Below are 57,671 nucleotides of genomic sequence, written 5' to 3' on the forward strand. Positions count from 1 at the left end.
AAAGTTACCGTTTGATCTCCTTGAGTATAGGTAGGACGGGTTACTGTACCATCCGCCGATACAAATCCAGTAGCGTTACTGGACCAACTGATGGTTGTTCCATTTTGTCCAGCAGTTTTTAAAACGACATTATTGGTAACAGAATTAGCGTCATCCTGTCCGTTATACCCAATCTCCAACCCAGCCTTATCCAACCCAACCGCTTCTGAATCGCTCATTGGCAGTTTTGGAAGTTTAAGAGTGAACGACTTCGTATCAACTGCGCCATTTTTCGAAATGGTGGCCGTTAAAGATACGGTTTGGTCTCCTTGGGAATAAGTAGGACGGGTTACCTTTCCATCCGATCCTACAAATCCAGAAGCATTACTGGACCAACTGATGGTTGTTCCATTTTGGCCAGTAGTTTTTAAAAGCACATCTTTTGTGACGGAGTTAGCGTTGTCTTGTCCGCTATACCCAATTGCCAACTCAGCCTTATCCAATCCAACCGCTTCGGAATCGCTCATTGGCAGTTTTGGTAGCTTAAGAGTGAACAGTTTCGTTTCAACTGCACCATTTTTCGTAATGGTTGCCGTTAAAGTTACCGTTTGATCTCCTTGGGCGTAGGTAGGTCGGGTTACTGTACCATCGGCCGCTACAAATCCAGGTGAGCTGCTTGACCAACTGATGGTTGTTCCGTTAGGTCCTGCAGTTTTTAATAGTAGATTGTGTGTTACGTTTGTAGCGTGATCGTTCGCTTGATAGCCAATATCTAATGTTTGCTTATCTAAATGAACGGCATCTGCATCGGTTAATCCAAGAGCTTTAACTAGTACAGTGAATGCTTTTGTATCGGTTGCTCCATTTTTATCAATCGTGGCTGTTAGGGTGATGGAAGCATCCCCTTGGCCAGATGTCGGGCGAGTGACAGTCCCGTTCTCCTTAATGATGGACGGATTGCTTGAAGTCCAGGTAATCTTCGAAGTCGGTCCAGTGACACCTGTGTTAGGGAGTTCTATATCTTGTGTGACATGGGTTTCGTCATCCCCATTTGCAAAAATAATCGCAAGCCCCGTTTTGTCAGCTAAAAGGGATTCATTCACATATTCTTGAATCGCTTCATTTAACGCAGCCTGTAAATCAGTTGGCCCAATAAAACCATCTGTAGGGATGCGGGCCGAGAGCTTGTCTCCGATTCGGTCTGCTTCTAACATATTGTCATCGATAATAAAAGACTCATAACCGGAAAGGTCAATTCCAAAATCAAAATCTTGGCCAAAGAGATAGGCAAAGTAAAGCATGATTGCTCCATCTTTTGTTTCATGTAAATTCATGTATGGGGAACGGATATTAATGCCGTCTCCAATGATTTTTTGAAGAGACTGTTTGTCGGCAAATCCCCCTGGTGGCCTATTGTCTATCATATATCGATAGACATAATCTTTATCATTCTTTACGTTTGTAAAGAAAACTTGATGTCCAATCTCTGTTTGAAAAATAAATAATGGATCTGCCGCTTCCATGGCGTCTCTCATTTCGCCAACCGTTGTCGCTTGGTTAAATGGATCCAATGGTGAGCTTTTCACAGACGTGATTGTTAGCAAATACGATTGAGTGCTAATACCATTTTCCGCCAGTACCACTATGGTGATCGGATTGGAACCAACTGCTAACGGAATCGTGACTTTACTTCCACTAGTTGTTGCCACTCCATTGATTGTCATTTTTGCTTTGGAATCAGCCGTTGTGGCTGTTAACTCAACACTATTAGCATTGGCGATGGTTGTCGTATAGTTGGATATAGTCGAGCTAAAGTTCGGTGTCAGCGTACCTGTACTTAATGTCAGGTTGCTTAAATCAGCATTAGATGAAGGAGTATATCCCGGTATTGCTGTTCTTGTGGCGATTAGTCCATAGTGACCTACCGCTACGAATTTGCCGTCCCCGTAATTAACGTTATAAAAGTCCTCTATAGGGCCTACGGTAGTATTGGGGGTCCAAGTTGCTCCATCCATTGAAGAAACAATACGGCCCATTGTGCTAACAATAACAAGTTCTCCACCACTAGAAGCAATGGTAGGGTATTCTAAGCCAATAAACTGGATGTTCCAAGAAACTCCATTACTTGAAGTTAAAAGGAAACCATGTCCGACTGCATAATACTTTCCATTAGAGTACACGGCGCCATATAAAGACTCTGTTGTAGGGACAGATCTTTTCGTCCATGTCATTCCATCAGACGAAGTAAATACGTTTCCATTTTCACCTACAGCGACAAAGAGACCATTTCCATAAGTAACTTTATTTAAAGCACCACCTGGGCTCGTTATCTGACCACTATGATTTGTCCAGGTTTCCCCGCCATCCGTAGATGTAGTAACAACTGGGAATACGTACCCAATATTCCCTACTGCAACTAGTGTATTACCGTTTTGGGCAATAGACATAAGGTTGCTATCGTTACCAGAGACGTTAGATTCCTTTGAGGTCCATGTATCTCCATCGGGTGAAGTATAGATTTGTGCTCTATTACCTCTTCCGGGAATCATTGATCCCGATGCCCCTACTATGATCCATTTGGATCCCGTATAGATAGCATCATAAAATGCATTTGCTGCGTATGGGACAGTGTGCGCAAGTGTTTTCTTCATCCAAGAAATTCCATCTGTCGATTGGGCAACGGTCGTCCCACCACCAACTGCTATCCACTTACCCCCTCCATATGAAACTCCATATAAATCTTCATAGGTTGGTATATTAAATGTATTCCAGTTTGTAATTCCTTGCGTGGCTGCTTTGGTTGTTGGTATGTATTGCATGAGCATCAATAAAACAATAAAAATCGAAAACCACTTTTGTTTGCTTTTCAATTGTGAAAATCTCATCCGGTCTTTTCTCCTCTATAAAAATATGAATTCTTTACTCACAAATAATCGGTTGGTTCCCCCTTAACAAATCTTCAAATTGGTTTTCTGAAACAGGATAACACTAGGAAAAAAGCCCTATTTTAGAATAGTGTAAATATACCATAAATTTATCCTTTTTTGGAAGTGTGAACCGTTGGGAACAATGGTTCATATCATTTGGTTTAGTCGTACGGTTTTCCTGAAAAGGAAGGATTGGATGCTATAGGAAAGTCACCTGTCCTCCCTCCACGGACATTTTCACCCAATTTGTCCACGGGAGGTGCCTGGCACCATATTTAACTCTACGGACCGTTTGTTGCTACCAATACTATATACCTCTAATATGAAAATAGAGCAGGAGGAATGGATCATGGATACACGTAAAGTTGGAGAAGTAATTTACAATTTGCGGAAGGAAAAAGGATTAACTCAGAAACAATTAGCTGATCAAATGAACATTTCTGATCGAACAATTTCAAAATGGGAGCGCGGAAATGGCTGCCCAGATGTTACGTTATTACCCCGTTTATCTACTCTCTTGGGAGTAAATATAGAAAATATTTTAGATGGTGAATTATCGTCGAATGAATTTGTGGGAGGAAATATGAAAAAGTCGAATTATTTTGTCTGTCCGTCATGTCATAATATTGTATTGGCAACGGGAGATATCACCCTATCTTGCTGTGGGAGAAAATTAGAAGCGTTAGATGCAAAGAAAGCCACAGACGAAGAAAAGCTAACAATTACAGAGATGGATAATGAATGGTTTATTTCAAGCAACCATCCGATGACAAAAGACCATTATATATCATTTATTGCTTTTGCTACCGGCGACCGAGTTCAAATTATCAAGCTGTATCCCGAATGGGGGCTACAAACACATATCCCGAAACGTAAACATGGCAAGCTATTATGGTATGATACACAATTTGGTTTATATTATCAGCAGTTATAAATGAAAACCATCCCCATTTATAGTAAAAATCCAGTTTTCCGACCGCTTGGAAAACTGGATTTTATGCATATACCATTTTCAAAATAGTGCCTGTCATTCCAGGAGTGTCAGGCACCAACAATAAACCGTCCTCTCCACACGGACAAATTCACCCAATTTGTCCACGGCAGGTGCCTGGCACCATCAAAAAGCCTATCTACGTGGTTTACCCTTTCCGACTTTGAAGTTCAGCGGAACATTCTTTTCTAACGGAGTGTCTGCTGAAGAACCACCGACATGCACGCGGTACTTTCCGTCTGCGGTAGCCCATTCTCCGTCAGCCCAGTTTGCTAGGTTGTTTGGCTGTTTCGGAATAAAATAAGAAAACGGGTGATTGGAATCAGCAAGATTAATCCGCAGATTCACTCGCTTGCTCTCACCTGGCTCAAGACTAACCTTCTCGAAGTTGACGAGTCGCTTGGACGGCTGTCCTGCCTTGTTCGGCAAGGTCAAATAGACCTGTGCTGCTTCTTTTCCGGCAACTTTACCGGTGTTTGTGATGGTGAAAGACACGTCAATACCCAACAATGATCCTTTATCCATAACCCTCTTCACCTTGAGGTTACTATATTTAAAGGTTGTGTACGACAGGCCATAACCGAATGGGAAGACAGGCTTCACTTTGTTGGCTTCGTACCAGCGGTAGCCCATCTTAAGTGCCTCTGTGTACTGAGCAATTAACTGTTCGGAACCGTTACCGTATGGACCAGGGCCTCCTGGCTTGCCAGTGTCTTGACGGGTTCCAGGGTACTGTTTCTCGGTTGCGAAGGCCGCCTCACGCTCCGTGGCACCGAACGTCATAGGTAACTTGCCAGACGGATTGACCTTACCGTAGAGCAGATTAGCGACGGCATTGCCATCCTCCATTCCCGGATACCATGCTTCGAGGACGGCAGGGACCTTATTCAGCCACGGCATGAGCACCGTACCAGATGTTTTCAGAACCACAACGGTCTTTTTGGCATTGTCTTTTAGAACCGCGTCAATCATCGGCTCCTGCTTCACCCAGTCCTCTCTTGGCGCGTTCTTGTCGAGGGGAACGGCAGGGAAGCCGAGAGTTTCGCGGTCTATGGTCTCACCAGGGGTGTCGCCGATCATGAGCAGTACGACGTCAGACTCGGCGGCTAGCTTGGCAGCAGCCTTTGGGTCACGACCATCATTGTACGTCACTTTAGTGCCATAGCCCCGTTCCTTAATGACATTCTCTAGACCCTGTTTTGGTGTGACCGTGTAAGAGGTCACGACGTTCTCGTTGTTTATCCCAATGGAGCGCGGGGACATCTTGGCCATACCGGCAAACCACTCGACGCCGATCAGTGCGATTGACTTCGGCTTGCCGTCTAGTGGTAGGAAACCGTTAGCATTCTTTAATAGCACGGAACCTTCCTCAGCCATTTTCCGTGCGCTAGCGCCGTTGACATTCAGGTTGACAATCTCCGGTTGGAACTTGTTGAAAGGCACATCCATATGGCCAAACTCAATCATCTTGATATATCGCGGACGAAGTAAATTGTCAATGTCGTTCTCGGTCACCTTCCCCGAGTCAATAGCCTGCTTGATCTTCTCTTGAGTGTAGTACTGTGGTGCCCAGTCGAGCTCGACATTAGTGCCCGCCTTGATGGCAGCGGCCGTGTCGTGAATCGCGCGACGGTCACTCATCACATAACCGTCGAAGCCCCAGTTTCTCCTTAGGGCATCTTGCAGCAGTTCCCAGCTGTCACAGGCATAAGTGCCGTTGACATCTGGGAACGAGCACATCACGGAAGCTGGGTTAGCATCCTTGACGGTCATCTCAAATGGCAACATGTACAACTCATTCATAGCCTTTGAGGGAACCTGGACACCCATCGTCCACCGCTCCGTTTCCTGCTCGTTGCCAGCTAGATGCTTAAGTTGGGCTTGAACCCCTTGTTTTTGGATGCCCTTGACCTGTTCGGTCGCCAGGGTACCCGTCAGGTACGGGTCCTCACTGAAGTACTCATAGTTCCGCCCACCGTACGGATGGCGTACAAGATTCATGCCCGGTCCGAGCATAACATGATGCGCAAAGGCACGTGTCTCCTGGCCTAGAATTCGACCAACCTCATAGTTCAGCCCGCGGTTGAAGGTAGCAGCCATAGCCACGGTGGACGGCAGGCCCGTCGCCACCGGGTCATTATGACACGATCCACCCTTCACACCTGTACCACCGTTGGTCATGCGGATTGTCGGGATACCCAGTTCCTCGATTCCATGAATCTGCCGGCCGGTGTCCTGAAACTCACAACCAGGCAAGGTACCCTCAGGCGGGAATACACCGCTCTGGTACTTATTCGTACCTCCTCTTTTAATAACGACCGGCTCACCTTTGTCGTTCTCATTGAAACGCGAGATGGCGATTTGCTGGATCTTCTGGTCCAATGTCATCGCTTTTAGAAGCAGCTCGGTGCGTGCCTCAGCAGAGAGCTTGGTATCCATCCAAGGCTTGGCCGCCTCCCTTCCATCGTTCATCGCATTAGTAGGCATTACAAACGTAGACATGAAGAGTAATGCTGTTAATAAAATTGAAATCATTCTTTTCATCTTACTATCTCCCTTACATCTAGTTAGGTATTCCTATTGAAATAAGACATTTCATTTTAATATCTCCTTTATACCTAGTTAATTATTCCCATTGAAATCATTCATTTTGAAACTCTCTTTTACTATTCAATTAAGCCTTGTTTTATAGAACACAAGGGCAGATACTGTGTCCCTTATTTTCATGATTTATGGGATGATTAGGCTGGTAGAAACGACCCGTCCACTTGGACCTTACACGAGAGATACCTCAACACAATTGGTACCTAAAAAGGAATTTCCCTTTCCCCTCTACTTTTTAGATAATTTTTTTACTATACGGGTAAATTACAGTAAAAGAGTGGAAAGGGGTGTTAATGAAATGAAAAGAGCAAGTTGGATTTTTTCTTTGTTTTTATGTTTGATGTTGGCCATTGCCGGGTGTGCCAATTCGGACAAGGCGAATGATAAGAAAAAAGAGGAGAATTCTGAAGCAAAAAAGGGCAACGAAGGTGAGGATAGTAAACAGAATACAGAAAATGAACTACCGTCAAACACGCTAGCGGGTAGAAACGCTAAATCTTATCAGCATATGGATTATCCTGCAAAAGTAGCTCCTAAGTTTAGCGCCGCTGAATTAACCAAGGCACCGGCGGGAGATTGGGTAACCAATGGTGGAGATATCAACAATGGCAGGTATTCGCCATTGGACCAAATTACAAACTCTAACGTGAAAAATTTAAAAGTAGAATGGGTGACAAGTTTAGGCTCAGGGAAAGAATTTAAATATTCGGGTGAGGCAACGCCCATTGTTTATGATGGCGTGATGTTTACCATTACAGGTGCGAACGATGTTCAAGCGCTCGATGCCAAAACCGGAAAAATGATTTGGGAATACCGACCAAAGCTGGCGGAAGGATTAAACACCGTGTGTTGCGGTTGGACAAGCCGTGGTGTCGCAGTCGGAGACGGTAGAGTATATGTCGGGCTGCTTGACGCAAGACTTGTCGCCCTAGATCAGAAAACAGGGAAAGTCGTTTGGGAAACGCAAGTAGAGGAATGGGAAAAGGGTTATACCATTACCAGTGCTCCTCTCTACTATGATGGAAAAGTCTACACCGGAATTGCCGGTGGTGAGTATCAAATTAGAGGATTTGTAGCCGCCTATGATGCGGAAATCGGAAGACAAATTTGGCGCACCTACACCCTGCCCGCCCCTGGCGATAAAGGCAGTGAAACGTGGCCGAAAGATACCCGCAACTGGCTAACCGGTGGGGCACCAGTTTGGCAAACACCTGCGATTGACCCGGAATTAGGGATGATTTATTTTGCCACTGGAAACACATCGCCAGACCTTGATGGCAGTAAACGCGAAGGCGATAATTTATTTGCCAATTCGGTTCTTGCATTGGATGCGAATACCGGGAAATACAAATGGCACTTCCAAGAAGTACACCATGATATCTGGGATTTAGATCCTGCCAATCCGGTGGTGCTATTTGATGTAAAAATGAATGGCAAGATGCGTAAAGGGATTGTCCAGGCAGGGAAAACGGGCTGGCTCTACATTTTAGACCGAACCAATGGAAAACCACTTATTGGCATCGAGGAAAAACCAGTGCCGCAAAATAAAAATCAAAAGACTTCGCCTACGCAGCCCATTCCAGTCGGCGATGCCTTTATCCCACAAACCATCACGAAGGAAGATATCAAACGTGATTTGCCAAAGGATTTCAAAGGCAAAGTTGGCGATATTTTTACACCATTCTGGGATACACCGTTGACGCTAAAACCATCGCCACAAGGCGGAGCGAACTGGCCGCCATCGTCTTACAACCCGAACACGGAATTATTCTATGTGTTGGCTAACGATAATTATTTCGCCTACGCCCACTACGGGGAAGAAGAAGAACAGCGATTCCAGGAAGGAAAAGAGTTCATCGGAAGCGTTTGGCAGCCGGTGGAAAAATCCCCTCACCGCGGGACCGTAACGGCACTTGATATTAAAACGAATAAAATCGTTTGGCAAAAGAATTGGGATACCATCGCTTATAGCGGAATTTTAACAACAAAAGGAAATGTATTATTTACCGGCCATAATGATGGACGAATCCTTGCCTATGATGCAACCAATGGCAAGGAGTTATGGGAGTTTATGATGGATGCGGGTGCCAATGCACCGCCGATTACCTATGAAGTGGATGGAAAGCAATATATCTCGATCTATGCCGCTGGAAATACACTAGCTGGTACCAAACATGGAGATAAAATCTACACCTTCTCATTAGAAGGGAAATATGGCTCCTTAAAGGACATCCCGAATGATAAAATCAATGTTTCTTCGGTGAAAAATGCCGATGAAACCGAGAAGCAAGAAGCATCTAATGAAAATAAAAATGAGGAAAAAGCGACCGCAACAGGAGAAAACATTTATACCGGTAATTGTTTAGCTTGCCACGGGAATCAAGGCGCCGGTGGGCATAACGGGCCAAATCTACAGAAGTCCTCGATGGATCTTGATGCCATTATCCACCAAGTTAAAAATGGTGGAGGCGGTATGCCAGCGTTTAAAGATACCTTATCAGAGGATGAAATCAAGGCTGTTTCCGATTATGTCAAGAGCCTCGGCGGTAGTTGAGTTCTTTTTAGAATAAAATAGAAAAGCAATCACCCAAGTTTAGTGGGTGATTGCCTTTTTTTAATCTGTGGAAGCTTTTTTCGTCAATGAGAGGTGAATTAAACGATCATCCTTATCGGTTGGATTCCCCCGATGATCACGGTTACTCGTAATGGTGAAAAGCTCGTTTTTATCCACTAATACATCCCTTAACCTTCCTGCCTCCGTATAAAACTCTGAAAATTCTTTGCTATCCACATCGTAAGTGAAAATTTTCTTACCGGCTAAGGAAGCCACATAGAGATTCCCGTCATGGAAGGCCATTCCCGAAGGAGCCCAGGTCGAATCGCCCGATTGAATCAACGGCTTCACCATACCTGTTGCTTCCATATCCCCTTGAATCACTGGCCAGCCATAGTTTTTGCCGGCTTGGATCAAGTTAATTTCATCATGTCCGGATTCACCATGCTCGGAACTATAAAGGTTTCCCTTATCATCCCACGCCAATCCTTGAGGATTACGATGCCCATAGGAATAAACATAAGAATCCTTAAATGGGTTGTCATTTGGGATTTTACCAGATGTCGTCATTCGTAAAATTTTCCCAGCTAAACTATTTAGATTTTGCGCGTTGTCTTTCTTACCCGTATCACCTGTTGTAGCATAAAGCATCCCATCTGGGCCGATTTTAATGCGACCACCAGTATTGGCCTCACTACCTGGAATATTTTCCAAAAGCACACCGTCTTCTTTCCATGTATTGTCTGCGAGCTTCAATGAGACAATTCGGTTCAACGTTTTGCCGTTCTTTTGGTAGGTGTGATACGCATACGCCTTTTTCGATTGGGCAAAATCAGGAGCTAACGTAAACCCAAGAAAGCCACCTTCTCCCTTGTGATAAATTTCCTTAGAAACCTTCACATTTTGGACATCAACTAAGCCAAGGTCCCCGTTTATCGCAATAACGGACCCTTCCCGCTGACTTAAGAAAAACAAACTGCCATTTTTGTTCACTGTCCACGGGATATACAAATGATTTGCATTCACATTCCCATCATCCGAAACGGAAACTTCAACTGCTTTTTGGGATACTTCTTTTGCATCCTGTCCATAAGAATTTTGGCCATGCCTCGAATCAGTAGCCTCATTATCATCAATCAAATCAACTGCAGACCAAACCCCAACTGTCAAAACTAACCCCAACACAATAAAAATCGTTAACCTCTTCAAAATACCACCTCAAAGTGAAATTATTTCACCTTCAGTGTAGACAGATTTCAGATTATTTAAACAAGTAGGACGTGGGAAATGTCCCGCGTGAATTCTTGTTGCGCGTAAGGTTTGTGTAAAGTTGGCAGTATGCTTGGACAGTTGGAATTTGGTGCTTGAAGATGGTTTTATGTACCTGAAGTTGGTCATATGTGCTTGAAGTTGGTCATATGTGCTTGAAGTTGGTCATATGTGCTTGAAGTTGGTCATATGTGCCCTAAAGTTGGTCATAAATCTCTAGAGTTGGTCATATGTGACTCAAAGTTGGTCATATTATTTTTAAGTTGGTAATAAACCTAAGAAGTTGATCATAACCACAAAAAGTTGGAAATATATTTTCTATCAAACTAACGATTCTAAGGAGAAATCCAGATTATTAGCTACATTTTTCAGATTTTACCCAAAAATAACAAGTTTTCTTTCATTATGCCCCTCAAATTATTCATTTTTACCTACTTAACTTGCAAATTGAACAAAAACAATATTCTCTCTCCCTCTAAAATCACTAAAAAACATTAAATTACCTATTTTATTTTTAGTCCGAGCAGAATCCCCTTCTTCGAAATAGTGCTGTCACCACAGCATCTTTGTCTATTGGACAATCGACCTATCCCCGTGCCCCACCAAAAAAAGGATTTATTCCCCTGTCCATTGAATATTAATTATGCAAATCAAAATCCTTTTAAAGGAAAATATCGTTGATGGGGGTGTGAGAATAAATTTCTACTATATTCTACTAATTTAGATGTGTTATTGAATGATAAGAGATGGAGTGAACAATATTCATGCAATATGGAATGTACGCAATTTTACTTGTTATTTTTGGATTGGTACTTTGGAGAAGAACAAGAGCTATGGTTCGCCCAATTAAAGGTTCCGGTTTGCGAATTTTGCTGCCGCTACTTTATATGTCACCTGCCCTTTCTGTGGTGGTACAACCCACCGTTCACATGACCACAATAGAAATAGTCTTTTCTGTAATATTTGGCACGATCTTATCTGTTCCCTTAATTTATACAACTGGTTACGAAATACGAGAGGATGGGAACATATATGCCAAAAAAAGCATTGGTTTTGTAATTGCTTTGGTCATAGTATTTGTTAGCCGACGAATAGTTAATTACTTTTTACCAGGCATCGATGCTTTGACCTTAAATGCTTTATCAATAATTTCTCTGTTTGTATATGTTGGATTATGGAGAATGATAAGTTTTATGAAATTCAAAAAGGTATATAACTCGCAAGTTGCTATGTAAGTCTGTGGGACACTCGGATAGGTCCAGTGTCCCACTGTTTAGTTGTATGAAGTAGTTCTAGGAAAATGATGTATGGATCAACGGACCTGCCCCCACGTCCCAACTAACGCCAGCGGTCTAATTTTTTCAAGAATTTTTTTGTGTACATTTTATTTAGAAAAAATTTTGCCACTCGATTCATATCTGATTCTTGAAACCTTTTTAAGCTGAATGCATAAAATTCATCGAATGATAAGTCGGCGTGTACCCATTCACCATTCTTGTAACAATAGTGACAGTATTTTTCTGATAGATTCCCATCCTTTTCAGTTCCAAATTCACTTGAAACTTTCATAGGCATTCCACAGCTTTGACACATGTTGGTATTCTTTGCCATTTGTATTCCTCCGAGTTTGTTAAGTTTTGAAGTGATCATATTTACCATAACTAATTAGCCGATACACTTCAATCATATTTCTACAAAATCTAGCACGTAAGGTGCCTGACACCATGGTCACTAAAAAAAGAAAAGACCGTCGCTAATAAAAATCACGACGGTCTTTTAACTTAATTTTAATCTAATAATCTCCCAGGCTGCGGATCAAGGATGATGATTGGATCATGATTACGATTCTTATGACCATCAGGATAGTTAGGTTTGTTTTCTCTCACATCCCGGAGATCAATTAACGTCACATAAAAATAGTCCGTTGCAAATTCAACTTGATTATTTCTGATTTCTAAAATGTAAAAACGGGAAAAATTCATATCAGGATTATCGAAATGAACCATTTGCTTCTTTGTTCCAGACAAGATTACTTTAAAATTACTTCCCGCGTGGAAGTTATAAGCATGACCATTAAGTTGACTGAAATTCCCTTTTACTTCTAAAATCCCGCCAGATAAATAATTGACATGCGAAATACTACTACGCATCACAAAATTTCCTTCAACTTCTACTTCATCCGAATCTCCATTTACCATTTCTAAAATTCCGTTACTGTTACCACGGTCGGCTCGTTCGATTAAATAGTCACCCATTACAACTAATTTGCCGTGGTTAATACGCATTTTCCCGCCACTGTGGGTAAGGTTTCCATTAATGATTAGTTGATGATCATTTAAATCTATTGTGGTTGCATCTAACCTTAAGTCACTATTAATCACTTGGTTTTGGGATAGAGTCCAGTCCATAATGGAAATAGCCTTTACATTAATCCCTTCTGCATAATGCATATTTTTCACACTAATTGGGGTAGCGAAAACAACCCCCTGCGCTGATTTATTTGTAATTTCCAACTCTGCAAGACTGGAGTATTCTGGATTTTCAAATCGAACCGTTTGCTCATTCTCCCCTGACAAAATTACTTTTAATTTATCCCCTACTTGGAAGTTGTAAGGGTATCCGTTTATCTGACTGAAATTTCCTTTAACTTCAATGACCCCACCGGTTAAATAGTTAATATGTGAGGCGTTACTATGCATCACGAAATTCCCCTCAACGAGCACCTCATCCGGATTTGCATCACCATTAACCATCTCTAAAACTCCGCTGCTGTTCGTACCATTTATGCGCTCAATCAAATAGTTTCCTTTGACAATTAACTTCCCGTGATTAAGCATCATTTTTCCATTTGTATGAGTAAAATCCCCATTAATGATTAGTTGCTTACCGTTTAAATCAATCGTCGTCCAATAGGCATCTAACATTAAGTCACTATTAATCACTTGGTTTTGGGATAGGGTCCAGTCCATAATGGAAATGGCCTTTACATTAATCCCTTCTGCATAATGCATATTTTTAACACTAATTGGGGTAGCGAAAACAACTCCCTGAGTCGATTTATTGGTAATTTCCAACTCTGCAAGACTGGAGTATTCTGGATTATCAAATCGAACCGTTTGCTCATTCTTCCCTGACAAAATAACTTTTAATTTATCTCCTACCTGGAAGTTGTAAGGGTATCCGTTTATCTGACTGAAATTCCCTTTAATTTCTATGACCCCACCGGTTAAATAGTTAATATGTGAGGTGTTACTATGCATCACGAAATTCCCCTCGACGAGCAACCTATCCGGATTTTCGTCACCATATATCATCTCTAAAACTCCACTGCTGTTCGTACCATTGAGACCCTCAATCAAATAGTTACCTTTGACAATTAACTTTCCGTGATTAAGCATCATTTTTCCATTTGTATGAGTAAAGTTCCCATTGATGATTAGTTGGTTACCGTTTAAATCAATCGTTGTCCAAGAGGCATTTAACATTAAGTCACTATTTATCACTTGGTTTTGGGATAGAGTCCAGTCCATAATGGAAATAGCCTTTACATTAATCCCTTCTGCATAGTGCATATTTTTCACACTAATTGGGGTAGCAAAAACAACTCCCTGCGCCGATCTATTTGTAATTTCTAACTCCATAAAACGGGAGTATTCTGGATTATCAAATCGAACCGTTTGCTCATTCTTCCCTGACAAAATAACTTTTAATTTATCTCCTACCTGGAAGTTGTAAGGGTATCCGTTTATCTGACTGAAATTCCCTTTAATTTCTATGACCCCACCGGTTAAATAGTTAATATGTGAGGTGTTACTATGCATCACGAAATTCCCCTCGACGAGCAACCTATCCGGATTTTCGTCACCATATATCATCTCTAAAACACCACTGCTGTTCGTACTATTTAGACCCTCTATTAAATAGTTACCTTTAACAATTAACTTTCCGTGATTAAGCATCATTTTTCCATTGGTATGAGTAAAATCCCCATTGATGATTAGTTGCTTACCGTTTAAATCAATCGTCGTCCAAGAGGCATTTAACATTAAGTCACTATTAATCACTTGGTTTTGGGATAGGGTCCAGTCCATAATGGAAATGGCCTTTACATTAATCCCTTCTGCATAATGCATATTTTTAACACTAATTGGGGTAGCGAAAACAACTCCCTGAGTCGATTTATTGGTAATTTCCAACTCTGCAAGACTGGAGTATTCTGGATTATCAAATCGAACCGTTTGCTCATTCTTCCCTGACAAAATAACTTTTAATTTATCTCCTACCTGGAAGTTGTAAGGGTATCCGTTTATCTGACTGAAATTCCCTTTAATTTCTATGACCCCACCGGTTAAATAGTTACTATGTGAGGTGTTACCCTGCATAACAAAATCATCCCGAACAAAGACCCTATCAGCCTTGCTTACCACTACACCGCCAACTACCTCTTCAGCATTCACCATTTGCAAAATTCCTGAGCTGTTGGTTACTGCTCCATTACTTCCAATGGTCTGAATTCGATAACTACCCAATACATTCAATTTTCCATGATTAATATTGACCGTTCCTGCTGATTGAATAAAATCACCATAAATGGTTAGTGAATGTCCATTTAAATCCAAGGTATTTCCAGACATTTTGACTTGATCGTCATTTTCGATCACGACCATATCTTTATCTAGCGTCAGTGGTCGGAATCTTGTTAGTAGCCAAGGGATGTTGATGTTCTTGATTTGCTTATCTCCAATGCTTATTTCGACAGGATCAACGTTTATCAGTAAATCTTTGATTTGACCCTTAATCGTGTATGGACCTGCATCAACGTCGTCAAAGAAATACTTCCCATCGGTACCTGTCGTCATCCCAGCTATTTTTATTCCTTTATCATTAATAAGCTCCAAAGTAGCTCCTTGGACACTTAGTCCATCAGCGTCCCTTAGCGTACCACCGATATCTCCAATTCCAATAATGTCGAAATCAATAGTGGATTGTTCCTCGAGCTTTACGCTCACCGGTTTCTCAGCTCTTCTATAGTCTTTGTGATCGATGACGATTCTGTAATTTCCAATAGGTGTCCTTCCTATCGAATAGTGCCCATTCTCATCTGTAACCGCACTGTCCACCACTTCACCTTGCTCATTCATGATTTTCACGGCAATGCCCGTTACGTTTTGGGAAAATTGATTTTTCACCTTGCCATCAATATAACCGCTCGGGATTAACTGAATACTAAAGTCTCCACTAGTTGAAGTAGCTTTTGCATAGCCGATTGCTTTGTTCTCTACTTTTAAACGGAACTCACCAGAAGCGACCGTTTTTTTCCAACCTTTTAGTTGATTAAAAGTGGCATACACTCTTCCATCCTTGTCTGTCTTTGCGTCGATTTTAACTGGATCAAACAGTTCCGTTCCACTTCTTTTATACAAAGTAAAGGTTACGGATTCATTAGGAATAGGCCACCCCAAATTGTTAGTTAAACGAGCGGAGACGGATAAATCCTCTCTTTCTTTAATCGGCTCAATCGTATTCAGAATTAAATTCGAATCTACTTTAACAAATTGCGGAGACCTTACATCCGGTTCATAAATCATCAAATCGTCACCTGGATCGGAAGTCCAATTATCAAGCCGTTCTGTTGAATTAACATCTTCAGGTTTTTGTGTAAAATTATAAATCTGATTCATGAAAGATCGTATTTCATCATATGGTGACTTAGCGGATGGATAGTAGCCTGGTTTTTGAGATGTAAACGAACGGAAATACCAATCCCAAGCATGCGTATGATACCGTGCTAACTTTTGAGGTATTATTAAATTCAAATCATCAAACGTTGGCCATAACCTTGCATAAGCAACCTTTGGTTTTAGAGAGGTATCATCATTACCAGAAAGTTCATTTAAATTGGTTGATTTGTACCACTCAAAAACGACCCCTTGCTCTTTTAGATCCTGAATGTAATCTCCAATCACATCCACCACTTTTCTTCCGCCCAAATAAGATGGACCATCTTGATTAAAACCTTCCCCAATAATGGCAGCATCAAGCAAGGCTACTCGATCTGGCAGGAGATCAATTTTAGCATTATCTTTCAAAAGTTTGGTCATCCTAACAGCCATTTGGCTCCCTAGTGAATGGCCCGCAAAGCGAATCTCAACACCCTTATCATGGTTAGCCATTGCAGCAACATAGGAATCGTAAAATAGCTCGGCTGCACTCTTGTTTGGAGCTCCGGTAGTGACAAATTCTCCTTTTAAATTCCTCCATCTCATTCCTATATTATCGCCAACAGGTGTCCAAATTTTCCTTTGTGTAAATTCAGGCCTTGTTACTTGAAATAGAATCTGAGAAGGATCATCATCGGCAAATTGATTCCAGTAAAATACCCCTACATTCCAGCCCTTCTCAATCCATTTATCATAAATGAACGCATTCGCCTGTTCCGAATAAGAGGTTTCCCGAAATTGGTTTAAAGAGGTATCCTTCTGCCATCCATGAACATAAATGATCGTTGGCATTAACGGATTATAATAAGTATTTTTGAATCCAGGTTTATATTTCTGTGCCTGATTTCCATAACCATACCAATACAATCCGTAATCTAAATTTTCAAAGAAGTAAGGGTTGAAATTTTTCCATTTCTTAATTTCACTATCGGTTGTCGTTTGACTTCTTCCAAAGTAATATTCAACCCGATATCTTACTTCATCTTCATAGCTCCATCTAGGAGAATCCCTTACCCATTCAATTATATCGACAATTCCATATAGTTGTGGATTACACTCACCAGTATTACCTGAACCATTTGGTACGCGTCCCATAACTTGAAGAACGGCACCTTCTATCAACCCATTACTGCAAATCTGGGCAGCAGAAATGGGAGTTGACCGGCTAGTAAAAAAGCCAATACTAATAAACAACAAAACGACAAAAATCCAAGTTTTTTTCATTCACACCCTCCTTTTTGGTAAATCTATACAAAATTTCAGTTCAATCCACCAGTCTATTTACCCATAAATTTGGAATCGATTTACAGCCCAAAAACTAACGATTCTTAAAAGTTAAACAAATGAATTCATCCCCCTCCATCTAGCCCTATCGAACTAGTAAGATAGTCACGATTACCAATCACTTTCTATTTTATTCCAGCCGTTTCGTCCTTTGGAATCGATTTCAAAACAAAAAAACATACAAAGTTCGACAGATGGGGCAAGTACCTATATCCATATATATTGGAATGGCACAATTTACTACCGCTGTTCGCCTTTCATAAAGGATTTCTACTTACAAAGCCACTAGAACAATATGGACCAGATCTTAATATATTCTACAAGAACAAGAGTCCACCATCCCGAGGAGGTGGACTCTTTGCCTTTCATAGCTTTTACACTTATTTAATCTTTTCGCCACTCGATTGAAACACGAGATCCGTCCCCATGTTCCAACGTTAAAATAATTTCCTCCGTGATTGTTTACCTACCTTAATCCAAAAGCTTTTTGGACGGTTTCAATAAAAATAATTCTGTCCCTGTCTCTCTGACAAACTCTGCCCATCGACTTCCTTTTTTACCTTGAATATGATTAATAATGAATATGCCATCGTTTTCATCCCCTTGGAAGGGTAGTAATATTGGAAGTTCTGTGTTAGGTACTCCCATTTCACAATGAAAACGTTGCCTTTTCTATTTTCTATTTATTTGGCTTTATTGATCATACACTAGGAAAAAACGGAATCTGATATTCTTCTTTTTTGATTTTGTCTAGGCAGAAGTAGTTGACATGGCAGCTTTGGCATTTGCCTTTCTCGAATTCACGCTTTGGTAATTGGGTTTGAATAGCCTCGATTCGATCCACTACTTTTTTCCCGATTTCATTCATGTATTTTTCAGAAACAATTTCATGAAGAACAATTTCCACTCCGTTTTCTCCAATATTCAGAACCTCAAGCCGATCAACGTGGAACCCATAACTGTGTTTGTAAACAAATGCATATGTGTACAGCTGCTCCCGAAAAACCTGAATCTCTGAAGGAGAAATGAATGACTTACTCTTTCTGGTTTTGATATCAGTTAAGTAATTCAGGCTATGGACTGTACCCCCGACTGTAATTTCTCTTCGGGTACTTAAATCAACACGGCCAGTTAATAGAATTTTCTCATCTAATAAACTTTCAATTGGCTTTTCAACCGCTTCAATGGAGGTAAAGCGATTCTTAATTTCCTCATAATACTGCCTAGTTTCTTTTTTTGCCTTTTTTACGAATTGCTTAAAAGTCTCACCCGCCGCGCTAATATAAGGCAAATTCAAATTTTGCACGACCAGACGATTCAAAACGGGCTGAGTGATTTTCTTGCCCTGTTTCATCAGTTCATGGAGCTCATGCTTAATATTATGAATGGACTCACCATACCCCATAAATCGATTAATAGGCTGATAAAGTCCCATTTGCTGAGTTAGTCTAGTGCGATTCGAGCACTGATAAATATCTTCTAATGCGGTCACTTTTACTACTAGACGGTCATTATCGTGAATCCCCTCTCCTACATATTGAAAACGGTTCAGATGCTCAGTCACCACTTCCGTCGAGGAAACAACTAGAGGATGATTAGTTGTAAATTGCCCAAATACGGAGAGATCCTTTGGTTTATGGGCTGAGCCGGCTGGTTGATAACTGTGACTCATCGATAAAAAAAGAAACTTCTTCGACCGACTAGCCCCTACATAAAATAGCCTACGTTCACTCTCAATTGAAGGTCGGTACCTTTCAGCATTGACTATGGCATCATTGGAAAGTAGATGCCATGGTGTTTGGAAATACTCCCTAAGAGCAGGAAATTCCCCATCTGTTAGCATAGGAATAAACACCGCAAGGAATTCCAATCCTTTTGACTGGTGAATAGTAGTCAACAACACACTATTGGCACTTTTCCGCTGAAATTGGTCGATCCCCTCTTGGTATACCGACTCAGCATCCCGATTTATAAAGTAGCAAAATCTCACAATACTGGTGTTTCCACCATTTCTTAAGTAAACATCCTCAAAATCATGAATGACCTTAGTGAATTTCACTAGATTGTAGATGATACTCTCTTCGGTTTTTGTTCTCGGAAGCTCATCCTCCACACCCATAATTTTAAGAAATTCCTGGTACACAGATTGGATGCGATAATCATAATTTTCCGTATCAACCCCATTTTTCTCCAAGAAGTCAATAGCTTCTTCTAATCGTCTGCTATTAATTTGAAGTGGCAAAGCACTCCATAATGCGGTTAGTTCAAGACGATTGACACGGAGATCTTGTTTAATATGTTTACCTGCAAGAAAGTAAAATGTCCCTTTCACAGCAGAAATTTCATCGGTTGCAAAGAGATTAGATAGATCACCAACCTCAACCAATATGTTCCGCTCTCGTAGGACACCAATTAAAATGTTTGCAAATTTCTTTTTCCGTAATAAGATGGCAATCTCTGATGGAGGAACACCCTTGCTAAGGAGAAGTTCAATTCGATTCCCGATAAAGTGAGCTTCCTCTAAACAATGTTGGAACGAATCAAAGGAAATATCCCCGAATTCAAATTTATACTTCGCTTTTGACCGAATAATTTTTAGGAATTCCTTCGCAGCCAATTGTTTCTGCAGAGGCATTACATCGATATTTTTCTTAATAATATCTTTAGAAAAATCTACAATTCCCTCACTTGATCGGAAGTTCTCACCTAAAAGGTGTCGCTTAGCCTGAAAATCTTCGCAGAATTCATCAATAAAGGTATTATCGGACCCCCGCCAAGAATAAATATTTTGGTTCCCATCACCCACAGCGATAATACGGATTCCTAAATCCCTTAGTTGAGTTAGAATCGTATGCTGCAAAAAGTTAACATCTTGGAACTCATCAGCAAAGATAATCCGATAACGTTCCTTGAGTTTTTTTCTAAAATCCTGATCATTTTCGAGCTTCTCTGAGAAAATCTTTAGAACCTCAGAGAAGTCCATGATTTTTCCGGTTTTGAGGAAATCTCTAAAAGTTCGATAAGTTGTCAGAATATAATCCTGAACATACTGTTCCTGAACTTCACTTTCTCGCAAAATCCCCATGATGCTCAAAAAATTATCTACAGTGCATTGAGAGGTCATCCCCATTTCCTTTCGAGTTTGATTCATCCCGCTCCACCCTGTCTTTGCCGAATACTTGGTAACAAGTATTTTCATTTGAGCACTGTCGTACAATCGCCAACCTTTATAACTGGGGTAGAGTTGAGTGAGTAGCTCAAAAGCAAAGCTATGGAAGGTTTGCACTGTAATTTCATCCAACCCTTTCCTATCAGGAAAAGTTCTCTTAGCAATCGTAGAGATTTTAGCTTTAAGGTCAAATGCTGCCTTATTTGTAAAGGTTACAAATCCCAACTGGGAAGGCTTTAATCCAAATTGAATCGCCACTATTCCCATCATGGTTATCACGGTACTTTTTCCACCACCAGCACCCGCATCGATCTTTACATTTTTATCAAGCAGGTCAACAATAGCCTCTCTTTGGGCTTCAGTGAATAAGATGCCCAAATCTTTATCAACATCCTTCAAAAATGCTATACGAAGGTTTTGTATAGAATCATCCAATTCGAAACACCATCCTTTTATTAAATATTTTTTTGCCAACATGCTAATAAGCACATTAACGTTTTACTATCATCCATAGTTGGCATAACTTCTTTTTTTTAAACATCATTATTTATTTTTTTCAAATGCAAAAAAACTGCAAGCCATGCAACTGGCCTGCAGTTTTTTCTAATATATTAATTCTCTTTTTTCACTATCTGAATTTCTAAACCTAATCCATGTAATGTCTTTAATAAGGTATCTATTGTATAATTTGCACCTGATGTCACGCGAGAAAACTGAGAATAATTTAAATCAATTAATTCAAATGCTTCTTTATAATTCATATTTTTTTCACTTATACAATCCCTAATTGCATCCGCTATCTTCCTCTTTGGAACTTGAACAATAAAATACTCTTCAGGTATGTCAATTAAATTAGAAAGGCTACTCTTCAAAATTAATGATCTCCTTTCATCTAAAGGTGATAAGTAAACAATTACTTTTGTAATATTTTTCCACATATACATTCATCTCTAAAATGTAAAAAAAATACAATCCCTATATTACATCAATTAGTCAACAGAATATAGACATCTAAAATAGTTCACTACACTTTACCTCCTTATAGAGTTCTCTTCCTAAATCTCTCAGATTGCAGTACATTCTCTCAGCCAAAATGGCAAAATATTTTTTACCAATAAATGTATAGATTGTATTCTCAGTATAGACAAAAAGTTTGTTTCACATAGATTAAATTCAATAACTTTATTCATCATTTTAAAACTTCATCAAATAAATAAGGGGACCTAAGATGAGCATGTCACCCATCTTAAGTTGATAATTTTTATGGAATGATTCTTTCTATTTCTTGAATATAGTACTTCTCCTCATATGTCTGTTCAAATTTAAGTTTGTATCTTTTATCCCAAATTAAGAATTCTAAGATCCAAATTCCACTTGATAATTCCTTCATAGAATAACCTTCTGAAAATGGAATCACATCCATCTCAGATTGAGGACCAAACTGATTTAGATTATGCAATAAACTTACTATGACACTTAATTCATATTGATAAAAATTTCTTAATTCCTTTAAAAACTCCTCTCCATAAATTAATTTCGAATCATCAAACTCTTCCACTGATACTCCCCCTTATGAAGTATTTAATGAAGCAGTATTCGTATAAAAATATTGCTTATTACATAATTCCCTCTCTATACAATAAATCCTTTTCACCTGCCAAAAGCTGTCAAAATTAGAGATTTTTCAACATGAATGGGTATGAGTCTGATGATTCATCCTTTATGACAGATTTCCTTATCTGTTAGAAGAGTAGTGTTTGGAGAGATAATCTATAACTTATAACCTTTTAGGTCCACTCAGTTTGTTTCCTTAGCCTTGATAAAATGGAGATATAGAGGAATAGAACCCTATGAACGAATTAGAGAAATTTAATTAAATATCCAAAAAATATTAGGATAATGGAGAATCTGAAAAAAAAGATTAATAACAGTCACAGCCATTCTGCAAAAACAAAATTTGCTATACTGTTATTGTAAGAAAATATGAAATTCCGTTTCTAGGGATTGAAAGGAATAGAGGAAGAATGTGAAGACCTAAAATAGAACCTCATTGTTTTGTATGTCAAAAACCATTTAGAAGAACGGATCCAGTTTACAACGATTCCATGTTTATCCAAGTTTTTCATTTTAATGGTAGCATTTTAAGTAGTATCATCGCAAAACTTTGAAAACCCTGTTCCACTCGCGAATCCCATTTAAGAAGGTGAAATAGAATAATGATAAAAAAAATGAAGAATATCCTTATTAGCAATGATTATTACTATTCAGGCTTCATTGCTTTTAGTAGTTTTATAATCAGCATGACTTTATTTTTCATTGGCACTAGTATAGAAATGAATAGAAAAATTGTTTCTGAATTTAATGGTATAGTATTTGGTATTACCTCGGGAACCTTAGGATTAATGGGCCTAGTAGCAATTTTTATATCCTTGAATAGCCAACATAAAATTGAAAAGTGTAGAGAACTATTCTGGGAATTGCAAGAGCAATCCTATAATGAAAGTAATATGTTTACTGTATCAAACAATCTAAAGAGATCCCTATTACAGTATGCACAAATCTATAACCAAAAGGAAAAAATTATTCAAACAGTTATTGAAATCTCTAAGCATACTTTAAAGGTTGTAATTCTCCTTTGGACTATTTATGCAGGACTTGTTGATTATTCTATTCTAGCTCAAATTGCTTTAAGTTTAGCCGTTACACTTGGTGTTTTTATATTAGCATTCTTTCATATAATAATCGGTAAATTAGGTGATGCAGTTGAATTAAGTTCTTTAGACAATGTTGGTAATCTGGTAAATTTATCATTTAACTCTAAATTGAGGGGAAAAATAAATGACTTAAAAGCTTTGATTACTCTACAAGATATACCAAATGATTTTCAAAAATTGAAAAGCAACGAGAATTTCAAACTATACGAAAAATACATTGGTTGGAGACCTAATCTATTAGTAGCTAATTATATGGAAGTTTCAACAACAAATGATATAGCAATTAATCGTTTAAGGTCTTTATTTTATCCAAATTTAAGTGATGAATTAGTTTCCTCTCTATTTATTTCTATTAAAATACCAATAACCGGAATAAGAATAAAGATAGTTGAAGTTTCAATAAATAGCAATGGACAAGAATATTTCTGTGAAGATTATACACATGTTTGTATTTCAAAAAACTTAACTCAAATAATAGATTTAGTTAAAACTGAAGAATGGTGCAATTTTATGAATTATGAAGTGAAAATTGAAATTGCAAAACTTAAATATAAATCCACAGACGATACGGAACCTGATACCATAAGTGTAGATTGCCAAAATAATATTATATATCTCCCACACGGTATATCAGATTTTAGAATTAAATTGCAAGTAGATTCTATTCACGATATGGAAATAAAAGAAGCGTTTATTCCTTGTATTGATGAGGTAGCAGAACAGTACTATAAGGATATGTTGCAGAATAATAATCAAATCCAAATAGAATTGGAAAATATAAAAAGAAATATTAGATCGAAGATCATACAGAAACAATTATATAATAACGAACTAACATTAGAATATGATATTAATCTTTTTAATGAAGAAACTATTAAGTCCTTTAGAGGAGGAACAAATACTGAAAACGGTTGGATAAATTACTTAAGACCAACACCAAATTTAGGCGTTGAAGAAGGAACTCGGATATAGGCTAACACCATAGTCTCCGGAGGTACTGTTTACTGGGATGAATCTTCCCAATATTTCTTTCGTATTTTTAGCCTAGAAAGTGTCCTCCCCACGCGGACCAATACAACAATTTGTCCACGGGAGGGACCTGATACCGGAATTTAGGAGGTAACCAATGATTGAATCAACAACAAAAACGGTGATGCACAGTTATCCAGGATTGGTTGCACTTGTGACGGCTAGTCATAACGGTGAAGAGAATATCATGGCGGCGGGCTGGCATTCTTACATTTCTTATGAACCGCCGATTTACGGTGTGGCGATTGGACGTGAGCGCCATACCTACTCTTTACTGAAGGAAGCAGGAAAGTGTGCGATTAACTTTCTACCCTTTGAAAAAGCAAATCTGATCCAACAAGCAGGAGTTTACACAGGGGCAAATGTGAATAAATTTGAGATTGGAAAAATGGAATTCAGCAAAGGTGTGGCAACCAATGCACCTATCTTACATGATGCTTATGTGGCCTACGAGTTGGAGGTAATAGACCGTCAATCCTATGGAGATCACGACTGGTTTGTCGGAAACATCGTTCGTTTTTATCGAGACAATGACAAATTCTTAGACAATGGATTACCTGACCTTGATAAACTATCAATTCCCCTCTATCTTGGGCGCTCTCTCTACACCTGTGTAGACAGTAACAGCAAAATAACCAATCATCAAATAAAAGCGTAGGCATTAGGGAGGGTGCTACTACCCGAGGTTTGACGAAACGTGACAGGATTATGTTTACAAATCTAGGGTGGTGAACCCCCTTTACAATCCTCCCCATAAACTCACAATACCTCTCCCTCTGCTGTTCCCATCCCCAGCAAAATGAAAACGCCAACGATAACTTTAGTTAATGAAGACAGTTTCTTCCCACTCTCCGCAACTGTCCTCCCTCCAAGGACAAATTCACCCGATTTGTCCATGGTAGGTACCTGACACCTTAAAAGAAGTAATAGAAAATTAGCTTCATATCACTTATAATTTATTAGATGGAAAATTTTGAAAAAACAGTAAAGGGGTGAAAAAACTGAAAAATGGCATAACAAGGATCATTTCTATTGGTACGATTTTTACGATATTGCTAGCATCCTTCCTACAGCCCGTTGGGAATGTCGTGAGGGCAGATGGATTCTCTGCGATAGAAGTTGAGAACAGTGCCATGGTTGCAACATCCAGGCAGGCAGCGCTCGAAGATCTTGCTCCTGCACTTCAGCCAAGTGTAACGCATGCTACGACAACAGAAGACACGCAAACGACAAGTGGGCTTATCATCCAACCGAATAATGAAGCAGGAAGTGCACCTACGAATTATTATAAAATTACCGGGATTACCGGTGGACAGTTATTTAAACCTAATGGTGTTACTCTTATCCATAATGCCGATTTTATAACAGTCGCAGAGGGACTTGCAGGCTTGAAATTCTCCCCTGCACCAGACATGCATGGTATTTATGGTTTTGGATTTACGGTCCAAGCAGGTCCAAGTAACGATGGAGAAAAGTTAAGTGCTCCGGTGGATGTGATGGTTACTGTAACGGAGGTCAATGATCCTCCGTTTGCTAAAGATGATCTTCTTTCAGGTATCCTTGAGGGTTCCGGCCCCATAGAGATCCAGGCTTCCGATTTACTAGCTAACGATTTGGCGGGTCCATTTGATGAGCAACTATGGCAGCAGTTGACCGTGACATCGGTCGACAATCCCAGTGGCGGGACAGTTCAATTAGTGGATTCAAGGATCATTTTTACACCGCAGGCGCACTTCTTCGGAACGGCTTTCTTTATGTACACCGTTTCCGATGACGGGCGGACCAATGGTGAATCAGATCCTCGCTCAACGCAAGCAATGGTCACTTTTCCAATTTATCCAAAGGCTGATGTTCCAAGTATCACAGGCACCGTAACGGCTGAGGATACCATGTCTAGTAATGGGTTGGTGATAAGGCGTAATCCAGTCGATGGTGGTGAGGTGACTCATTACAAAATTACCGGTATAACCGGTGGGACACTTTACCGTTGGGATGGAACAACTCCTATTGATAACGAGCAGTTTATCACGACAGCAGAGGGTGAGCATGGTCTCAAGTTTCTTCCGGATTACGATCGAAATTCGGTTGCAGGCGACTTATTTGGATTTGATGTCCAAGCGGCGATTGGTCCAAGTGATGATGGTATAAGCGATAAAATACGTGCTATGATCACGGTTACAGAAGTGAACGATGCTCCTTATGCTAGGGATGATACAACTGAAACGGCTTTTGGTGTACCGTTTATTCAAATTCCGTTTGCTGAATTAACGGCAAATGACAGACCAGGTCCGCCAAATGAGTCAGATCAGACGTTGACGATTACGGATGTTGGCAACGCCGTCGGCGGTACCGTTAGTATCACTAATGGGAATGTTCAATTTGTTATTAATCCTGGCTTTTTAGGCACAGCTAGATTTGACTATGAAATAACGGATAATGGAACAACTAATGGAACTCCACATCCGCTGACGGATCGGGCAACTGTCTATATTGACGTGAAAGATTTGAACAAACCGGTTATTACGTTGCATGGCGATGAAACGGTTTATCTTTTACAAGGTCAGAATTATATAGAACCAGGGTATTCCGCTGAGGACGATGTGGATGGAGATCTAACGGCCAAGGTTACGATTTCAGGATCGGTTAGCCCTATGGTTCTTGGCAAGTACACATTACTTTACAATGTAAAAGACAGCAGTAATAACGCTGCAATCGAGCAAAGGCGTACGGTTCACGTGGTATCCCATTTGTTATCCAATTTGACCTTAGGTTCAGAGGTAATAAACTTTCAACCTACCCAAACGGATTATACGGTTGATGTTTTGAACTCAGTGGAGAAGCTATTGGTTACACCAACCCTACTTGACGAAAATTCTACGGTAACAGTGAATGGAACAGTTGTAAATAGCGGATCTGGGAAGGACGTTTCTTTAAACGTTGGGAAAAATGTGATTACCGTTGTGGTAACCGCTTTGGGTGGAACGACGAAAACCTATAAAGTTACAGTGAATCGAGCTCCTTCTGCAAATGCTGATTTAAGCAATTTAGTAGTAAGTAAGGGTGCGTTAACACCTGACTTTGCTGCTGGAACGCTAGATTATACGGTTGATGTCGCACATAACGTGAATCAAATCGAGTTGACTCCAGTTGTAGCAGAAGCCAATGCGACGGTTACGGTAAATGGAAATGCGGCGGTAAGTGGCCAGGCAGTGATTTTACCATTAGCAGTAGGAAATAATCCAATTTCGGTTGTGGTCACAGCTCAAGATGGTACCACGGTTAAAACGTATACCATTACGATTAAGAGAGCTCCTTCTGCAAATGCCGATTTAAGCAATTTAGTAGTAAGTAAGGGTATGTTAACACCTGGTTTTGCTGCTGGAACGCTAGGTTATACAGTTGATGTCGCACATAACGTGAATCAAATCGAGTTGACTCCAGTTGTAGCAGAAGCCAATGCGACGGTTACGGTAAATGGAAATGCGGCGGTAAGTGGCCAGGCAGTGATTTTACCATTAGCAGTAGGAAATAATCCGATTTCGGTTGTGGTCACAGCTCAAGATGGCACCACGGTTAAAATTTATACCGTTACGGTTAAAAGAGCTCCTTCTGCAAATGCCGATTTAAGGAATTTAGTAGTAAGTAAGGGTGTGTTAACACCTGCGTTTGCCGCTGGAACGCTAGATTATACGGTTGATGTCGCACATAACGTGAGCCAAATCGAGTTGACCCCTGTTGTAGCAGAAGCCAATGCGACCGTAAAGGTAAATGGAAATGCGGCGGTAAGTGGCCAGGCTGTGATTTTACCATTAGTCGTGGGAGTTAATCCGATTTCGGTTGTGGTCACAGCTCAAGATGGTACCACGGTTAAAACGTATACCGTTACGATTAAAAGAGCTCCTTCAGCAAATGCCGATTTAAGCAATCTAGTTGTAAGTAAGGGTGCGTTAACACCTGCGTTTGCCACTGGAACGCTAAATTATACGGTTGATGTCGCACATAACGTGAGCCAAATCGAGTTGACTCCAGTTGTAGCAGAAGCCAATGCGACGGTTACGGTAAATGGAAATGCGGCGGTAAGTGGCCAGGCAGTGATTTTACCATTAGCAGTAGGAAATAATCCGATTTCGGTTGTGGTCACAGCTCAAGATGGCACCACGGTTAAAATTTATACCGTTACGGTTAAAAGAGCTCCTTCTGCAAATGCCGATTTAAGGAATTTAGTAGTAAGTAAGGGTGTGTTAACACCTGCGTTTGCCGCTGGAACGCTAGATTATACGGTTGATGTCGCACATAACGTGAGCCAAATCGAGTTGACCCCTGTTGTAGCAGAAGCCAATGCGACGGTTACGGTAAATGGAAATGCGGCGGTAAGTGGCCAGGCAGTGATTTTACCATTAGCAGTAGGAAATAATCCAATTTCGGTTGTGGTCACAGCTCAAGATGGTACCACGGTTAAAACGTATACCATTACGATTAAGAGAGCTCCTTCTGCAAATGCCGATTTAAGCAATCTAGTAGTAAATAAGGGTGCGTTAACACCTGACTTTGCTGCTGGAACGTTGGAATATACAGTTGATGTTACAAATGAAGTGAACCAAATCGGGGTCACCGCTGTAATGGCAGAGGGCAACGCTTCTGTAAAGGTAAATGGAACGGCTGCGGTAAGTGGCAACGAAGTGATTTTACCATTAGTTGTCGGTGACAATGAGGTGATTATTACAGTTACCGCACAAGATGGAACAACCGTTAAAACGTATAAGGTTGTGGTTACGAGGGACTTATTCCACCCGCAAGCGCCAACGGTGACGGCGGATGACGTTAACAACCTCATTATCGGTGCAGACGCAACGATGGAATATTCAACGAATGATGGCACAACCTGGACCAGTTATCAATCACAACCAGTACCAACTTTTGATGGGGACCGTACTGTATTAGTCCGTGTTAAAGCAATAGAAGGTGTGAGTACTGCAAGCCCTACAACGAAATTGACTTTTACAGCTAATCCTGTAATTGTGATTCCTCCTGCCATAGGTGAACCAGGCAGAATGATTTCCATTGTCGTGGTAGATGCGGAGGGCAAATCATTGCCGGCGGGTAATCTTGAAATCAAACGGAGCACAAATGAAGGTCAAAAAGTGGATACAATTAAGTTAGATGTACGTAAGATTCTAGCGGCGATTTCAATGGCTGTAGAAAATAAAAAGAATACCATTGTGGTTCAAATGATCGATTTAGCCAATGACCCTGCTGATAAAATCAATGTTGGCGTTGATAAAGAGGTTCTTGCGTTATTAACTCAACATGCTATGAATCTAGTGATTCAAACAGAAAAGGCAACGATTACCATTCCAGCAACAACATGGACACAAGTAGGAAATGTGGATGTTACCTTAACGATTACAAATGGGCAAAACCAAAAGCAAACGGAAGCAGCTATTGAGGCTAAGGCAAAGGGAACGAAAGTGGTAGGCTCATCTGTAAAAGTAAATACAAACGTTAAAGGGCGTACGGAAATTACCCTGCCAATTGCGAAGGATATGCTACCAGCGGATCCTAAGGACTTGCCGGAATTTATCTCATCATTAGCGGTTTTCGTTGAACATAGTGACGGTGAAAATAAGGTTTATACCGGAATGGTTCAATATGATGAAAAAGGAATTCCGACTGGAATCTCGATTTGGGTCGAAAAGTTCAGCACCTTTACAGTGATTGCCAAACCAAAAGCAAGCTACAGTTATGCTGATGATGCAGCCATCTCTGAGTATGCGAAGGAATCAGTCTATCGCCTTCAGGAATTAGGGATAATGGAAGGATCACAGAATCAATTTAATCCACAAGGCGCAGTAACGAGAGCACAATTTACAAAGATTATTTTAATGGCGCTAGGAATGAAGGTAGAAGGAAGCTTTGACCAAGAGTTCAAAGATGTGAAAAAGGATCATTGGGCATTTGCTTACATCATGAAGGCAAAAGAACTTGGCATCATAAAGGGTGTAGATGCAAACTCATTCAACCCGAATGCACCGATCACACGCCAACAGATGGCCCTAATGATTGGAAGAGCACTTGAACTTAAAGAAACAACCAACACCATCACATTCCTAGACCAAAACAAAATCAGCACAGAAGCACTACCATACGTTCAAGCACTAGCCCAACAAGGCATCATCAAAGGAAACAACAACCACTTCAACCCGCAAGGCCTAGTCACACGCGAAATGATCGCCACCATCATCGCTAGGGTGTTGGAACATGTGGAACATAGGGACGCATCTCGAAACGTCTTTTTGTTTATAAAACGAATTAATTAGAGTATTAAAAAGAGAGAAGTGTTGTAGCACTTCTCTCCTGCAACCTCTACCGTCAGGGTGGTGGTTGTCAAAATTAAATGTTTTTTCTCGAACCAACTCATTTTGCTTCGTACGGCGCAGGGTGGTTTTCTCATTATCTAAAAGTTTTTTTCGAAAGAGATACGCACCAATTTCACGTACAATCCCCTTCAAGACTCCTTTCAGATTCTAGAAATGTTTCCATGATTATCACGAAGAAATAGCTTTCGCGGAGAATTTGATTCTAAAAACGGCAAAGGCCGCGACAAAAAGAAGGTAATTTGTTGTTTTTGGGTTGATTTTGCTCAGAAAGTAACTAGTTTTAGAGATTTTTTTGCAGATTGATGAGTTTAGGAATGGTTTTATGCCCAAGTTTTGTTACTTATGACCAACTTTTAGGGTTTATGCCCAACCTAGAAAATTTATGCCCAACTTTCGGGCACTTATTTCCAACTTTTCAGATTTATGCCCAACTTTTGAATACTTATTTCCAACTTTTTAGATATATGCCCAACTTTATCCGCTTATGACTAACTTTTTCCCCATATGCCCAACTTCCCTGCTTATCCCCAGGTCCCCCCACAGTTGCCTCTCAACTTCAAGCAATATCTCCCTCGGAAGAGTTATCCTCTACGCATTAATATTCCTTTGGAGGTATGTGGTTCAAAAAAAATGCTCTTTCGTGATGTGGTTTCACCGTCAAACCAAACAATCACGAAAGAACATACTATTTTATCACCAATAGTGGTCCTCTAATCAAAGCTCCAAAACCACTACTTCATCGGTGCAAATACTGCTTTTTCATCATAAACATCTGCTGCATTGCTTGCATCAATTAGACCTGTACCACCGTCAATATATTCCTCCACTGCCTCGCCTTTTGCTGCTTTAAGGGCCGTTTCAAAAACGGTTTTTCCAAGTAATGCTGGATCGTTAAACACTGTTGCATGATATTTACCATCAATAATTGCTTTTACGGCTTCAGATAATCCATCGATACCAACGATTTTCACTTTATCTAACATGTTCGCTTGCTCCAATACTTGTACTGCACCAAGGGCCATATCATCATTATGAGCATAAACTAGGTTCACATCAGGATGTGCTTGAAGCAAGTCTTGGAATGCTTTCACAGCTTCGGCACGGATGTAGTTACTATAAGGTCCTTCAATAACAGTGATACCAGATTCTTGACCAACTGCGTCATGGAATCCACCGTGGCGATCCATCATAACTTTACCGCCTGCATCTCCTTGTAATTCAATAATTTTACCTTTAGCTTGGCCAACTCCGCCAAGTAATTGAACTGCGTAATCCCCAGCAATTTTACCCATAGCCCTGTTATCTCTTCCAACAAATGCGGTTACTTTTTGCTCTGTTGGGCGGTCAACGGTTATGACTGGAATACCCGCTTGCTCAGCAGCCTGCAAAGCAGGGGCAACAGCAGTTGGATTAGTAGGATTCAAGATTAAAACATCAATTCCTTTGGTGATTAAGTCCTGAACATCTTGGTTTTGCTTTTGAATATCATTTTGAGCGTCTAATGTAATTAACTCTACCCCTTGGTTTTTAGCTTCCGCCTTTGCCCCATCCACTAATGATATATAAAACGGAGATTCTAGTGTCGGTTGGGAAAATCCAATAACAATTTTATCCTCGGAGTCCTTGGATCCATCCTTAGTGGAACCTCCTGATTTTTCCGAATTAGAACAGCCAGCAAACAATAGTGTTGAGCCTATAATTGAGGTAAGAAGCAATTTGTGTAAATTTTTCTTTTTCATTGTTATTCCCCTTTTAATTTGATTTTTTTACGACAAAGCGATTTAACACTAATGCTAATACAATGATGACGCCCATGAAGATTGATTGGTAATAAGAAGATAGACCAATCAGATTAAAAATATTAGTAATCATACTCATTAGCAAAACACCAATAAATGTTCCTCCAACCCCCCCTACACCACCAAATAGACTTGTACCACCTAAAACGACTGCTGCAATGGCATCTAATTCGATGCCGTTTCCGGCGGTTGGCTGCCCTACTGTTAACCACGAGGTCAAGACCACCCCTCCTAGAGCAGCTGTAGCGCCACTTATCATATAAGCGGCCGCTATATATCGGTTAACCTCAATACCAGTCAGATGAGCTGATTGAGGGTTGCCTCCAATGGCATAAAGTTTTCTTCCAAATGTCGTGTATCGCAGAACAAAAAGTGCGATTATCGTTAGTGAAATCCAAATGATCGCAGAAACTGGAATTCTTCCAAAGACATTACTACCAAGAAAACGAAACGACTCTGGAAGATTATAAATAGGTTTTCCATCTGTAAGTAACAGAGCAAATCCCTTGGCCGCTACCATCATGGCTAATGTGGCAATAAAAGCCGGGACTTTAAGTTTCGTTGAAATGATTCCATTGACAAGGCCAAGCGCACACCCGATTAATACAGATAGAATAATGGCAAAAATAGGGCTCATGCCACCAGTCATCATCAAAGCTACTGTCATACATGAAAGTGCCAATACCGAGCCAACGGATAAGTCTATTCCGGCTACGATGATGACAAAGGTCATTCCCAAAGCAACTATTCCTACAACCGCAGACTGTTGCAGAATATTTAGTAAATTCTGTACAGATAAAAACCTAGGTGACAACATAGATCCTACTGTCATAAAGATAAGAAGTAACACAACCAGGTTATATTTTTTTAGTAGTTCTGATAGTTTAAATACGTAGGATTTTTCCGCTTGATGCACTTCTATTTTTGTATTCGTCATTCTTGTTCGCCTCCTTTTACCGAGTAATGCAAGATTTCCTCTTTTTGTTTTTGCGGGTCGTCAAACTCACCAATAATTCTCCCACTATGCATGACGAGGATTCGATTACAGACATCTAATAATTCGTTCAATTCGGAAGAAACGACGATGATCGCCTTGCCTTGAAGGGCCAACTCCCTCATAATTCGATAGATTTCTTCCTTTGTACCGACATCAATTCCTTGTGTCGGCTCATCAAACAATAATAAACTGGACTCTCGGATCAGCCATCTAGATATAATGACCTTTTGTTGGTTTCCACCACTTAGATTTTGCATTAAGGTTTCTTCAGTCGGTGTTTTAATGCTTAAATCATTTATTTTTTCTTTTACCAGTTGAGTAGCTTTATTTTTTCGTAAAATAGAAAACCTCGATAACTTAAAAAGTGATGGGATAATGGCATTTTCCATAACCGATAGATGCAACATCGCTCCTTCCGTTTTCCGGTTCTCCGGAACTAGCCCCATTCCTAGCTTTATCGCTTTACTAGGTTTATTGATTCGTTGTTTTACACCGTTTAAAAATATTGAACCCTTACCGATAGGATCAAGTCCATAAAGCGCTTTCAATATTTCCGTCCTGCCAGATCCAACCAAACCGTATAATCCTAGCACCTCTCCCTTTCCTAATGAAAAACTAATATCCTTCAGCTTCTGGTTACTGATAGAGTCGACATGGAGAAACTCCTCATACTGTGCCCCAGAGGATTCGCTTTTCTTCTTTTCCACTTTATGCCCAATGATGAGTTCGACTAATTCATCCTGAGAGATTTCCGTTAAATACTTGGTGGCAATATATTCGCCATCTCTCATCACCGTCACTCGATCGCCGATTGCAAATAGCTCCTCTAATTTATGGGAGATATAAATAATTGTGATGCCTTTTTGCTTTAAGTCATTTATTACTTGAAACAAGGTCTCAACTTCATTTTCTGAAAGAGTAGTAGAAGGTTCATCCATAATGATTAACCGCGCATTGCAGGCTACCGCCTTGGCCAACTCGACAATTTGTTTGTGGCCTGCACTCAGCTCAGACACCTTTTTATGTACCGGAATTTCAATGCCAATTCCCTTTAATATATTTTTGGCATTTTCATGAAGCTGTTTCCAAGACAGAATACCGAGTTTAGGTTTTAAGTAATCACCTAGAAAGATATTCTCCGTTACGGACAAGTGTTCAATGAGGGAAAGCTCCTGATAAATAATAGAAATTCCTACTGCTCTACTATGAGCCGGACCTGTAATGTCAACCTTTCTTCCATCAAAGAAAATCTCGCCATCATCCTTTTGGTAAACTCCTGTAAGAATTTTCATTAATGTAGATTTCCCAGCACCGTTTGCACCAATTAGACAGTGAACCTCACCTGTAACTACAGAAAAGTTAACAGCATTAAGTGCTTTGACACCAGGGAATTCCTTAGTAATGTTCCTCATTTCCAATACCTTTTGCATTTCCAAAAAGCCCCCCTTTCATTAGAAAATGACATTACATATGTGGAAGTAATTTCTCGTAAAGGGAAATGTACCTCTCAAAGGCTGCTTCATACTGCTTATTAGCATCTTCACTGCAACGATAACTTCCTACGGTTGTTGTCATAGATTTTGATGCCTCAGCCAAAGATGGGTAATTTCCAAGTCCAAAGGAACAAATGACAGCACAACCCTTCGTTCCCGCCTCGGTTTCTTCCGCAATATCAATCGCCAATCCAGTCACATCACTGATAATTTGCATCCAAATGGCGTTTCTTGTCCCACCACCCGAAGCAATAATTCGGTTGATTGGCACCATTGCCTTTTGGAATAGTTCAATAATATTTTTAGTCCCATAGGCAACAGATTCTAAGATTGCACGGAAAATATCATATCGCGTATGGGCTAATGTAAGTCCAAATATATTCCCTTTAGCGGACGGATTGCGATATGGGGTTCGATTCCCTTGCCAAGAGTCTAAGATGATTAGACCATTACTACCGGGTGGAAGCTTCCGAATATTTTTATACAAATCCTCATAGACCGAAGGGTACTGTTCCTTTTCGACCCCGTGGTAAAATTGCTCCATAAACCATGTTGTTAAGGAACCACAGGTTAACTGCCCCCCTTCAAGCAACCAGCTATCCGGCAAAATCGCATTCTGATAAGGTCCCCATAAACCAGGTTCGAAAACAGCTTCTTCGGTGTGAACCAAATGAACAAAGCTAGTCCCCATTATTAAACTCATTTCTCCGGGATCGGTTGCTCCAACACCAAGCATTCCAATATGAGCATCAATTCCACCTTGGAAAACTGGAATTCCTTCCTTTAACCCTGTTGCAGATGCCACTTCCTTAATAAGCGTCCCAACTTGTTCCCCAACCGCCTTTACGTCCAGCGGCCAAACATCCTTATATTCCTCAAACCCAATCGCCTGAAAAAATTCTTCCGAAAAGCCTTCTTCTCCGACATAATTCCATTTGCAAGTCGTATTGCAAAGCGATGAAGTCCAGTTTCGTGTAAGGCGATAATTAAACCAATCCAGTTGCTCGACAATTTTATGACCCGCAATGAGTGTTCGATTATTCTTGAACCAAAGTGATTTGGGTGTCATCCATTCAGCTGATACCTTTTCACCTGCAAACCGCAATATTTTCTGAATATGTGGATCGGGATGATGATTAATTTTTTCAACCTCTTGAATGGCCCTAGTATCCATCCATAAGATGGCAGGAGTCAACGCCTCTCCCTCTTCACTGGCAATAAGAACAGTAGATGAAGTGGCGCAAACAGAGATGGCTTCTACACATTGGAGGTCGACCTCAAGTGCACAATTTCTCATCACGTGTAAAAATGCTTCCCACCAATCATTTGGATTTTGTTCACATAGCCCCGGACTCGGGTAATGGGTCGAATAGGCGGAAGAACCACTCCAAATTTTCGTTCCATCTACCGTAAAGATACCCACCTTTAAGCTTTGAGTCCCTACATCAACTCCAATTACATATGTTGTTTCTACCATCACCATAACTCCTTAGTTTGGAAAAAACATGATTTTATTAAATAGAATTTCTTTGTTTCTAATCCGATTAAAAACCTCAGGCGCTTCGTCTATGCTGAAACGATGCGAAACAACCGGTTCCGTTATCAATTTCCCTTCACCCATTAATTCAGTGGTATAAGTCCACTCTCTACCAGGAAAAGGGGCGGAAAAGGAATTCCATGAGCCACGAATCGTTAATTCATGTCGCAAAATTCGGTTGACCGATTCAGAACTTAATTCAAGTCCTTGATTAGAGATACCCAAGAACACCACTCTTCCGTGCTTGCCACAGGATGCAACCGCCTGGTCCTGGGCTATCGGTGAACCCGATGTATCAATAGCAAAATCAATATAGTTAAGCTTTTCTTTGATGAATTGAGTTGGATTATGTAGTCGAGAATTTATCGTAATATCTGCACCAAGCTCTTCTGCTAATTGTAGTTTTTCATCATGAATGTCAACGGCAACCACTTGGCTTGCTCCAAAAATCTTCGAAAGTTGGACCGCAAATAATCCAATCGCACCGAGACCAAACACCGCCACCTTGTCACCCTTTTTTAAATTACCGGCCCACAAACCATGAACAGCATTGGCTGCTGGGTCAACCATTGCGCCAGCCTCAAAGGAAACATTATCAGGCAGCTGGACTAAGTTCTTAGGATTCACCTTGATATACTTTGCCATAGCTCCATCCGTTCTTGACCCATAATAGTTATAGTCGCTGCATAACGAATACTCGCCACGTTGACACTGGTCACAAGTCATACATGGAACCAGTGGTGCCACCGTTACCCGGTCCCCCACTTTCCATTCCTCAACACTTTTGCCTATCTTCGTAATAACACCCGAGAATTCATGTCCAAGTGTCAATCCTTGGTAATAAGCCCCCTTGTATAAGGCTCTTGGAATATCGGATCCACAAACCCCAACCGCCTTTACCTCAACAAGCACCTCATTTTCCAAAATATCAGGAACTTCGACCTCTTCCACCTTTAGATTGCCAGGTTCATATAATTTAACCGCTTTCATTTTCTGACTGCCTCCCTTTTGTTCAGTTGACTATGAAGCACTAAAATAGCTTTTGCTGTCTGTTCATCGGTAAATAACGTATTAATGTACTTTCCGTTTAACGCTCCGAGAATAGCCTCAACCTTCTCCTCGCCACATGCTATCGCAATCGAATGTTCCTTCTTCTGCAGCTCTTCTAATTGAAGCCCAATCGTTCTCTGATTTAATTCAAGGTCACAAATCTCACCGTGAATATTGTAAAAGCGCGAACAAATGTCACCAACTACGCCTGTTTCCAGCAGTTTCTTATAGTAATCTTCTGAAAAATATCCAGCGTGATAAAGAATCGAAGTAAATGATGCCTTCCCAATACTGAAAATAGCAATATCAGCGCTTTTTCCTAAATTAATTATTTCTTTAACAGATGAATCCTGCAAAAGGACCTCAGCAATCGTAGGAGAATCCACTATGGCTGGTACCGGCAAAAAGTACGGCTTAGCTGGAATCGCATTGGCAAATTTCTCAAGAATCCCGAGTGCTCCCGTAGACAGAGACGTGGTGCTGATTCCACCGTTAAGCTGTACAACAATATTGTCTTTTTTATTCAATAGTCCAAGGCTATTTCCGACATATGCTAAGGTCGTACCCCATGAAATCCCAACGATGTCCTCGTCATTAATAATTTCCGATAAGTAAGAACTTAGAGCCCTTCCAACGTCCTTTAGAATTAAACTTGTATCGCCTACATAAACCGGGGAAACAAAGACATGTTTAAGTCCAAAGGTTCCTTTCAACTCATCTGCCAAGTTGCTCTCTGAATCGAGCGGATAATTGATAACAAACGAAACAATCCCCTCTTTGATGGCAGCATCTAGTATTCTACTAACCGTAGGTCTAGAGATATTTTCAATTTCAGAAATTTGCTTTTGATTCAACTTTAGTTCGTAATACATTTTGGAAATTCTAATCATCTCGTGAATGGTATACAATGCCAAAACTCCCATTTGAAATTTTGTTCGTGAAGCTAAACATTTTTTCTTGTTGTCATTGTAGTAAAAATTAATATTTATTTCAATAAATTCTGAAAAGTTGAACAATATTTCAGAATGTATATTATTTCACATGAGACCTCCTATTATAGACTTTCATCCTCAAAGATATCTTCAAACACGAAAAAACCCCTGTACCTATTGTATAATCCTTGAACAACAAATGAAGTGGCTGTAAAAAGTTATGATAGAAGTACACAGATTGTTTCAGATTTTGATAAAAGATGTTTAATATAAGGAAATGGAAAGTATCTTGGAGGGATAACAATGGACGATTTCGATGTAAAAAAGATTGGCCAATTTGCAAAAGAAATGGTGATGGAGGCTGGTGAATTACTGATTCATCTAAAAAAACAGCCAATGGTGTTCGACGAAAAATCAGATCACGCAGATTTGGTTACTTTTGTAGATAAAGAAATAGAAAAGTTCTTAGTAAAATCGATTCTTGAAACGTTCCCACAGCATGGGATTATCGGAGAAGAAGGCACTGTCGACCATGATGATAGCTACTTTAAAACTCGCTGGGTTATAGATCCGATCGATGGAACAACCAACTTCATTCACAATTTTCCCTTCTACGGGATCTCCGTAGGGATTGTTCATAAAGGAATCGGAATGATTGGGGTCGTGTATAACCCTGTAACCGATGAACTTTTTTATGCGGAAAAAGATAACGGCGCCTATGTCAATGATGTAAGGCTAAATCTAAATCAGCCACTGGAGTTACACGAAGCGCTCGTCAGCACATCGATGTTTTGGGATGATCCGATATATAAAAACAATATGCACCCTAGCGTTCTACAAATTTATCAAGAAACCCGTGGATTAAGAATGGTTGGCGGAGCTGCCATTAGTTTATGTGAAATCGCCAAAGGAACCTTTAACGCATACCTAGCACCCGCTTTAAGCACGTGGGACTACGCAGCTGGAATCATCATTCTAAAAGAAGCAGGAGGAATCATTACGAGACTAAATGGTCTACCCCTTTCCTTCGAATACGGTGGTAGCCTACTCGCTGCTCACCCTAGCATTCATCAACAACTACTAAGGAAGTTTAACTAGTAAGGAAAAGGGGGTGGCGGGACAACATCCCCCCTGTCCCGCCTTCACATTCACGGAAGGTACCTGACACCTAAGTCACTTATTTGTGGAAGAAATAGCTTTCGCGGAGAATTTGATGCTAAAAACGGTAAATGCCGCGACAAAAAGAAGGTAATTTGTTATTTTGGGGTTGATTTTGCTAAGAAAGTAACTAGTTTTAGAGATTTTTTTGCAGATTGATGAGTTTAGGAATGGTTTTATGCCCAAGTTTTGTTACTTATGACCAACTTTTAGGGTATATGCCCAACTTTCCCCACCTATGACTAACTTTTTCCCCATATGCCCAACCTCCCCGCTTATGCCCAGTTCCCCACCTTATACCCAATCTTTCTATTAATGACAAGATGCATTTGCCTTTTTCCCTGTGAACGTTATTGTATTATACAGTGCGAAAAAAGAAGAATTTTGCGGATAGGCAGAATAAACTTTAAAATGGTCTACTAATAATAAAATTAATCAAACGTTTGATTGGAAATTACTATTTTAATATAAGAAATGAAAGTATGAGATCCGTCCCCATTTTTCATAAGCAAAATATGGTTGGACAACAGACATATCCCCAGGTCCCCCCACATCTGCCTCTCAGCTTCACTGCATCACTGTAGGTACCTGACACCTTTTATTTTATTTTTTTAACTATCTAAGTCTTATTTACTACTAGTGACATAGACTAGATGGAGTTTAAATACATTTTGACGGGAGTTGTATAAATGCAGAATAAATTATCGCTATTGCGGTGCATGTCCGGCCATTTGAAAAAAGTGGTCGTTTCTTCATGTTTTTTATTTGTATTACTGATCTATGCGATCGCAAATGGCATTTTAGCAGCAAATGATGTGTCGATCGATGGATCCGAAACAAGTAACCCCTTTTATCAGTCCGGTGATGGAGCTGTTGTCATTGATTCCACGATTACTATTTCAGGTATTGAGAGTTTATCAAGCGCGAAAGTACAAATTACTAATCATTTTAGAGGCTCAGAAGATGAATTAATTTTTAAAAATCAAAATGGAATAAGCGGTAATTATGATTCAGGTAAAGGGATCCTCAGTTTAAGCGGGATTGCTACTGTGGAAAAATATGAAACCGCGCTAAGGTCAGTAAGATACAATAATAAAAATACCTCAAAGACAATTAACTCAAATCCAAGAACGTTTTTATTTAGCGTTGGCGGGAACACTCATTATAATTCCGATACAGGACACTTTTATGAGTATGTTTCTGCTAGAGGGATTTCTTGGCAGGATGCAAAAGCTAGTGCTGAAAGCAAGTCTCTTTACGGCGTGCAAGGTTATCTTGCTACAATAACATCCGCACAAGAGAATCAATTCATAACGAGTATATTAAGCGGGCTCGGTTGGATTGGAGCTAGCGATGCAGAAGTTGAAGGAGAATGGAAATGGGTAACGGGCCCAGAATCAGGGACATTGTTTACAAAAGTAGACAGGTCATGTTATTACAATGGGTTCTTCTGGACCTGTCATAACACAAAAACAACTCATACTGGTTATCAAAATTGGGAGGTTTTTTGGCCAGGTGTTTCTGGGGGGGATGATGAAGATTATGGGTATCTGCCTCCTTGGGGGGGATGGAATGCCCTTCATAATCAGAACGGAAGTATTCAAGGATATGTTGTTGAATATGGTGGAATGTCTGGGGACAGTCAAATAAAACTTACGCATGTGGCAACAATGGCAATCATTCCAGATAAAGTAGCGCCAACCGCAACTGTTGCTTACAGCAAAGTAGATCCAACAAACCAAAATGTAGTGGCAACAATCACTCCGAGTGAAACTGTAACGATTACAAATAATGGAGGTTCATCCTCTTATACGTTTGTTGAAAATGGCAGTTTTACCTTTGAATTTGTAGATAAAGCAGGGAATGTTGGCTCTGTCGAGGCGACAGTAACGAATATTGATAAAGTGGCACCAACCGCAACTATTGCTTACAGTAATGTAGATCCAACAAACCAAGATGTAGTGGCAACAATCACTCCGAGTGAAGAGGTAACGATTACAAACAATGATGGTTCAACCTCTTATACGTTTGTTGAAAATGGCAACTTTACCTTTGAATTTGTGGATAAGGCAGGAAATATTGGCTCAGTCGAGGCGACCGTAACGAATATTGATAAAGTAGCGCCAACCGCAACTGTTGCTTACAGCAAAGTCAATCCAACAAACCAAAATGTAGTGGCAACAATCACTCCAAGTGAAGAGGTAACGATTACAAACAATGGAGGTTCAACCTCTTATACGTTTGTTGAAAATGGAAGCTTTACCTTCGAATTTGTGGATAAGGCAGGGAATGTTGGCTCGGTCGATGCGACCGTAACAAATATTGATAAAGTTGCGCCAACCGCAACTATTGCTTATAGCAAAGTAGATCCAACAAACCAGGATGTAGTGGCAACAATCACTCCGAGTGAAGAGGTAACGATTACAAACAATGGAGGCTCAACCTCTTATACGTTTGTTGAAAATGGAAGCTTTACCTTTGAATTTGTGGATAAGGCAGGGAATGTTGGCTCGGTCGATGCGACCGTAACAAATATTGATAAAGTTGCGCCAACCGCAACTATTGCTTATAGCAAAGTAGATCCAACAAACAAGGATGTAGTGGCATCACTTACTCCGAGTGAAGAGGTAACGATTACAAACAATGGAGGCTCAACCTCTTATACGTTTGTTGAAAATGGCAACTTTACCTTTGAATTTGTGGATAAGGCAGGAAATATTGGCTCAGTCGAGGCGACAGTATCAAATATTGATAAAGTGGCACCAACCGCAACTATTGCTTATAGCAAAGTAGATCCAACAAACAAGGATGTAGTGGCATCACTTACTCCGAGTGAAGAGGTAACGATTACAAACAATGGAGGCTCAACCTCTTATACGTTTGTTGAAAATGGAAGCTTTACCTTCGAATTTGTGGATAAGGCAGGGAATGTTGGCTCGGTCGAGGCGACAGTAACGAATATTGATAAAGTAGTACCAACCTCAACCGTAGTTTACAGCAATGTCAATCCAACAAACCAAGATGTAGTGGCAACAATCACTCCGAGTGAAGAGGTAACGATTACAAACAATGATGGTTCAACCTCTTATACGTTTGTTGAAAATGGCAACTTTACCTTTGAATTTGTGGATAAGGCAGGAAATATTGGCTCAGTCGAGGCGACAGTATCAAATATTGATAAAGTGGCACCAACCGCAACTATTGCTTATAGCAAAGTCAATCCAACAAACCAAAATGTAGTGGCAACAATCACTCCAAGTGAAGAGGTAACGATTACAAACAATGATGGTTCAACCTCTTATACGTTTGTTGAAAATGGCAACTTTACCTTTGAATTTGTGGATAAGGCAGGAAATATTGGCTCAGTCGAGGCGACAGTATCAAATATTGATAAAGTGGCACCAACCGCAACTATTGCTTATAGCAAAGTAGATCCAACAAACAAGGATGTAGTGGCATCACTTACTCCGAGTGAAGAGGTAACGATTACAAACAATGGAGGCTCAACCTCTTATACGTTTGTTGAAAATGGAAGCTTTACCTTTGAATTTGTGGATAAGGCAGGGAATGTTGGCTCGGTCGATGCGACCGTAACAAATATTGATAAAGTTGCGCCAACCGCAACTATTGCTTATAGCAAAGTAGATCCAACAAACCAGGATGTAGTGGCAACAATCACTCCGAGTGAAGAAGTAACGATTACAAACAATGATGGTTCAACCTCTTATACGTTTGTTGAAAATGGCAACTTTACCTTTGAATTTGTGGATAAGGCAGGAAATATTGGCTCAGTCGAGGCGACCGTAACGAATATTGATAAAGTTGCGCCAACCGCAACTATTGCTTATAGCAAAGTAGATCCAACAAACCAGGATGTAGTGGCAACAATCACTCCGAGTGAAGAGGTAACGATTACAAACAATGGAGGCTCAACCTCTTATACGTTTGTTGAAAATGGAAGCTTTACCTTTGAATTTGTGGATAAGGCAGGGAATAGAGGAACAGCTGTTGCAGGTGTATCAAATATTGATAAAATAGTACCAGTTACAAAAGATAATGCGCCTCAGGGATGGGTGAATTCAGAGGTTACCTTCACTTTGACAGCATCAGACAATCAATCGGGCATAGATAAAACGTATTATATCATTGATGGTGAAGATCAAAGAGAAGGAGACACTGTATCGATTGGGACTGAAGGAAAACATACGGTGACATATTGGAGTGTAGACAAGGCAGGAAATGTTGAGGAGCGCCAAACTACAACCATTCGTATTGATAAATCATCACCAATTCTTAATGTCGTCTTAGATACGCCTGTACTATGGTCCCCTAATCATAAGCTTGTAACAATAAAAGCAACGGTTACTGTAAATGACAGCATGTCAGGTGTAGATTCCATAGTCTTAACTTCTATTACGAGTAATGAAGCAGACTCAGGTTTAGACAAAGATGATCTGCCAAATGATATCCAGGATGCAGATTATGGAACATTTGACACTGTCTTTATGCTTCGTTCTGAGAGAGCGGGTAAAGGAACGGGGCGTATCTATACAGTAACATATACGGCTACTGATAAGGCAGGGAACCAAACAACAGTATCAGTAACCGTCGAAGTTCCACACGATAAAGGTAAGAAGTAGATATATTCTCGGTTCCTGCCACCGTATTTTGTAGAATAAGGGATTCAATACGGGGAAATTGACAAATTTTAAGGAAATTTTTAACCTGTGTAGAATATTTTCTATACAGGTTTTTGAGTTTTTTGTGTCTGTCACTCCCCGATTTGCACGGGGGTACCTGACACCCTATCTGTGGGAGAAATAACATGTTCTTTTGTGGTTGTTTGACCTAGAGATCAAGCCGTATGAAGCATGGGGACGGGACTGCTCTGCTTCTTCAGCGCTGGACCAAAGCATATGAATTTTGTAGGCATGAGTTTGAGGAAAATTAGACATATGCTGGATTCGTTTTGTAGAAGAAATATCTTTCGCGGAGAATTTGATGCAAAAAACGGCAAATGCCGCGACAAAAAGAAGGTAATTTGTTGTTTTTGGTTTGATTTTGCTCAGAAAGTAGCTAGTTTTAGAGATTTTTTTGTAGATTGATAAGTTTAGGAATGGTTTTATGCCCAAGTTTGGTCACTTATGACCAACTTTTAGGGTTTATGCCCAACCTAGAAAATTTATGCCCAACTTTCGGGCACTTATTTCCAACTTTTCAGATTTATGCCCAACTTTTGAATACTTATTTCCAACTTTTTAGATATATGCCCAACTTTTCAAGCTTATGCCCATGTTCCCCGTCTTATGCCCAACTTTCCCCGCTTATGACTAACTTTTTCCCATATGCCCAACTTCCCCGCTTATGCCCAGTTCCCCACCTTATACCCAACCTTTCTAGTAATGACAAGGAACCTGCACTTTTTTTCCTGTAAACATTATTTCGCTATACAATGCGAAAAAAGGAGAATTTTGCGTGTATGCAATATAATCTTTAAAATGGTCTACTAATAATGAATTAAATCAAACGTTTGATTGAAAATGACTATTTTAATATTAAAAGTGAAGCATGAGATCAGCCCCCATGCTTCACATAGATATCAAAGTCCCATTTGTAAAGTACAGATATTTATTACCATAATAGACCCACTGTTCACGAGTTATATTGCTAGTAACCGTTGTATTGACCAAGTTGTTAATAATACTTGGGCTTTTGTCATTCCAATTTTTACTTTATCGCCAAAATAGATTTTTTCTTTAGAAGAACCGAGTAAGTTATTGATACTATCGTAATTTCTTACGACAATGGATGCCAAGCTTTTTGTTTTGGAATTTTAACAGAAAATGTCTCGTTTTTGTTCACTTGAGCGGTATACTTTTTCATGGAAGGTACCTGATACCTGGGTTTGTTTTAGCCCCCGCTCCAAAACAAAATATCTAGTTTTTGTTAATTACTTTACATTATCTTTCTGAATATTTGAATTATAATTCAATTAGGGATAAAACATTTTGTCATTTGCAAGTTCGGCTAGTTCGTCGAGGTTGTGGATGATAAAGTACTTTCCACTTTTCTCAATATATTTTTCATCTTCAAGCCATTTTATATTTTTGGCAATGGTCACTCTTGTTGTTCCTAATAAATTGGCCATTTCTTGGTGGGTAAAGCTAATGGTTAACTTAACACTCTTATTTCCAATACTTTCACCATACTGAATCGATAGTTGAATAAAGGCTGCACAAACTCTGGGAAGTGATTTCATATAGCTTAACTGTAGTGATTGTGTACAAAGGAGTCGATACTTTTTAGTAATAAGATCAATGATTTGATGGATATATTGGGGCTTGTCTGAGATGAAATCGAAAAACTGCTTTTTGGAGACTTTCCGCAAGACCACTTCTGAGGCTGTAATCGCATTAGTAGAATAACGTGAATCCGTGTTAAGAGCGCATTCTCCTAAAATACCGTTCTTTCCAATAATGGATAATGCCTTTTCTTCTCCATTAGGTGAGATTAGATATAAGCGAACTCGCCCTAATTCAATGATATAAATGTAATTCCCATATTCATTTTGTCTAAAGATTGTCTCATGTTTTTTGAAAACAACCTTTTCTGATTGCTGGAACAATTGCTTCCAATCATATGGAAGATTATCGAACCAGGGATTTAATAGGTTGAATTCTTGTACTAATTCGTTGTTCATTTTAATCACCTCAAAGGAAGGAAGATAATAGTTGAATACCATACTAACCCAAAATGAAATCTACTCTATTTTCCCTAAACAAGGTAATAAAGTGATTTTATCCAGTTGTTCACAGAGTGCCATGTCCACGGTCGTTTTAAATGCCATCGATGAGTATAAAGAGAGCTTACTAGAATACGGAATGGCCTGGGATTTATGGATGAATAAAGTAGAATCAGCAAAACGGAATTTTGCTAGACTCATCCATTGTGATCCCGAGGAAGTAGCCATCTTATCCTCTGTTTCGGATTGTGTTTCATCGATACTTCATTCGTTAAAGCTCTCTGGTAAGGAAATATGCTTAACCGATCTAGACTTTCCATGTGTTGGTCATGCAGTTTTGGCTCAGAGAAACCAACAAGATTTCTCCATAAAATATATCCCTCATCATCAATATACGATTCCAATTGAGAGATATGACGAATTCGTCAATACCAAAACCGTTTTAACCTGTATTCCACATATTTCGTACTATAATGGTTTTAAACAAGATATTAAGAATATCGCTAAAATATGTCATGATAAAGGTTCACTTCTATTAGTAGATGCCTATCAATCTGCCGGAAGTATGAATATTAATGTGAGAGACATGGACATTGATATATTAGTTACGGGTATGCAGAAGTATCTTCTCGGGATACCTGGAATTTCATTTTTATATGTAAAAAAAGAATTGGCCACTCAACTTCAACCTTCTACCATTGGCTGGTTCGGTCAAGAAAAACCGTTTGATTTTAATCTAAAAGAACTACAGTATGCTCATGCCACACAACGCTTTAATACCGGCACACCTCCGGTCATCAATGCTTATGCAGCAGATGCCGCTCTTTCTCTAATCAATCAAATAGGAATGACTAGGATTGAAGAATATGTAAACCAATTATCTTCCTATACGGTAAAAAGAGCCCTAGAGTTGGAAATGGAACTAATTAGTCCAAAAACAGTAGATCTCAAAGGCCCAACAACAGCCATCTATGTAGGAGATGCACATAAGGTAGAGCAGGAATTGAGAGAAATAGGATTTATCGTCTCTGCTAGAAAAGATGTTATTCGAATTGCACCGCATATTTATAATAAAGAGGAAGAAATAGAGAACGCCCTTCAAGCTTTATTAAAATTAACCTCCTGAAACTCATGAAGCTGACTAATCACAGTCAGCTTTTTTTATTTCATAGCCGACTCAAAATAAAAAAGTACTGCCCATAGAGGCAGCACTATCTATATTTTAATTAAGATATTTTGTTGCCCCTTTAAGTGTATCACCTTCCCTATTTCCTCTAATTCTTCTAGATCGCTAGCAACAATCCGCGCAAATAAGTTACCGGGAATCCAACCTGCTGGAAAAAAGGTTCGGGCTTCCTTTCCATAAAATAACCCAAAATCATAAATGGGGTATGGTATTCCTCCCCAGGCGTAGGCAGGCATAAAGGTAAACAAGATATCTCCAGGCTGTGGGAAGCAAGTGAGATTCTCCTTAGCCGGTTCATGTAAAGGTGTATGTTCACAACGACTGATTGGGAGCTGAATCGACACTTCCCTTCCTGTGTACATGGCATGTTTTCCTGTTGTATGAACCGGCTCCCTTAACAAATCTAAGAAAGCCCGACAAGTCTCAGGAGCTTTATCAGATAATAATTCAGCCGTTAAGGTAACATCGGAATCTAAAAAAGTAATCGAAAATGTATTCAATCCAAAGACCTCCTAAACAACACTAGGTTCATATACTAGCTGATTGCTAGCAAATCGTCGAAAATGCAGACTGGAAATATCAATAGCTGGTGTTTGCCCTAAAATAAGCGATGCCATCGTATCACCAATGGCCGGGGACATCATAAATCCATGCCCACTCATCCCTACTGCTTGATAATAGCCGGGAAGGCCATCTACATCTCCCAAAATGGCTTGATGGTCAGGAGTGCTATCATATTTTCCATCTAAATGCGTTTTAAAAACGACTTCCTCTAATGGAGGGAAAATTTCCATTCCGACCTCCGCAGCACGCAATTGAAAATCAAATGAGTCATATGGTGGCTTAAAATCCTTACCCAAATAACTTAAATAGATGATACCGTCCGTTAATTGTTTGGCAGCAAACCCTTTTTCAAAGGATACTAATAATGGTTCAAGAACCCTTTTTTCAACACGGTTGGTGTACAAAATGCGTCTAACTTCAAACTCAATCGGTAAATCGACATCAGCCGTTAAGGCCAAACTTTTCGACCCTAGACCGGCAGCATTAACTACCTTATCTGAGGTTATCAACCCACGTTCCTTACATAATACTCCCTTTACTTCTCCCTGCTCTACGACAAGCTTTTCTACTGAATCAACCATAAAGGTAACACCTTTCCTCTTAGCAGAGAGGGCAAAGCTTTGAGTAACGTGATAAGCGTCATCAGCAAAACCGTCCGTCTCACAAAAAGACGCCGCTAAAAAACTATTCTCGTTAATACCTGGTACAATTTCTTTTGCTTCTTGTGGCGATAATAGCTTTGTAGGAATACCCAGACGATTTTGCAGTTTAATATTTTCTTGATAATGGTCAATCGCTGCTTGAGAGTGGAACGTATAGAGATAGCCAACATTCCGAAACTTAATTTCATACTCTGGCTCTAGGTGTTGATTAATTTTACTAAAAAATTCAGTAGAAAATTTAGCCATTCTACAATTAATTTCAGTTCCCCACTGTTGTCTAACCCCACCAGGACAAATCCCTGTAACGTCAGAAGCGATCCCCGTTTTATCGATGACTAACACATTGGTACATCCCTTTTGAGCTAAGAAATGAGCGATGGAGCACCCAATGACTCCCGCCCCTACGATAATAACCTCATAATGATTCATATGGTTCTTCCTTTCTTAACTTGAATGTAGATGACAAGAGACATAATGACCTTTACCTAAATCAACTAATTCTGGTGAATCGATTTTACATCTATCCATCACAAACGGACATCTTGTATGGAAATGGCAGCCAGAAGGCGGATCAACCGGGCTAGGGATATCACCTTTTAAAATAATACGTTCTCGTTTTAATTTCGGGTTTGGTTCGGGTATGGCAGAAATGAGCGCCTTCGAATAAGGATGCTTCGTATTCTCAAAAAATTCATCTCGATTGGCAATCTCGACGATTCTTCCCAGATACATAACGGCAATGCGATTGGAAATATGCTTTACCACACTTAAATTATGAGTGATAAATAAGTAGGTGAGATTATACTTTTCCTGCAAATCTTGTATGAGGTTTAGCACCTGTGCTTGTACGGATACATCAAGGGCCGAAACAGGTTCGTCCATGATAATGAGCTTCGGTTGAACAGCCAACGCCCGTGCGATGCCAATTCGTTGTCGTTGTCCCCCGGAGAACTCGTGTGGATATCGATTCAAATATTCTCCATCTAAGCCGACATCGTTTAAGATTTGCTTAACCTTTTCGAGCCTCTCCGATTTCGTGAGATTCGTATGAATCGTCAGTGGCTCTTCTAAGATTTGTCTTATTTTCAAGCGAGGATTGAGGGATGCATACGGGTCCTGAAAAACAATTTGCATATCTCTTCTTTTATTCTTTAATTCTCTTGCTGAAAGGTCACGGAGATTCTTATTTTCAAGAACAACCTTACCATCCGTTGCTTCAATCAGGCGAAGGATGACTCGGCCAGCCGTTGACTTGCCACATCCTGATTCACCGACAAGACCTAAGGTTTCCCCTTTATTAATGTGAAAATTAATCCCGTCAACCGCCTTGACTACATTTTGCTCTCGTGAAAAGATCTGATTACCTTCTACGGGGAACCACTTTTTAAGATTCTCGACCTGCAGCAACTTCTCTCCCATGGTCACCTTGCTCCTTTTTCAAGTTTTCTTGCCATAACTCTGAATACATCCAACATCTCGTTCGATGGTTAGACAAATCGATTAAAGGTGGTTCTTCTTTAAAGCAAAGCTCACGGGCATGATCACATCGATCGATAAATCGGCACCCTTGCTTAATCGCTGCAGGATGAGGTACCTGACCTTGGATAGGGGTTAAACGTTCAACACGATTTGTTAAACTCGGGATCGATTTTAACAAGCCTTGTGAATATGGATGTAATGGATTTTCAAAGAATGTACCAACATCAGCATATTCGACGATTCTTCCTAAATACATAACCACAACCTTATCAGCCACCTCAGCGACCACTCCTAAATCATGAGTAATTAAGAGAATAGCTGTATTAAATTGCTTCTTAAGGTTATTCATGAGTTCTAAAATTTGCGCTTGCGTTGTGACATCTAGGGCGGTAGTTGGTTCATCGGCAATCAATAAATCCGGATTGCAGGCAAGTGCCATTGCAATCATAACCCTTTGCCGCATCCCTCCGGATAGCTGGTGAGGGTATTGCTGAAATCTCTTTTGCGGAGAAGGAATTCCTACTAACTCCAAAAGCTCGATAACCTTTTCCTTTGCTTCTCTTGGTTTGACCCCATGATGAAGCGTGATAACCTCCATAATTTGATTTCCAATTGTAAATACCGGGTTTAAGGAAGTCATTGGCTCTTGAAAAATCATCGAAATATTTTTGCCGCGAATTTTTCTAATCTCCTTATCATTTAAAGAAAGTAAATTTTTCCCTTTAAAAATAATTTCCCCATCGATTATTTTTCCATTTGATTTGGGGATGAGCTGAAGCAAGGATAGCGAGGTAACACTTTTTCCACTCCCAGACTCTCCAACAATTCCAAGTGTTTCACCTTTACCTAATTCAAAGGACACACCGTCCACTGCGGGGGTTACCTCTCCTTCGTTATAGAAATAGGTTTTTAGATTTTTCACCTCTAATAATTTTTCCAATCCTAACCCCCCTTAGTCTTTAGTTCAATTGAACATGTCGGTTCGTCTTTGTTAATACCTCACATCCATCCTCCGTTACTAGAACAATATCTTCAATCCTAACGCCAACGGAATCAGGAATATACAATCCTGGCTCAATCGTAAAAACCATCCCCGGTTCTAAAATCTCTTGGCCATCCAAAACAATTCTAGGATTCTCATGAATTTGCAGCCCGACACCATGACCTAAACCTCTTAAGCTATATTTCTCTAATCCAGCCTGTTCAAAAATATCCCTTGCAACCCGATCCAATTCATGAGCTGATATCCCCGGCTTGACGGCTTCAATTGATTTTTCGAGAGCCGTTAATACTAAATCGTAAATCTTCATATATTCTCGATCAGGTGTTCCAATGATGATCGTTCTGGTCATATCCGACATATAACCTTGATATTTGGCACCAAAATCAATTAATAAAAAATGATCGCGTTTCACCTGATTGTCAGTAGGTACGGCATGCGGAAGTGCCGCTCGTTTATCTGCAGCCACAATGGTCCCAAAAGCTGGCCCCTCATGACCGTATTTACCCATTAAATATTCTAATTCTACTAAAACCTCCTTCTCAGTCATGCCGGGTTTTATGAGTGGTAATAAATCGGCGAAGGCAGAATCAGAAAGCTCTATCGACCTCTTGATACTTTCAATTTCCTCTTGATCCTTTACGCTTCTCATTAGTAAAAGTTCATTCAATAAGGGAACCCAGTTGGACTCTGGAAACATCCCCGTGAATTGGTTAAACAAGGCCACACTTAAGTGATTCGCTTCAAAACCAATCCTCTCCAAATCGTACTTACTAAATTCCTCACGGATGGTCCGAAAAGGATCTATCCCGTGCACAATAATTCCATAATCCTTCGCTTGTTCTGCTGCCTGTTGGGTGTATCTCTGGTCAGTGATTAAAAGGAGCGAATCATGAGTAACCAATAAATAGCCATTGCTTCCAGTAAATCCTGAAAAATACCTTCGATTTTCGTAGCTATGAATAAGAACAGCAGATAAGTTTTTTTCCTTCATTAATAGTCGTAGCTTACTCACTCTTTTCAACATGTGAATGACACTCCACTTCCTTCAAAAGTAAGGAGATAAAAAAACGAAAAGGTTTTTTTATCTCCTAAACGATTATTCTTTTACGCCCCAATCCTTTGAGTTAAAGGAAATACCTCTAAAATCCGGCTCAAAACCAGTCACTCGTTTATTTACGACAAGTGGAGAATTTTGCTCATAAAGTGGGATCCAGATTTCATCCTCTGCGAGTTTTTTACCGACTTCCCAAATGAGTTGCTGACGTTTCTCAAAGTCGATTTCTTTTGTTTGCTTTTCTAATAGATCATCCACACTTGGGTCAGAATAACCGACAAAGTTATAACCGTTTGGAGGCATATAGCTGCTACCAAAGTAACTTCTATATTCATCTGGATCTGCCTCAACTCCGAATCCTAAGATATAAGCATCATAGTCGTCTTTGGTGACCTCTCTTTGTTTTCCATCGGCTGTTTTCGGTAATAGTTTCGTCACTAGAGTAGGAAAGTCTAATGAGCGTAGTTCCACTTTTACGCCGACCTTCTCCCACATTTGCTTTAATAAGACGGCTGACTTCTCTCTTTCCTTTGTACCTGTTGGCACTTCCATCATAAAGCTAAGCTCCTTGCCACCCTTTTCGTAGAAGCCTTTTTTATTTTTTGTATATCCAGCCTCTTCCAACAGAGCATCAGCTTTAGATGTATCAAAATCATAGATTGGTAGGTCAGGATTGTGCGACCAGTGCTTGGACGGGAACACATCTTCCGCTACATTACCGTATTCACCAATAATCGATTTCACAATCGACTCCTTATCAATGGCATGCGCTAATGCTTGGCGTACCTTTTTATCTTTAAAATGATCATTGCGTGCATTAAATCCTACATAATAAACACTTAATTGATTTTGCGTGACAAGATTAACATAGTCTAAAGATTGCACCGATGCTGTATCAGCAATTGGCACTGGGGCAATATCAATATCTTTACTCATAACAGACGCAAGCATCGTGTTCGCATCCCCAAATCGCACAAACACTTTATCTAGCTTCGGAGTTCCATTAAAGTATTCCTTATTGGCTTCAAGCTCAATATATTGACCTGATTCCCATTTCACAAATTTAAATGGACCTGTACCAATTGGTGCACGATTAGACTCATGTTTTGCCCATTCACCAGGCTTTGTATCCTTTAAAATATGCTCAGGTAGAACCCCAATAAATAACCCTGATAAAAATGGAGCAAACGGACCCTTCGTTGTAAATTTAACCGTATGATCATCAACCACTTCAATTCCTGAAACACTGTCAGCCTTCCCAGCTTTATACTCTTCTACCCCAACCACAGGCTCAACTCTCCAATACGCACCTGCATCATAGGTTGCGTCTGCTAGTGACGTAAACGTAAACGCTACATCCTTAGCCGTAAATGGCTGGCCATCATGCCACTTCACGCCTTGTTTCAGATGGAAGGTATAAGTTTTACCATCCTCCGAGACTTCCCAATTCTCCGCAAGGCTTCCTACCATTTTCAATTCTTTGTCAGGAATGACAAGGGAATCAAATACCATATGGGTCACATTTGTATCAGAGGTCGTTGCCCATATCACTGGATTTAAGTTTCCAGGTTCACTATTATAAGCAAACGTTAAAGTGCCTCCCTCTTTGACAACTTCTTCATTAGGTTGTTCTTGATTATTTTCATTAGGGTCGTTTGCTTTGGGTGAATTAGATGAGTTTGACGGCTTATTGGAAGTACATCCAACTAGTAATGCTAAAATGAAGATAATTAAAAAAGGTATTTTCAACTTTCTCATTTCATGATCCCCCTATTAGTTAATTTTTAACCTTTGGATCTAATGCGTCTCTTAATCCATCTCCGACAAAATTAATGCTTAATATTGTAAATAAAATCGCCAATCCTGCAGGAGCCCATACCCATGGTTTAAATTGGAGCACCATGATGGAGGTGGCTTCATTTAACATATTTCCCCAGCTTGGAACAGGCTGCTGAACTCCAACTCCTAAGAAGCTTAACGAGGATTCTGTTAAAATCGCTTCAGCTGTTTGAAGCGTTGCCTGTACAACGATTGGAGCAATGATATTCGGGAGAATATGTCTAAATATAATAATAAAATTTTTCTGCCCCAACGCTTTGGCGGCCTCAATATATTCCATTTCTCTTATCTTTAAGACCTCACCCCTTACCAACCTTGTCATCGTAGTCCAACTGACTAAACCAATAATAATCATGACATTAAAGAGACTTGGTTTTAAAATGGTCGCGACTGTTATGGCTAGGAACAACACCGGAAAACAAATGACAATATCGGTGATCCGCATAATCAGAGTATCGACCCATTTCCCGTAATAACCGGCAATCACACCAAGAAGAACCCCTGTTGCCGTCGAAATCATAACGGCGACAAACGCCACACCTAATGAAACCCTGCCACCGTAAATAATTCGACTCAACATGTCCCTTCCTAAACTGTCCGTGCCAAGTAAATGCTCTGAAGAAGGAGGAGCAAGAACATCGTAAACTCCTAACTCATTTTCATTTGAAATGTACGGATCATAGGGTGCAAGGAGAGGGGCTATCGTAGCCATGATCAATAAAATCAGTAAGATAACAGCCCCAAACACAGCCAATTTATTTTTTTTAAATCTTTTCCAGCCTGCATGGTCCCGCCATCTAGACTTTTCAATATTCGAAACCTTTGCTACTTGCTGAGGAACTTCTACACTACTATTCAATGAAACCTCCCCTTACTGTAAAATCTCTCCTTAGTAACGGATTCTAGGATCTGTCCAAGCATACATGACATCCGCTAGTAAATTTCCAAACATCACTAGGATGGATGTAAATAAATTTAATGCCATGATGACGGGATATTCCCTTGCTACAATCGACTGAATTCCCAAGCTTCCCATTCCCGGCCAGTTAAAAATATGTTCCGTAATATAAGCGCCACCAAACAGGAAGGGAATAGATAAGCCAAAGATCGTAATGACAGGAATGAGTGCATTTCTTAAAGCATGTTTTAAATAGACGATTCGCATGCTTAGCCCCTTCGCATCAGCCGTTCGGATAAAATCTTGGTTTAATACTTCAAGAAGACTGGAGCGGGTAAATCTCATGACGACTGCTATAGTTGGTAAAGCTAGAACAACCGCTGGCATCATGACATGGCTCAGATAATCCATGAATAAAGCAAAACCAGTTAAATCGGCACCAATCGTAATCATCCCAGAAGTCGGCAGCCAGCCTAGCCTTAGGGCAAAAATAAAAATCATTCCTAAACCGAAAAAGAAAGAAGGGATGGAGATGCCAATAAACGAAAACACCGTCAATATATAATCGGGGAGTTTATACCGGTGGGTCGCTGAATAGACGCCCAACGGTACCCCAATGGCAAAAGCTAGAAAGAAGGCGGATCCTGTTAAGAGCAAGGTAGCAGGTAATCTATCTAGAATTAACTGACCCACTGGTTGACCCGTTTTTACGGTATAGCCAAGATTACCTTGGACAATTTCCTTCAACCACGTAAAATACTGGATATATAAAGGTTCATTCATTCCTAAATTCTCTTGAGCCCTTGCCATTTCTTCCGCAGAAATTTTGGGATTGATCATCGTCTGCATCGGATTGCCTGGAGCAAGCTGCATGATGGAAAAGGTCATAATCGTGATCCCAATTAAAATCGGTATAGCTTGTAACAGTCGCTTGAAAATATACCTTTTCAACTGTTAAACACCTACACTCTCATTGGAGATGACAATGAGCTCATCTTGACGAGTAGTTAAGTATTGAATCCCATCCGATGTCACCACCACATTTTCCTCTACGATGAAATGAATCCCGCCTTCCAAAAATAAGGTTGGTTCAATCGTAAAGACCATCCCCTCTTCAATCGTTTGATAAGGGGCATCACCATAGCGTTTCCATCTTGGACCAAGTAGAGCTCCACCATCATGGACCTCTTTACCAATTTGATGACCGGTTGCATGGGTGATTTCAGGATATCCTTGTGAAACGTAATAGTCCCTTGCTGCTTGATCAACCTCATATCCTTTTGCACCTGGCTTTATCATAGCGGCAGCTCTGGAGATTCCCTCATGTACGAGATTGAAAGCCTTTTGAATCGATTCAGGGACCTGATTCTCCCCTGGTTTAGGAAAATAGACCGTTCTAGCTATATCTGAAACATAGCCATCCACCTCTACACTAAAATCCATAATCACCAATTCACCGGGCTGAATGACGGCGTCTCCAGGTGATCGATGAGCAATATTTTCTTTCATCACAATTGGCATTGATAGGGAACGATTGACGCCATTTACGACGCCTCTCTTTTCCATTTCGGTTACAAAGAGACTACCAACGTCCTTTTCTGTCATTCCCGTTTTTAATTGTTTAAAAATAGCCTGATAGATTTCTAGCGTAACATCGACTGCCTTTTGAATTTTGGCAATCTCCGTTTTCGATTTAATCGCTCTTAGCTTAGATAAGAATGGTTGAGAACTAACATAGTTTCCGTTAAAAACACCTGCAAGAGTTTTAACTAACCACCGATACCTACCGGCCGTTAACCCATCAGCCAAATGCTCCTCTATGGACATATTTAAGGCAATCGTTTTCGGTGCTAAATCTCGTATGACCTTTTGAAGATTGTCTGCCAAACTAGTGGTATGTTTATAAACCTCATCAAATAATTGGGACTCCTCTATATCCTGGGCATCAATACTACTGCACAGAGCTAATTTTTTTCCCTCTTTCGTAATGAGAAAGACGCCAGGTCCAACCGTGCCCACACCTGTTATTAATGGAATACAGGGATCGCTTCCCTCAGAGGTATAAATAAGCCAAAGATCAATCTGTCGTTCTCGAAGGTAATCAACCGCTTGCGCTAATTTTTCCTTTTGGACTTGATACATCTCATCCACCTCCATATTGAATACAATAATCCTGTACAACTCTTTCCATTAATTGAACCCCAAAGAGAAAGGAATCAATCTCTAGACACTCATCCTTGTGATGAACTCTCGTTAATACTTCACTAAAAAGAGTCAACACCGGTGAAAGACCATAGATTTCTGGCGATAACTGACTAATAAATCGTCCATCCGTTTTTCCTAAAGCAGTAAAAGGAACCCATTTCCCTGTAAACCCCAGCTCCAATGCCCTATGTTGGAACAGTTGAATAATCGGGGATTGATACGAACTTTCATACCCTTTTTGATAGAGCAATAGCTCATAGGTAACATCGAACCCATCCAGAATGGCATCCAGCATTTTTAGGAGCTGATCTTCTGTTTGGTGTGGAGACGTTCGGATTTCAACCTGTGCTTCAGCTCGATAAGGGATTACATTTAATGAGCCACCAACTTCTATGTTTTCAATCACTACACTTGGGGATTTCATATACTCAAATAGCTTTAATGCGAGATTCCTCT

Annotated in this window: 34 protein-coding genes (1 of these 34 running past the window's edge); 9 read left to right on the top strand and 25 right to left on the bottom strand. The window is 40.1% G+C overall.

Translation table 11 applies throughout. The annotated features are described in order from the left end of the window. On the bottom strand, window positions 1-2,864 hold a 2,864-nt coding region (locus ACX9YW_RS19165; RefSeq protein ID WP_460349501.1), incomplete at its 3' end, for an immunoglobulin-like domain-containing protein. A gap of 391 nt (window positions 2,865-3,255) precedes the next feature. On the opposite strand from ACX9YW_RS19165, the gene ACX9YW_RS19170 reads away from it, so the two are divergent. After that, window positions 3,256-3,840 (top strand): helix-turn-helix domain-containing protein, encoded by a 585-nt coding sequence (locus tag ACX9YW_RS19170; RefSeq protein ID WP_460349503.1) that lies wholly within the window; start codon window positions 3,256-3,258, stop codon window positions 3,838-3,840. A gap of 192 nt (window positions 3,841-4,032) precedes the next feature. On the opposite strand, the gene ACX9YW_RS19175 is transcribed toward ACX9YW_RS19170, so the two are convergent. Then, on the bottom strand, window positions 4,033-6,441 hold the full coding sequence (locus ACX9YW_RS19175) for a beta-glucosidase (RefSeq protein WP_460349505.1): 2,409 nt from the start codon (window positions 6,439-6,441) through the stop codon (window positions 4,033-4,035). A 358-nt stretch (window positions 6,442-6,799) separates the two neighbouring features. Between ACX9YW_RS19175 and ACX9YW_RS19180 the strand changes: the two genes are divergently transcribed. Next, window positions 6,800-9,055, top strand: coding sequence for an outer membrane protein assembly factor BamB family protein (locus tag ACX9YW_RS19180; RefSeq protein WP_460349507.1), 2,256 nt, complete (start codon window positions 6,800-6,802; stop codon window positions 9,053-9,055). Window positions 9,056-9,115: 60 nt separating this feature from the next. On the opposite strand, the gene ACX9YW_RS19185 is transcribed toward ACX9YW_RS19180, so the two are convergent. After that, window positions 9,116-10,264 carry a PQQ-dependent sugar dehydrogenase gene (locus tag ACX9YW_RS19185; RefSeq protein WP_460349509.1) on the bottom strand — a complete coding sequence of 383 codons (1,149 nt, stop codon included), beginning with the start codon at window positions 10,262-10,264 and terminating at the stop codon, window positions 9,116-9,118. Between the two features lie 824 nt (window positions 10,265-11,088). Between ACX9YW_RS19185 and ACX9YW_RS19190 the strand changes: the two genes are divergently transcribed. Further along, entirely contained in the window at window positions 11,089-11,559 is a 471-nt protein-coding gene (locus tag ACX9YW_RS19190) for a CcdC protein domain-containing protein (protein WP_460349511.1), read from the top strand. Window positions 11,560-11,662: 103 nt separating this feature from the next. Here the strand turns inward: ACX9YW_RS19190 and ACX9YW_RS19195 are convergent, their stop codons facing one another. The 5 genes from ACX9YW_RS19195 to ACX9YW_RS19215 all read right to left on the bottom strand — a co-directional run bounded on the left by ACX9YW_RS19195 (window position 11,663) and on the right by ACX9YW_RS19215 (window position 22,055). Then, window positions 11,663-11,935, bottom strand: coding sequence for a zinc ribbon domain-containing protein (locus ACX9YW_RS19195; protein WP_460349513.1), 273 nt, complete (start codon window positions 11,933-11,935; stop codon window positions 11,663-11,665). Window positions 11,936-12,111: 176 nt separating this feature from the next. After that, a complete protein-coding gene (locus ACX9YW_RS19200; protein WP_460349515.1) occupies window positions 12,112-17,268 on the bottom strand; it encodes an MSCRAMM family protein in 5,157 nt (1,718 codons plus the stop codon). Between the two features lie 760 nt (window positions 17,269-18,028). Next, window positions 18,029-20,932, bottom strand: a complete 2,904-nt coding sequence (locus ACX9YW_RS19205) for an ATP-dependent helicase (protein ID WP_460349518.1) — start codon at window positions 20,930-20,932, stop codon at window positions 18,029-18,031. A 176-nt stretch (window positions 20,933-21,108) separates the two neighbouring features. Beyond that, on the bottom strand, window positions 21,109-21,435 hold the full coding sequence (locus ACX9YW_RS19210) for a hypothetical protein (protein WP_460349520.1): 327 nt from the start codon (window positions 21,433-21,435) through the stop codon (window positions 21,109-21,111). Between the two features lie 323 nt (window positions 21,436-21,758). Next, window positions 21,759-22,055, bottom strand: a complete 297-nt coding sequence (locus ACX9YW_RS19215; RefSeq protein WP_460349521.1) for a hypothetical protein — start codon at window positions 22,053-22,055, stop codon at window positions 21,759-21,761. Between the two features lie 658 nt (window positions 22,056-22,713). Between ACX9YW_RS19215 and ACX9YW_RS19220 the strand changes: the two genes are divergently transcribed. The 3 genes from ACX9YW_RS19220 (at window position 22,714) to ACX9YW_RS19230 (ending at window position 30,557) form a co-directional block, all read left to right on the top strand. Beyond that, the gene (locus tag ACX9YW_RS19220) at window positions 22,714-24,183 is read left to right on the top strand and encodes a hypothetical protein (RefSeq protein ID WP_460349523.1); all 1,470 of its coding nucleotides are present in this window, start codon (window positions 22,714-22,716) and stop codon (window positions 24,181-24,183) included. A gap of 154 nt (window positions 24,184-24,337) precedes the next feature. Continuing rightward, on the top strand, window positions 24,338-24,898 hold the full coding sequence (locus ACX9YW_RS19225) for a flavin reductase family protein (protein ID WP_460349524.1): 561 nt from the start codon (window positions 24,338-24,340) through the stop codon (window positions 24,896-24,898). Window positions 24,899-25,232: 334 nt separating this feature from the next. Further along, window positions 25,233-30,557, top strand: a complete 5,325-nt coding sequence (locus ACX9YW_RS19230) for a DUF4073 domain-containing protein (RefSeq protein ID WP_460349526.1) — start codon at window positions 25,233-25,235, stop codon at window positions 30,555-30,557. A 791-nt stretch (window positions 30,558-31,348) separates the two neighbouring features. On the opposite strand, the gene ACX9YW_RS19235 is transcribed toward ACX9YW_RS19230, so the two are convergent. The 6 genes from ACX9YW_RS19235 to ACX9YW_RS19260 are packed head-to-tail and all read right to left on the bottom strand — an operon-like array spanning window position 31,349 to window position 38,401. Next, a complete protein-coding gene (locus tag ACX9YW_RS19235) occupies window positions 31,349-32,356 on the bottom strand; it encodes a substrate-binding domain-containing protein (protein ID WP_460349528.1) in 1,008 nt (335 codons plus the stop codon). A gap of 13 nt (window positions 32,357-32,369) precedes the next feature. Further along, window positions 32,370-33,353, bottom strand: coding sequence for an ABC transporter permease (locus ACX9YW_RS19240; RefSeq protein WP_460349530.1), 984 nt, complete (start codon window positions 33,351-33,353; stop codon window positions 32,370-32,372). Then, on the bottom strand, window positions 33,350-34,843 hold the full coding sequence (locus ACX9YW_RS19245; protein WP_460349532.1) for a sugar ABC transporter ATP-binding protein: 1,494 nt from the start codon (window positions 34,841-34,843) through the stop codon (window positions 33,350-33,352). The genes ACX9YW_RS19240 and ACX9YW_RS19245 overlap by 4 nt, the downstream gene beginning before the upstream one ends. Before the next feature lie 34 nt (window positions 34,844-34,877). Continuing rightward, window positions 34,878-36,383 (bottom strand): FGGY-family carbohydrate kinase, encoded by a 1,506-nt coding sequence (locus ACX9YW_RS19250; RefSeq protein ID WP_460349534.1) that lies wholly within the window; start codon window positions 36,381-36,383, stop codon window positions 34,878-34,880. A 12-nt stretch (window positions 36,384-36,395) separates the two neighbouring features. After that, window positions 36,396-37,433: a galactitol-1-phosphate 5-dehydrogenase gene (locus ACX9YW_RS19255; protein ID WP_460349536.1), complete on the bottom strand. Its 1,038-nt coding sequence runs from the start codon at window positions 37,431-37,433 to the stop codon at window positions 36,396-36,398. Beyond that, window positions 37,430-38,401 (bottom strand): sugar-binding transcriptional regulator, encoded by a 972-nt coding sequence (locus ACX9YW_RS19260; RefSeq protein WP_460349538.1) that lies wholly within the window; start codon window positions 38,399-38,401, stop codon window positions 37,430-37,432. Before ACX9YW_RS19260 ends, ACX9YW_RS19255 begins: the two co-directional genes overlap by 4 nt. A gap of 327 nt (window positions 38,402-38,728) precedes the next feature. Between ACX9YW_RS19260 and ACX9YW_RS19265 the strand changes: the two genes are divergently transcribed. Both ACX9YW_RS19265 and ACX9YW_RS19270 read left to right on the top strand, forming a co-directional pair. Then, window positions 38,729-39,523, top strand: coding sequence for an inositol monophosphatase family protein (locus ACX9YW_RS19265; protein ID WP_460349540.1), 795 nt, complete (start codon window positions 38,729-38,731; stop codon window positions 39,521-39,523). A 749-nt stretch (window positions 39,524-40,272) separates the two neighbouring features. Further along, entirely contained in the window at window positions 40,273-44,223 is a 3,951-nt protein-coding gene (locus ACX9YW_RS19270; protein WP_460349542.1) for an OmpL47-type beta-barrel domain-containing protein, read from the top strand. Between the two features lie 1,352 nt (window positions 44,224-45,575). Here the strand turns inward: ACX9YW_RS19270 and ACX9YW_RS19275 are convergent. After that, window positions 45,576-46,283 carry a Crp/Fnr family transcriptional regulator gene (locus tag ACX9YW_RS19275; RefSeq protein ID WP_460349544.1) on the bottom strand — a complete coding sequence of 236 codons (708 nt, stop codon included), beginning with the start codon at window positions 46,281-46,283 and terminating at the stop codon, window positions 45,576-45,578. Window positions 46,284-46,314: 31 nt separating this feature from the next. Here ACX9YW_RS19275 and ACX9YW_RS19280 point away from each other — a divergent pair, with 31 nt between their 5' ends. After that, on the top strand, window positions 46,315-47,451 hold the full coding sequence (locus tag ACX9YW_RS19280; protein WP_460349546.1) for an aminotransferase class V-fold PLP-dependent enzyme: 1,137 nt from the start codon (window positions 46,315-46,317) through the stop codon (window positions 47,449-47,451). Between the two features lie 89 nt (window positions 47,452-47,540). Here the strand turns inward: ACX9YW_RS19280 and ACX9YW_RS19285 are convergent, their stop codons facing one another. From ACX9YW_RS19285 to ACX9YW_RS19330, 10 genes are all read right to left on the bottom strand, one after another. Beyond that, window positions 47,541-48,011: a DUF3830 family protein gene (locus ACX9YW_RS19285; RefSeq protein WP_460349548.1), complete on the bottom strand. Its 471-nt coding sequence runs from the start codon at window positions 48,009-48,011 to the stop codon at window positions 47,541-47,543. A gap of 12 nt (window positions 48,012-48,023) precedes the next feature. Further along, a complete protein-coding gene (locus tag ACX9YW_RS19290) occupies window positions 48,024-49,166 on the bottom strand; it encodes an NAD(P)/FAD-dependent oxidoreductase (protein ID WP_460349550.1) in 1,143 nt (380 codons plus the stop codon). A 15-nt stretch (window positions 49,167-49,181) separates the two neighbouring features. Next, on the bottom strand, window positions 49,182-50,156 hold the full coding sequence (locus tag ACX9YW_RS19295; protein WP_460349552.1) for an ABC transporter ATP-binding protein: 975 nt from the start codon (window positions 50,154-50,156) through the stop codon (window positions 49,182-49,184). After that, entirely contained in the window at window positions 50,122-51,156 is a 1,035-nt protein-coding gene (locus ACX9YW_RS19300; protein WP_460349554.1) for an ABC transporter ATP-binding protein, read from the bottom strand. Before ACX9YW_RS19300 ends, ACX9YW_RS19295 begins: the two co-directional genes overlap by 35 nt. Before the next feature lie 19 nt (window positions 51,157-51,175). Further along, entirely contained in the window at window positions 51,176-52,243 is a 1,068-nt protein-coding gene (locus tag ACX9YW_RS19305; RefSeq protein WP_460349556.1) for a M24 family metallopeptidase, read from the bottom strand. A gap of 72 nt (window positions 52,244-52,315) precedes the next feature. Next, window positions 52,316-54,031, bottom strand: coding sequence for a peptide-binding protein (locus ACX9YW_RS19310; RefSeq protein ID WP_460349558.1), 1,716 nt, complete (start codon window positions 54,029-54,031; stop codon window positions 52,316-52,318). Window positions 54,032-54,050: 19 nt separating this feature from the next. Further along, a complete protein-coding gene (gene opp4C, locus ACX9YW_RS19315; protein ID WP_460349560.1) occupies window positions 54,051-54,971 on the bottom strand; it encodes an oligopeptide ABC transporter permease in 921 nt (306 codons plus the stop codon). A gap of 30 nt (window positions 54,972-55,001) precedes the next feature. Beyond that, window positions 55,002-55,961, bottom strand: coding sequence for an ABC transporter permease (locus tag ACX9YW_RS19320; protein ID WP_460349562.1), 960 nt, complete (start codon window positions 55,959-55,961; stop codon window positions 55,002-55,004). Window positions 55,962-55,964: 3 nt separating this feature from the next. Next, window positions 55,965-57,152, bottom strand: coding sequence for a M24 family metallopeptidase (locus tag ACX9YW_RS19325; RefSeq protein ID WP_460349564.1), 1,188 nt, complete (start codon window positions 57,150-57,152; stop codon window positions 55,965-55,967). Window position 57,153: 1 nt separating this feature from the next. Then, window positions 57,154-57,671 carry the end of a M20/M25/M40 family metallo-hydrolase gene (locus tag ACX9YW_RS19330; protein ID WP_460349566.1) on the bottom strand. 763 nt of this gene lie beyond the right edge of the window, so the window shows 518 of its 1,281 coding nt (coding positions 764-1,281); its start codon lies beyond the right edge, outside the window; it ends in the stop codon at window positions 57,154-57,156.

The sequence above is a fragment of the Pseudoneobacillus rhizolycopersici genome, from assembly GCF_054786815.1.

Coding starts and splice junctions, on each gene's coding strand:
- ACX9YW_RS19170 (WP_460349503.1), top strand. CDS start 3,256: ATGGATACACGTAAAGTTGGAGAAGTAATTTACAATTTGCGGAAGGAA.
- ACX9YW_RS19175 (WP_460349505.1), bottom strand. CDS start 6,441: ATGAAAAGAATGATTTCAATTTTATTAACAGCATTACTCTTCATGTCT.
- ACX9YW_RS19180 (WP_460349507.1), top strand. CDS start 6,800: ATGAAAAGAGCAAGTTGGATTTTTTCTTTGTTTTTATGTTTGATGTTG.
- ACX9YW_RS19190 (WP_460349511.1), top strand. CDS start 11,089: ATGCAATATGGAATGTACGCAATTTTACTTGTTATTTTTGGATTGGTA.
- ACX9YW_RS19195 (WP_460349513.1), bottom strand. CDS start 11,935: ATGGCAAAGAATACCAACATGTGTCAAAGCTGTGGAATGCCTATGAAA.
- ACX9YW_RS19200 (WP_460349515.1), bottom strand. CDS start 17,268: ATGAAAAAAACTTGGATTTTTGTCGTTTTGTTGTTTATTAGTATTGGC.
- ACX9YW_RS19210 (WP_460349520.1), bottom strand. CDS start 21,435: ATGTGGAAAAATATTACAAAAGTAATTGTTTACTTATCACCTTTAGAT.
- ACX9YW_RS19220 (WP_460349523.1), top strand. CDS start 22,714: ATGATAAAAAAAATGAAGAATATCCTTATTAGCAATGATTATTACTAT.
- ACX9YW_RS19225 (WP_460349524.1), top strand. CDS start 24,338: ATGATTGAATCAACAACAAAAACGGTGATGCACAGTTATCCAGGATTG.
- ACX9YW_RS19235 (WP_460349528.1), bottom strand. CDS start 32,356: ATGAAAAAGAAAAATTTACACAAATTGCTTCTTACCTCAATTATAGGC.
- ACX9YW_RS19240 (WP_460349530.1), bottom strand. CDS start 33,353: ATGACGAATACAAAAATAGAAGTGCATCAAGCGGAAAAATCCTACGTA.
- ACX9YW_RS19245 (WP_460349532.1), bottom strand. CDS start 34,843: ATGCAAAAGGTATTGGAAATGAGGAACATTACTAAGGAATTCCCTGGT.
- ACX9YW_RS19250 (WP_460349534.1), bottom strand. CDS start 36,383: ATGGTAGAAACAACATATGTAATTGGAGTTGATGTAGGGACTCAAAGC.
- ACX9YW_RS19255 (WP_460349536.1), bottom strand. CDS start 37,433: ATGAAAGCGGTTAAATTATATGAACCTGGCAATCTAAAGGTGGAAGAG.
- ACX9YW_RS19265 (WP_460349540.1), top strand. CDS start 38,729: ATGGACGATTTCGATGTAAAAAAGATTGGCCAATTTGCAAAAGAAATG.
- ACX9YW_RS19270 (WP_460349542.1), top strand. CDS start 40,273: ATGCAGAATAAATTATCGCTATTGCGGTGCATGTCCGGCCATTTGAAA.
- ACX9YW_RS19275 (WP_460349544.1), bottom strand. CDS start 46,283: ATGAACAACGAATTAGTACAAGAATTCAACCTATTAAATCCCTGGTTC.
- ACX9YW_RS19290 (WP_460349550.1), bottom strand. CDS start 49,166: ATGAATCATTATGAGGTTATTATCGTAGGGGCGGGAGTCATTGGGTGC.
- ACX9YW_RS19295 (WP_460349552.1), bottom strand. CDS start 50,156: ATGGGAGAGAAGTTGCTGCAGGTCGAGAATCTTAAAAAGTGGTTCCCC.
- ACX9YW_RS19305 (WP_460349556.1), bottom strand. CDS start 52,243: ATGTTGAAAAGAGTGAGTAAGCTACGACTATTAATGAAGGAAAAAAAC.
- ACX9YW_RS19310 (WP_460349558.1), bottom strand. CDS start 54,031: ATGAGAAAGTTGAAAATACCTTTTTTAATTATCTTCATTTTAGCATTA.
- ACX9YW_RS19325 (WP_460349564.1), bottom strand. CDS start 57,152: ATGTATCAAGTCCAAAAGGAAAAATTAGCGCAAGCGGTTGATTACCTT.